This is a genomic window from Erwinia sp. INIA01, from assembly GCF_025947915.1.
Lineage (GTDB): Bacteria > Pseudomonadota > Gammaproteobacteria > Enterobacterales > Enterobacteriaceae > Erwinia > Erwinia coffeiphila.
On record NZ_JAPDNC010000020.1, the window covers coordinates 30359 to 79644 of the forward strand.

At 54.2% G+C, this 49286-nt stretch carries 52 protein-coding genes, 2 tRNA genes and 1 pseudogene; 23 read left to right on the forward strand and 32 right to left on the reverse strand.

Annotation, left to right across the window (positions count from 1 at the left end; translation table 11 throughout):
• Positions 1 to 2: 2 nt before the first annotated feature.
• From OMR58_RS24270 to OMR58_RS24280, 3 genes are all read right to left on the reverse strand, one after another.
• A tRNA-Val gene (locus OMR58_RS24270) sits at positions 3 to 76 on the reverse strand.
• Positions 77 to 96: 20 nt separating this feature from the next.
• Positions 97 to 173, reverse strand: a tRNA-Val gene (locus OMR58_RS24275).
• 149 nt (positions 174 to 322) lie between these two features.
• Positions 323 to 1696 (reverse strand): MATE family efflux transporter, encoded by a 1374-nt coding sequence (locus tag OMR58_RS24280; RefSeq protein ID WP_200558610.1) that lies wholly within the window; start codon positions 1694 to 1696, stop codon positions 323 to 325.
• A gap of 231 nt (positions 1697 to 1927) precedes the next feature.
• On the opposite strand from OMR58_RS24280, the gene OMR58_RS24285 reads away from it, so the two are divergent.
• Complete coding sequence (locus tag OMR58_RS24285) at positions 1928 to 2581, forward strand: riboflavin synthase subunit alpha (RefSeq protein WP_105594967.1); 654 nt, start codon at positions 1928 to 1930, stop codon at positions 2579 to 2581.
• A gap of 252 nt (positions 2582 to 2833) precedes the next feature.
• Here OMR58_RS24285 and cfa read toward each other — a convergent pair whose 3' ends face one another.
• Both cfa and punC read right to left on the reverse strand, forming a co-directional pair.
• Positions 2834 to 3982: a cyclopropane fatty acyl phospholipid synthase gene (gene cfa, locus OMR58_RS24290; protein ID WP_264547182.1), complete on the reverse strand. Its 1149-nt coding sequence runs from the start codon at positions 3980 to 3982 to the stop codon at positions 2834 to 2836.
• A gap of 328 nt (positions 3983 to 4310) precedes the next feature.
• Positions 4311 to 5504 (reverse strand): purine nucleoside transporter PunC, encoded by a 1194-nt coding sequence (gene punC / locus OMR58_RS24295; RefSeq protein ID WP_264547183.1) that lies wholly within the window; start codon positions 5502 to 5504, stop codon positions 4311 to 4313.
• A 111-nt stretch (positions 5505 to 5615) separates the two neighbouring features.
• Between punC and punR the strand changes: the two genes are divergently transcribed.
• Entirely contained in the window at positions 5616 to 6530 is a 915-nt protein-coding gene (punR, locus tag OMR58_RS24300) for a DNA-binding transcriptional activator PunR (RefSeq protein ID WP_264547184.1), read from the forward strand.
• A gap of 23 nt (positions 6531 to 6553) precedes the next feature.
• Here the strand turns inward: punR and purR are convergent, their stop codons facing one another.
• On the reverse strand, positions 6554 to 7579 hold the full coding sequence (gene purR / locus OMR58_RS24305; protein WP_105594963.1) for an HTH-type transcriptional repressor PurR: 1026 nt from the start codon (positions 7577 to 7579) through the stop codon (positions 6554 to 6556).
• Between the two features lie 295 nt (positions 7580 to 7874).
• Between purR and cydH the strand changes: the two genes are divergently transcribed.
• Positions 7875 to 7964 carry a cytochrome bd-I oxidase subunit CydH gene (cydH, locus tag OMR58_RS24310; protein WP_105594962.1) on the forward strand — a complete coding sequence of 30 codons (90 nt, stop codon included), beginning with the start codon at positions 7875 to 7877 and terminating at the stop codon, positions 7962 to 7964.
• A 65-nt stretch (positions 7965 to 8029) separates the two neighbouring features.
• Here cydH and OMR58_RS24315 read toward each other — a convergent pair whose 3' ends face one another.
• Positions 8030 to 8893: a C40 family peptidase gene (locus tag OMR58_RS24315; RefSeq protein ID WP_234471644.1), complete on the reverse strand. Its 864-nt coding sequence runs from the start codon at positions 8891 to 8893 to the stop codon at positions 8030 to 8032.
• Between the two features lie 365 nt (positions 8894 to 9258).
• Here OMR58_RS24315 and OMR58_RS24320 point away from each other — a divergent pair, with 365 nt between their 5' ends.
• Entirely contained in the window at positions 9259 to 9597 is a 339-nt protein-coding gene (locus tag OMR58_RS24320; protein ID WP_105594960.1) for a Grx4 family monothiol glutaredoxin, read from the forward strand.
• Between the two features lie 95 nt (positions 9598 to 9692).
• Here OMR58_RS24320 and rnt read toward each other — a convergent pair whose 3' ends face one another.
• From rnt to OMR58_RS24350, 6 genes are all read right to left on the reverse strand, one after another.
• A complete protein-coding gene (gene rnt / locus OMR58_RS24325; protein ID WP_105594959.1) occupies positions 9693 to 10343 on the reverse strand; it encodes a ribonuclease T in 651 nt (216 codons plus the stop codon).
• Positions 10344 to 10445: 102 nt separating this feature from the next.
• Positions 10446 to 10853 carry a lactoylglutathione lyase gene (gene gloA / locus OMR58_RS24330; protein ID WP_105594958.1) on the reverse strand — a complete coding sequence of 136 codons (408 nt, stop codon included), beginning with the start codon at positions 10851 to 10853 and terminating at the stop codon, positions 10446 to 10448.
• A gap of 143 nt (positions 10854 to 10996) precedes the next feature.
• Entirely contained in the window at positions 10997 to 12097 is a 1101-nt protein-coding gene (locus OMR58_RS24335; protein WP_200558612.1) for an alkene reductase, read from the reverse strand.
• Positions 12098 to 12141: 44 nt separating this feature from the next.
• A complete protein-coding gene (locus OMR58_RS24340; RefSeq protein ID WP_200558973.1) occupies positions 12142 to 12732 on the reverse strand; it encodes a TetR/AcrR family transcriptional regulator in 591 nt (196 codons plus the stop codon).
• Positions 12733 to 12808: 76 nt separating this feature from the next.
• On the reverse strand, positions 12809 to 14446 hold the full coding sequence (gene eptA, locus OMR58_RS24345) for a phosphoethanolamine transferase EptA (RefSeq protein WP_264547185.1): 1638 nt from the start codon (positions 14444 to 14446) through the stop codon (positions 12809 to 12811).
• Positions 14447 to 14552: 106 nt separating this feature from the next.
• Complete coding sequence (locus OMR58_RS24350) at positions 14553 to 15197, reverse strand: NAD(P)-dependent oxidoreductase (protein ID WP_264547186.1); 645 nt, start codon at positions 15195 to 15197, stop codon at positions 14553 to 14555.
• Positions 15198 to 15301: 104 nt separating this feature from the next.
• On the opposite strand from OMR58_RS24350, the gene OMR58_RS24355 reads away from it, so the two are divergent.
• From OMR58_RS24355 to OMR58_RS24365, 3 genes are read left to right on the forward strand one after another with little or no spacing between them, the layout of a single operon-like run.
• On the forward strand, positions 15302 to 16210 hold the full coding sequence (locus OMR58_RS24355; RefSeq protein ID WP_264547187.1) for a LysR substrate-binding domain-containing protein: 909 nt from the start codon (positions 15302 to 15304) through the stop codon (positions 16208 to 16210).
• A gap of 47 nt (positions 16211 to 16257) precedes the next feature.
• Entirely contained in the window at positions 16258 to 16497 is a 240-nt protein-coding gene (locus tag OMR58_RS24360; RefSeq protein WP_200558618.1) for a DUF1289 domain-containing protein, read from the forward strand.
• Between the two features lie 43 nt (positions 16498 to 16540).
• Positions 16541 to 17437 carry an aldo/keto reductase gene (locus tag OMR58_RS24365; protein ID WP_264547188.1) on the forward strand — a complete coding sequence of 299 codons (897 nt, stop codon included), beginning with the start codon at positions 16541 to 16543 and terminating at the stop codon, positions 17435 to 17437.
• 44 nt (positions 17438 to 17481) lie between these two features.
• On the opposite strand, the gene OMR58_RS24370 is transcribed toward OMR58_RS24365, so the two are convergent.
• Genes OMR58_RS24370 through OMR58_RS24380 form a run of 3 tightly spaced genes read right to left on the reverse strand, consistent with a single transcriptional unit; the run spans position 17482 to position 20594 of the window.
• Positions 17482 to 19485, reverse strand: a complete 2004-nt coding sequence (locus OMR58_RS24370) for an FUSC family protein (protein ID WP_200558622.1) — start codon at positions 19483 to 19485, stop codon at positions 17482 to 17484.
• 7 nt (positions 19486 to 19492) lie between these two features.
• On the reverse strand, positions 19493 to 20350 hold the full coding sequence (locus OMR58_RS24375) for an efflux RND transporter periplasmic adaptor subunit (RefSeq protein ID WP_200558974.1): 858 nt from the start codon (positions 20348 to 20350) through the stop codon (positions 19493 to 19495).
• 4 nt (positions 20351 to 20354) lie between these two features.
• Positions 20355 to 20594 (reverse strand): DUF1656 domain-containing protein, encoded by a 240-nt coding sequence (locus OMR58_RS24380; RefSeq protein ID WP_105594949.1) that lies wholly within the window; start codon positions 20592 to 20594, stop codon positions 20355 to 20357.
• Positions 20595 to 20745: 151 nt separating this feature from the next.
• Between OMR58_RS24380 and slyA the strand changes: the two genes are divergently transcribed.
• The gene (gene slyA / locus OMR58_RS24385) at positions 20746 to 21183 is read left to right on the forward strand and encodes a transcriptional regulator SlyA (RefSeq protein ID WP_200558631.1); all 438 of its coding nucleotides are present in this window, start codon (positions 20746 to 20748) and stop codon (positions 21181 to 21183) included.
• Positions 21184 to 21312: 129 nt separating this feature from the next.
• Here the strand turns inward: slyA and OMR58_RS24390 are convergent, their stop codons facing one another.
• The 3 genes from OMR58_RS24390 to ycgZ all read right to left on the reverse strand — a co-directional run bounded on the left by OMR58_RS24390 (position 21313) and on the right by ycgZ (position 22314).
• A complete protein-coding gene (locus OMR58_RS24390) occupies positions 21313 to 21591 on the reverse strand; it encodes a biofilm development regulator YmgB/AriR family protein (protein ID WP_200558633.1) in 279 nt (92 codons plus the stop codon).
• A 37-nt stretch (positions 21592 to 21628) separates the two neighbouring features.
• Entirely contained in the window at positions 21629 to 21931 is a 303-nt protein-coding gene (locus OMR58_RS24395) for a hypothetical protein (protein WP_146114188.1), read from the reverse strand.
• A gap of 143 nt (positions 21932 to 22074) precedes the next feature.
• The gene (ycgZ, locus tag OMR58_RS24400; RefSeq protein WP_105594945.1) at positions 22075 to 22314 is read right to left on the reverse strand and encodes a regulatory protein YcgZ; all 240 of its coding nucleotides are present in this window, start codon (positions 22312 to 22314) and stop codon (positions 22075 to 22077) included.
• A 314-nt stretch (positions 22315 to 22628) separates the two neighbouring features.
• Between ycgZ and OMR58_RS24405 the strand changes: the two genes are divergently transcribed.
• Positions 22629 to 23849: a diguanylate phosphodiesterase gene (locus OMR58_RS24405; RefSeq protein ID WP_264547189.1), complete on the forward strand. Its 1221-nt coding sequence runs from the start codon at positions 22629 to 22631 to the stop codon at positions 23847 to 23849.
• Between the two features lie 250 nt (positions 23850 to 24099).
• On the forward strand, positions 24100 to 24831 hold the full coding sequence (locus OMR58_RS24410) for a MerR family transcriptional regulator (RefSeq protein ID WP_200558636.1): 732 nt from the start codon (positions 24100 to 24102) through the stop codon (positions 24829 to 24831).
• A gap of 61 nt (positions 24832 to 24892) precedes the next feature.
• On the opposite strand, the gene slyB is transcribed toward OMR58_RS24410, so the two are convergent.
• On the reverse strand, positions 24893 to 25360 hold the full coding sequence (gene slyB, locus OMR58_RS24415) for an outer membrane lipoprotein SlyB (protein WP_264547190.1): 468 nt from the start codon (positions 25358 to 25360) through the stop codon (positions 24893 to 24895).
• 287 nt (positions 25361 to 25647) lie between these two features.
• Here slyB and anmK point away from each other — a divergent pair, with 287 nt between their 5' ends.
• The 5 genes from anmK (at position 25648) to pdxY (ending at position 30229) form a co-directional block, all read left to right on the forward strand.
• Complete coding sequence (gene anmK, locus OMR58_RS24420; protein ID WP_200558638.1) at positions 25648 to 26766, forward strand: anhydro-N-acetylmuramic acid kinase; 1119 nt, start codon at positions 25648 to 25650, stop codon at positions 26764 to 26766.
• Positions 26767 to 26829: 63 nt separating this feature from the next.
• Positions 26830 to 27144, forward strand: a complete 315-nt coding sequence (locus OMR58_RS24425) for an MliC family protein (RefSeq protein ID WP_200558639.1) — start codon at positions 26830 to 26832, stop codon at positions 27142 to 27144.
• 65 nt (positions 27145 to 27209) lie between these two features.
• Positions 27210 to 27869 (forward strand): pyridoxamine 5'-phosphate oxidase, encoded by a 660-nt coding sequence (gene pdxH / locus OMR58_RS24430; protein ID WP_264547191.1) that lies wholly within the window; start codon positions 27210 to 27212, stop codon positions 27867 to 27869.
• A gap of 145 nt (positions 27870 to 28014) precedes the next feature.
• Positions 28015 to 29289 carry a tyrosine--tRNA ligase gene (tyrS, locus tag OMR58_RS24435; protein ID WP_105594938.1) on the forward strand — a complete coding sequence of 425 codons (1275 nt, stop codon included), beginning with the start codon at positions 28015 to 28017 and terminating at the stop codon, positions 29287 to 29289.
• Between the two features lie 79 nt (positions 29290 to 29368).
• Positions 29369 to 30229: a pyridoxal kinase PdxY gene (gene pdxY, locus OMR58_RS24440; RefSeq protein WP_105594937.1), complete on the forward strand. Its 861-nt coding sequence runs from the start codon at positions 29369 to 29371 to the stop codon at positions 30227 to 30229.
• A gap of 103 nt (positions 30230 to 30332) precedes the next feature.
• Here pdxY and gstA read toward each other — a convergent pair whose 3' ends face one another.
• The 11 genes from gstA to ydgT form a co-directional block, all read right to left on the reverse strand.
• Positions 30333 to 30938 carry a glutathione transferase GstA gene (gstA, locus tag OMR58_RS24445; protein ID WP_105594936.1) on the reverse strand — a complete coding sequence of 202 codons (606 nt, stop codon included), beginning with the start codon at positions 30936 to 30938 and terminating at the stop codon, positions 30333 to 30335.
• 160 nt (positions 30939 to 31098) lie between these two features.
• Positions 31099 to 32592, reverse strand: a complete 1494-nt coding sequence (dtpA, locus tag OMR58_RS24450) for a dipeptide/tripeptide permease DtpA (protein WP_200558643.1) — start codon at positions 32590 to 32592, stop codon at positions 31099 to 31101.
• A gap of 674 nt (positions 32593 to 33266) precedes the next feature.
• Positions 33267 to 33902: an endonuclease III gene (gene nth / locus OMR58_RS24455; protein WP_200558644.1), complete on the reverse strand. Its 636-nt coding sequence runs from the start codon at positions 33900 to 33902 to the stop codon at positions 33267 to 33269.
• Positions 33899 to 34600, reverse strand: coding sequence for an electron transport complex subunit E (locus OMR58_RS24460; RefSeq protein ID WP_105594933.1), 702 nt, complete (start codon positions 34598 to 34600; stop codon positions 33899 to 33901). The genes nth and OMR58_RS24460 overlap by 4 nt, the downstream gene beginning before the upstream one ends.
• Positions 34593 to 35225: an electron transport complex subunit RsxG gene (rsxG, locus tag OMR58_RS24465; protein WP_105594932.1), complete on the reverse strand. Its 633-nt coding sequence runs from the start codon at positions 35223 to 35225 to the stop codon at positions 34593 to 34595. Before rsxG ends, OMR58_RS24460 begins: the two co-directional genes overlap by 8 nt.
• Entirely contained in the window at positions 35225 to 36286 is a 1062-nt protein-coding gene (gene rsxD, locus OMR58_RS24470; RefSeq protein WP_264547192.1) for an electron transport complex subunit RsxD, read from the reverse strand. The genes rsxG and rsxD overlap by 1 nt, the downstream gene beginning before the upstream one ends.
• Positions 36287 to 38782 carry an electron transport complex subunit RsxC gene (gene rsxC / locus OMR58_RS24475; RefSeq protein WP_264547193.1) on the reverse strand — a complete coding sequence of 832 codons (2496 nt, stop codon included), beginning with the start codon at positions 38780 to 38782 and terminating at the stop codon, positions 36287 to 36289. It lies immediately after the preceding gene.
• The gene (rsxB, locus tag OMR58_RS24480) at positions 38775 to 39350 is read right to left on the reverse strand and encodes an electron transport complex subunit RsxB (protein WP_105594929.1); all 576 of its coding nucleotides are present in this window, start codon (positions 39348 to 39350) and stop codon (positions 38775 to 38777) included. The genes rsxC and rsxB overlap by 8 nt, the downstream gene beginning before the upstream one ends.
• Positions 39350 to 39931, reverse strand: coding sequence for an electron transport complex subunit RsxA (gene rsxA, locus OMR58_RS24485; protein ID WP_105594928.1), 582 nt, complete (start codon positions 39929 to 39931; stop codon positions 39350 to 39352). The genes rsxB and rsxA overlap by 1 nt, the downstream gene beginning before the upstream one ends.
• A 209-nt stretch (positions 39932 to 40140) precedes the next feature.
• Complete coding sequence (locus OMR58_RS24490) at positions 40141 to 40584, reverse strand: DUF2569 domain-containing protein (protein WP_200558651.1); 444 nt, start codon at positions 40582 to 40584, stop codon at positions 40141 to 40143.
• Positions 40585 to 40693: 109 nt separating this feature from the next.
• Positions 40694 to 40909 (reverse strand): transcription modulator YdgT, encoded by a 216-nt coding sequence (ydgT, locus tag OMR58_RS24495; protein ID WP_105595011.1) that lies wholly within the window; start codon positions 40907 to 40909, stop codon positions 40694 to 40696.
• 458 nt (positions 40910 to 41367) lie between these two features.
• On the opposite strand from ydgT, the gene ytfQ reads away from it, so the two are divergent.
• From ytfQ to OMR58_RS24535, 8 genes are all read left to right on the forward strand, one after another.
• Positions 41368 to 42324 carry a galactofuranose ABC transporter, galactofuranose-binding protein YtfQ gene (ytfQ, locus tag OMR58_RS24500; protein ID WP_105594926.1) on the forward strand — a complete coding sequence of 319 codons (957 nt, stop codon included), beginning with the start codon at positions 41368 to 41370 and terminating at the stop codon, positions 42322 to 42324.
• Positions 42325 to 42377: 53 nt separating this feature from the next.
• On the forward strand, positions 42378 to 43901 hold the full coding sequence (ytfR, locus tag OMR58_RS24505; RefSeq protein ID WP_200558652.1) for a galactofuranose ABC transporter, ATP-binding protein YtfR: 1524 nt from the start codon (positions 42378 to 42380) through the stop codon (positions 43899 to 43901).
• The gene (gene ytfT, locus OMR58_RS24510; protein ID WP_200558653.1) at positions 43894 to 44913 is read left to right on the forward strand and encodes a galactofuranose ABC transporter, ATP-binding protein YtfT; all 1020 of its coding nucleotides are present in this window, start codon (positions 43894 to 43896) and stop codon (positions 44911 to 44913) included. Before ytfR ends, ytfT begins: the two co-directional genes overlap by 8 nt.
• On the forward strand, positions 44906 to 45892 hold the full coding sequence (gene yjfF, locus OMR58_RS24515; protein ID WP_105594923.1) for a galactofuranose ABC transporter, permease protein YjfF: 987 nt from the start codon (positions 44906 to 44908) through the stop codon (positions 45890 to 45892). The genes ytfT and yjfF overlap by 8 nt, the downstream gene beginning before the upstream one ends.
• Before the next feature lie 382 nt (positions 45893 to 46274).
• The gene (locus tag OMR58_RS24520) at positions 46275 to 47183 is read left to right on the forward strand and encodes a LysR family transcriptional regulator (protein WP_200558654.1); all 909 of its coding nucleotides are present in this window, start codon (positions 46275 to 46277) and stop codon (positions 47181 to 47183) included.
• 107 nt (positions 47184 to 47290) lie between these two features.
• A complete protein-coding gene (locus tag OMR58_RS24525) occupies positions 47291 to 47899 on the forward strand; it encodes a dTMP kinase (protein WP_200558655.1) in 609 nt (202 codons plus the stop codon).
• Positions 47900 to 48004: 105 nt separating this feature from the next.
• Positions 48005 to 48487: a glutathione peroxidase gene (locus OMR58_RS24530; RefSeq protein ID WP_264547194.1), complete on the forward strand. Its 483-nt coding sequence runs from the start codon at positions 48005 to 48007 to the stop codon at positions 48485 to 48487.
• A gap of 81 nt (positions 48488 to 48568) precedes the next feature.
• Positions 48569 to 49135, forward strand: a complete 567-nt coding sequence (locus OMR58_RS24535) for an NADPH-dependent FMN reductase (RefSeq protein WP_200558656.1) — start codon at positions 48569 to 48571, stop codon at positions 49133 to 49135.
• 59 nt (positions 49136 to 49194) lie between these two features.
• On the opposite strand, the pseudogene OMR58_RS26110 reads toward OMR58_RS24535, so the two are convergent.
• Positions 49195 to 49286: pseudogene (locus OMR58_RS26110) on the reverse strand (integrase); the annotation flags it as partial.

Below are 49286 nucleotides of genomic sequence, written 5' to 3' on the forward strand. Positions count from 1 at the left end.
GGTGCGTCCGAGTGGACTCGAACCACCGACCCCCACCATGTCAAGGTGGTGCTCTAACCAACTGAGCTACGGACGCAAATTGTTACTTCAGAGATTTGGTGCGTCCGAGTGGACTCGAACCACCGACCCCCACCATGTCAAGGTGGTGCTCTAACCAACTGAGCTACGGACGCACTGTTGCTATCTGGGTGACAGCGGGGACGAATATTAACGGCAGCCTGTACGCCTGGCAAGGAGAAAAAAGCTTTTTTCTACCTGATTGCTGCGCATCTGTGCGAAGCGCAGCAATTTTAATCATATTTCAGTGAAATCTACCGAAAAATTAGTGTGCTGCGCGCGCCAGAATACGTTCCGATGGCTGCCGCTGCAGGCGGATAATTCGCCAAATCATCATTATCGCCGAACTGGTTAGCCCAATAATAAAACCGCTCCAGAAGCCCGCCGGGCCCATCGGTGCCACAACCCAGTCGGTCATCGCCAGCACGTAGCCGCTGGGCAGGCCGAGCACCCAGTAGGCAATAAAGGTGATAAAGAAGATGGCGCGGGTATCTTTATAGCCGCGCAAAATACCGCTGCCAATCACCTGGATAGAATCCGAGAACTGATACACTGCCGCCAGCAGCATCAACTGTGCTGCCAGAGTCACAACCTCGGGATTGTCGTTATACAACAGGGCTATTTCGTGGCGGAAAGTGACCGTGAACAGCGCGGTCAGGCAGGCCATGCAAACGCCCACACCCTGCGCGGTCCAGGCCGCCACGCGTGCCTGCTCGGTTGAACCCTGGCCGAGGCGGAAACCGACGCGAATGGTCGTGGCTACGCCCAGCGACAGCGGGATAACAAACATCAGCGAACTGAAGTTCAGCGCAATCTGATGACCGGCGACCTTGACGATCCCCATCGGTGAAACCAGCAGGGCTACCACGGCGAACAGCGTGACTTCAAAGAACAGAGCCAGCGCAACCGGCAGTCCAAGGCCAACAAGGCGGCGCAGCACTTTCCAGTCAGGTGGGGAAAATGAACTTTCCAGACGAATATCGTGCATAAAGGCGGCACGGTTCACCCAGAACTTCATGGCAATAAACATCACCCAGTAGACCGAGGCCGTCGCCACGCCGCAGCCAACGCCGCCGAGGGCCGGCATGCCGAAATGTCCATAAATAAAAATGTAGTTAACCGGAATATTAACCAGTAGACCGATAAAACCCATCACCATGCCGGGTTTGGTTTTCGACAGCCCTTCACACTGATTACGTGCGACCTGGAAGAACAAATATCCTGGCGCACCCCATAGCAAAGCGTGCAGATAGCCGAGTGCCTTGGCTGACAGTTCCGGATCGACATTATGCATCGCGCCAATCAGATAGCCCGCATTGTAGAGCACCACCATAATAATGAGCGATGAGAAACCCGCCAGCCAGTAACCCTGGCGAACCTGCCAGGCAATGCGATCGCGTCGGCCTGAGCCGTTGAGCTGCGCCACCACCGGCGTTAAGGCCAGAATCAGGCCGTGGCCAAAAAGAATGGTAGGCAACCAGATTGAGGTTCCCACTGCAACGGCGGCCATATCCGTGGCGCTAACGGCACCGGCCATCACTGTATCGACAAAACCCATGGACGTTTGCGCAACCTGCGCAAGGATCACGGGAATTGCCAGCATTAATAACTGACGCGCCTCTGTGAGGTACTTCTGCACGTAATACACCTTTATTTTAATTGTGGAGGGGTTTTAGCTGGGGAATACACGGCGTTTGCTCATTGCCACAGCATAGCAGGCCGCTTAGTGTAGTGTCCGTAGACGAATTAGCCAATAAGCTGCCGTAAGAATAGCTCTTCATGTCACGCAAACGGTTCTCAGTTAAGTTGGCTTTAAGTGGCTGCCAGGGCAAACTAGTGCCAGCGACAACACATTAATAGAGGCATAGCTATGTTTACCGGAATTGTGCAGGGCACTGCTGAAGTGCTGGCAATTGAAGAGAAACCCAATTTTCGCACCCATATCATAAAAATGCCGGAAGCTCTGCTGCCCGGACTGGAACTGGGTGCATCGGTTTCCCATAACGGCTGCTGCCTGACGGTGACGGAAGTCAACGGCGATCGCGTAAGTTTCGATCTGGTTAAAGAAACGCTGCGTATTACCAACCTGGGCGATCTGAAAGAAGGGGATACGGTAAACGTTGAGCGCGCAGCCAAATTCAGCGATGAAATCGGCGGTCATCTGATGTCAGGTCATATTATGACCACGGCAGAAATCAGCAAAATTATTACTTCGGAAAATAACCGGGAAATCTGGTTTAAGGTGCAGGACGCCAGCCAGATGAAATACATTTTGCATAAGGGCTTTGTTGGCATTGACGGTATTAGCCTGACGGTAGGTGAAGTCACCAAAACCCGCTTCTGCGTTCACCTTATTCCTGAAACGCTGGCGCGCACCACGCTGGGCGCGAAACGTCTGGGTCATCGGGTGAATATTGAGATCGATCCGCACACGCAGGCGATTGTTGAAACGGTTGAGCGCGTGCTGGCACAGCGCGAAGCTGCACTGCTGGCAGCAGCCGCGGCTGAAGAATCCGCTGAGTAAATTCAGCCGGTCCGTCAGCGATCGCATCACGCTGTTGCTACGTTTTTAAATAAGCAGCGTCTGGTTCCAGCCAGAGCGTATTTGCGCAGGGGATACTTCTTTGCGTGCAGCATCAGAGGCCTCGTTTTTCTGACGATAAAAAAGCCGCTATCTGATAATGATAGCGGCTTACGTATTATTTCAATGCCGTACAGTGCAAAGACAGCCTGTAATGCTCCCCATTATTGGCTGTCTTTTTCTGCTATAGCGATATCACCGCGCCACGCGCAGTCCACCATCAGCCCCATGAGTGAAGACAACCTGCCACAGTTGAATATCACGTGCGCGGAAGGCTCCTGCACAGGCGTTAAGATAGTAGCTAAACATACGCTTAAACCGTTCCCCATAGTTATCCGCAATCTGCGGCCACGCCGCGAGGAAACGGTGGTACCAGGCCATTAGCGTCAGATCGTAATCTGCGCCGATATTGTGCCAGTCCTCCATCACAAAATGCGGTTCGCTGGCATTGGCAATATGCCTTACCGACGGCAGACAGCCATTGGGGAATATATATTTGTTGATCCAGGGATCAACATTCTCATCGGTTTTATTTGCCCCGATGGTATGCAGCAGGAAAATACCATCAGGTTTTAAATTACGATCGACCACGGAGAAATAGGTCGCGTAATTTTTAGGCCCAACGTGCTCAAACATACCCACTGAAACAATGCGGTCGAACTGCTGGTTCAGATCGCGATAATCCTGCAAAAGGATTGTCACATCCAACCCTTCACAACGCTGCTGAGCCATTTTTTGCTGTTCGGCAGAAATGGTAACCCCAAACACGCTGACGCCGTAATGACGAGCGGCATATTCCGCCAGTCCGCCCCAGCCGCAGCCAATATCCAGCAGCGACATGCCGGGGGCCAGCTCAAGCTTCTCGCAGATCATTTTTAGCTTCGCTTCCTGCGCCTGTTCCAGCGTCTCTGCTTCTTTCCAGTAACCGCAGGAATACTGCATATACGGATCAAGCATCAGCGAAAACAGATCGTTACCTAAATCATAGTGCTCTTTACCGACAATCCAGGCCCTTTTTCGCGACTGGAGGTTGGTCAGGCGAGCGGCGGCAACACGAAGCGTGTCTTTAAAATGGTGGGGGAGTTGTTGATCGAGTCTTGCCAGCAGCACACGCTGGAAAAAAGTATCCAGCCGATCGCACTGCCACCAGCCGTCCATATAACTTTCACCCAACCCCAGCGAGCCTTCCTGCAGCACGCGTTTAAAAAAGTTGGGATTACTGATTCGGATATCCCATGGACGGGAACCGTTTATTTCTATGTCAGCCTTGCGCAACATCTCCTGGACAATTCGGTACCACTGGTTGTCTTCCAGGCTCACTTCTTCTATACACGATGAACTCATTAGCTTCTCCATCACCCTGTGTGATTGAAACCTGAGAAAAGGATAGTCAATTTCTACAGATTTATGAGAAAACTCACGGCAGAGCCGCAGTCTGATATCCGACGTTAACAGAGGACTGAATTATAACCGGCAGAGGCTGAAACAGACGTAACATAACAGAACGGTATGACAGCCTTGTCAGTAAAAAAACACCGAACACCGCCAAAGCGATCTCCGGATTTAAATGTTGGTAACTTGTTATTTTATAGTGCCTGACGAGTATATGCTCCCGTCAGACAATATTCAATGCATTATTGTTAGCTTGCTAACCAAGTGATTTTACAGCATATCACCCTGCATTTTCCATCGCTTGCAGAGCCATTTTTCTCGCGGCTTTGCGCTGCATCAGATAGCCAATTGTAGCCAGTAAAATGGTCAGTAACATGACACGCACAGTGGTTTCTAGCGGTGATTCAATCCAGGTTGAAACGGCAAGACTGGCGATAAAGCACAGTCCAAGCTGCAGCATATTTTGCAATGCGGCGGCTTTCCCCGTTGCCTGTGGGAACGGCAGCAGGGCGCTGGACACCACCACCGGATAAATTGCACCACTGGCCATCGACATGACGCAGAACGGCGTGAGCAGACTGTACAAAGATGGCGCCTGCTGCTGCGCGGCGATAAACAGCGCGATAACCCCCAGGCTAAAGCACAGCAGCATCCACGGCAGCAGCTGCCCGCCGGAGAAACGATTTAGCAGTGCGCGACAGCCAAAGCCACCAATCAGAAAGGCAATAGTCTGCGGCACATAGCTCAGACCGATATCGGCAGGAGACAGGCCCAGATTACCGAGGATAAACGGTGAGCCGGTCAGCCAGGCAAAGAAGCTGGCGGAACAGGCGGCAAACACCAGCACGTTACCGCTGTATACCGGGGATTTCAACAGCGTCAGGAAACCAGGTGCCGGGCCCTTAGCTGCCGCTTTCTCTGCGGATGCACGGCCGGACAGGCGCAGTGTGGGGATCAGCAAGATCACGCTAATCAACAGCAGCGCAACAAAGATTGCCCGCCAGGAAAAATGCTCCAGCAGCCAGGCCCCCATCAGCGGTGCCAGCGCCGGTGAAAGCGCAACCAGCGGCATAATGGTGGCGAATACGCGTTTTGCCTGCTCGGCGCTGTAGCGATCGACAACCAGGGCCTGCCAGCTTACGGCGGCGGCACACACACCCACAGCCTGCATGAAACGGAAAAACAGCAGCCATGGGGCGGAATGCACCCACATCATGGCAGCACAGCCGATGGCGAACATTCCCAGCCCCACCAGCAGCACGGGCTTGCGGCCAAGGCGGTCGGACAGTGATCCCCAAATCAGCTGTGCGCAGGCAAAGCCGGCAAGGAAGATGCTCAGGCTGGCGCTGATAACGCCAGAACCGGTGGCAAGATCCTGCTGCATCTCACCAAAAGCGGGCAGGTACATATCGGTAGCAAGGAAACCCAGCATGCTCAGCATGGCCAGATAAACGATAAAGAATTTTGAAGGCATATTTTACTCGTACAGGGCAGTTTTTTATCGCAGGGAGTGTAAAGGGATGCACTTACGCTTGTGAAACGCTAATATTCGTCAGTTCCGTTGAAAAAATTTGCAGGCAAAGCGATGTGGTCAGAACATTCTCTGGAAGTGATTGAAGCCGTTGCCAGAACCGGCAGTTTTACCGCCGCAGCGGCTGAGCTTCACCGCGTGCCTTCTGCGGTGAGCTATACCGTACGCCAGCTGGAGCAGTGGCTGGCCGTCAGCCTGTTTGAGCGCCGCCATCGCGATGTGGTACTGACAGAAGCGGGACGGGTGTTCAGCGAAGAAGGGCGTTTTGTTATCAAAAAAATGCTTGCCACACGACGCCGCTGTCAGCAGGTGGCTAACGGCTGGCGCGGTCAGATTAATATCGCCGTTGACCGCATCGTCAGGCCGCAGCGTACCCGTCAGCTTATCGTCGATTTCTACCGTCACTTCCCCGATATGGAACTGCATATCTTCCCCGAAGTGTTTAACGGCGTATGGGATGCGCTGGCGGATGGCCGCGTTGATGCGGCTATCGGGGCTACGCAGGCGGTGCCGGTGGGCGGGCGCTTCGCCTTTCGCGATATGGGCAGCCTTAACTGGCGCTGTGTCGTGCAGGCGGATCATCCCTTATTGCAACAGACGGGACCGCTTAGCGACGATCTGCTGCGGGAATGGCCATCTCTGACGCTGGAGGACACCTCGCGCGCGTTGCCGAAGCGTAACACCTGGACGCTGGATAATCAGCGGCGGCTGGTGGTCCCGGACTGGGACAGCGCGTTAGACTGCCTGCGCGCCGGACTGTGCGTCGGCATGATCCCGGGGCACTTTGCCCAGGGTTGGATTGCTGAAGGGGGAATTGCGGAACTGACGCTGGCAAACCCGTTCCCGATCAGCCCATGCTGCTTGAGTTGGTCGGAACAGAGTGCATCACCGGCGCTGCGCTGGCTGCTGGATTATGTTGGCGACAGCGATACGCTGAATGCTGAATGGCTGAGTGAACCGTCCGCCTGAGCGAACGGTAAACGAGCAAGGGATTAGCGGCGATAGTCGCGGAACGGACCATCGGCCACGGAGCGGCGTTCAATCAGTGACGGATGAACTTCAATGGTCTGCGGTTCTTCACGCTTGCTGGTGATGCGATCGAGCAGCATATCGAACGCGGTTTCTCCCAGCCGCTCTTTCGGCTGGTGCACCGTGGTCAGCGCCGGTGTGAAATAGCGTGCGTTGCGCACGTTATCATAGCCGATCACTGAAATATCCTGTGGAACGCGCAGGCCCATCTCGTCCGCGGCGCAAATTGCACCCATCGCCATGACGTCGCCGCCGCAGAAGATGGCGGTCGGGCGCTGTTTCTGCCCCAGAATCTGCTGCATGGCCCGATAGCCGGATTCAGGTTCAAAGTCGCCCTGAACCAGCCACTCTTCACGCAGTGTAATCCCGGCTTCGTTCAGCGCCTTGAGGAACCCCGCATGGCGACCGCCGCCGGTGTTACGCTCCAGCTGTCCCGGGATGGCACCGATATCACGATGCCCACGCTCAATCAGATAACGCCCGGCCAGATAGCCGCCTTCAAAGGCGTTATCCAGCACGGTATCGGTGAAATCTCCGCGCGATTCACCCCAGTCCATGACCACCATCGGGATATTGCGGTGGTCTTCCAGCATCGAGATTAATGAATCCGGGTACTCAGAGCACATCACCAGCAGCCCGTCGACGCGCTTCTGCGCCATCATCGACAGATAAGCCTGCTGTTTGTTCAGGTCGTTATGTGCATTCCCAAGGATCAGGGTATAGCCTTTGGCAAAGCAGCGGTTTTCCACGGCTTCAATAATTTCGGCAAAATAGGGCGCTTCGCTGGAGGTGGCGAGCAGGCCGATGGTTTTGGTGTGGTTGACCTTCAGACTGCGTGCCACGGCGCTGGGGGAATAGTGCAATTCCTTAATTGCTGCCCACACCGCTTCACGGGTCTCTTCGGCTACAAAGCGCGTTTTATTAATTACGTGGGAAACCGTGGTTGTAGACACCCCGGCTCGCTTTGCCACATCCTTAATTGTTGCCATTAAACTTATGCTCCTGGTGTTATCGTAACTATTTGATAACAGGTTGGTTAAACGTTTGCCTGGGTGCAGCCTTTTCCCACCAGACCAAAGTGGTTTGGATGCTGTCGCAACGGGTCGGAAAGGGGAAAAAATCGTCCGTAGAGTGACTGCAGAGCTGGCAAAAACCGTTATCCGCTACTGTTGCGCAACGGAAAAGAGGAATTCTAACAAGGCTGCGCAGAGAAAACGAGATTTTTACGGGGAACTGTGGGAAAATCTTTGTGCATACATTTTGCAGGGTTATTAAGGAGAGACGATGAGTACCGATCTGAAATTCTCACTGCTGACCACGGTGGGTGCGCTACTGATGATTATTGCATTTAGCTTTACGGCTATTCTGCACTAAAAAAATCGGGAGGAGCATGGCTCCTCCCGATTAGCAATTCAGCAATCGCTTACCGCGTTGCGCAATCAGCGAATTGTTTTTGGCGTCATCATTCGACGGGCACCAATATAGTGCTCCTGCCAGTAATCATCGCCCAGCGCGCTTACCTGAATGTCTTTGCCGGTTCTCGGTGACTGAATGAATTTTCCACCACCAAGATATACGCCAACGTGATCGGCGGTACCGCGTCCGTTGATGCGGAAGAACACCAGGTCGCCTTTCTCCAGTTTATCGCGTTTGATCGGCGCAGCATCGCGCAGGTGATACATCTCATTTGCCGTACGCGGGATCTTAAACTTCACCAGGTCCTTATAGGCATACCACACCAGTCCGCTACAGTCGAAACCGGTTGACGGTGATGCGCCTCCCCACTGGTAGGGTTTACCCAACTGGCCCATCAGTTTGTTCATCGCCGTTTCACGCGCTTTCTGATAGCGCGCGCGGTGCGCTTTGCTCAACTTCAGCGGTGATTCAGGGGATTCAGCCTCATCGCGCTCGATAGCACGCAGCGGGCCTTTCTTGCCTTTTTTGGTCTGTAAAGAGGCGAGACGCTCGCGGCCGTAGCGTTTTTTCTCCATCTTACCGATGTGGGTGGTTTTTACTTCGCGTGAGGCCGTCGCTTCCTGGCTCTTTTTCAGCTTTGCCTTCTGGGTAGCAGAAACTTTGGTTTTCTTAAGCGCAGGCTCTTTGGTTTTTTTAATGAGGGGTTCTTTGACTTTTTTCGTGGCAGCCGCTTTAACCGGCCGACGCTTGCGGCGTTCATCCTCACGCGCAGAGTTGTGGTCAACTTTATGCTGATTTGCGTTAACGGGAGCATGAGGCGATGCATGCGCCATATTAAAGAACAGCTGGGCAAAGGCCAGCATGCTAAGCGTGATGATTAAACGCAACGTTCCCATTAACAGTTAAACTCAGTGTAATGACTGCATGGCAATCGAAAAAGAATTCTGCAATTTGCAGGGGTTAGGGCAATTCTAATCTAACTTCTTAACAAAAGGTAAGGTGTTTTTTGTTTCAATAAGACAGATTAAGTAAATGGTGAATTATTGAACGCAATCAGCTGCTTAACTCAACAAAAAAAAGTAATCCAACATCGAGAAACGCTGCAACGATGATAGGAAAATGTTATTTTGTTTTCATAATTTTGCATTTTGTTGCGTTCTGTTCATCAGGGCTGCATAAAATGTCGTTTTCAACGGCGGAGCAGAATCGCTACAATAACTAAACACGAAGTATCGTACTGAGGAAGTCATTTATGAGTACTGTTGAAAAAATTCAGCGCCAGATCGCAGAAAACCCAATCCTGCTGTATATGAAAGGTTCTCCAAAGCTGCCAAGCTGCGGATTCTCCGCACAGGCCGTTCAGGCTCTTTCTGCCTGCGGCGAACGTTTTGCCTACGTTGATATCCTGCAGAACCCGGATATTCGTGCTGAACTGCCGCGTTACGCTAACTGGCCAACCTTCCCACAGCTGTGGGTTGACGGCGAGCTGGTCGGTGGCTGCGATATCATTATCGAAATGTTCCAGCGCGGTGAACTGCAGCAGCTGATCAAAGAGACTGCGCAGAAGTACCCAGCCCCCGCTGCTGAATAAGCCGGTGGCAATAAAAAAACCCTGCTAAGCAGGGTTTTTTTTCGTCTTTATATTGTCAGCGCGGTGGTTAATGCACGCCGCAGAGTTAATACGGCTCAGGACTCCGCTTCCGGCACGGCCAGTGGCCAGCCGCCCAGACGCTTCCAGCGGTTGACCAGCTCACAGAATAAATCTGCCGTCTGTGTAGTGTCGTACAGCGCGGAGTGCGCCTGGCTACTGTCAAAGGTGATTCCGGCCGCGATGCAGGCTTTAGCCAGTACGGTCTGCCCAACAACCAGTCCACTGAGCGCGGCGGTATCAAAGGTCACAAAGGGATGGAAGGGATTGCGCTTCAGGCTGGCACGTTCCGCCGCCGCATTCATAAAGTTCAGATCGAATGTGGCGTTGTGCGCCACCATAATCGCTCTGCTGCAGCCGGTATCCTTAATCCCTTTACGAACCAGCTTAAAGATGGCGTGCAGCGCTTCATATTCGCTGACGGCACCGCGCAGGGGGTTGCTGGGATCGATGCCGTTAAAGGCCAGCGCTTCCGGCTGTAAAACTGAACCGACAAAAGGCTCTACGTGAAAATGCAGGGTTTCATCTTTCTCCAGCCAGCCATCTTCATTCATTTTTAAGGTGACGGCGGCGATTTCCAGCAGTGCGTTCGTTTTGGCATCAAATCCCGCAGTTTCCACATCGATCACTACCGGATAGAAACCGCGAAAGCGGCTGCTCAGAGTATTCAGTTCATTTAATTCAGACATCAGCTTCTCATTGGCGCAAAAAGGCAGGGCGTATTATGGCAAACTTTGCTACGTGATGCAGCAGGCAGGTGAGAAGGAGGGCCCGCAGGCCCTCAGAGGAACTTAATTGCCCAGGCCGTGACCGGCGTGTTTATTCTCAATCAGTTCAATCTTGTAGCCATCCGGATCTTCAACAAAGGCGATGATCGTGGTGCCGCCTTTAACCGGGCCGGCTTCGCGGGTGACGTTACCGCCGTCGTTGCGAATGCGATCGCAGGTTGCGGCAACATCATCCACGCCCAGCGCGATATGGCCATAGGCGTTACCGAGATCGTAGCTGTCCACGCCCCAGTTGTAGGTCAGTTCGATAACGGCACCTTCGCTCTCTTCGGTGTAGCCAACGAAGGCGAGGGTGTACTTATATTCGGTATTTTCACTGGTACGCAGCAGACGCATGCCCAGCACTTTGGTGTAGAAATCGATAGAACGTTGCAGGTCGCCAACGCGCAGCATGGTGTGAAGTAAACGCATAACATCCTCTTTTTTTTGGCGTCATCGGCGGATGACGTTAGAAAAACAGTATAGCGATAATCGTTACGACTGCGAGTGTCGTAGCAATTATCGCTATTAAAACAATCTATTATATCACAAATGTGCCGCTTAACTTAGCGCAATTATCCTAAGACAGGATAATCCGTATAGCCTTCTGCGCCGCCGCCGTAGAACGTTTCCGGACGCGGTTCGTTGAACGGCGCGCCAGCCTGCAGGCGCTCGACCAGGTCCGGGTTAGAAATATAGCTGCGGCCAAAGGCAACTGCATCAATCAGCCCGCGTTCGATCAGGTCTTCTGCTTTTTCAGCACTGTAACCGCCCGCACCGACGATCACGCCGGGATACACGGCGCGAATCGCCTGACGGAAGCTTTCGGTATACGGTTTGCCGCCGGCCCAGTCCGGTTCTGAAATATGCAGATAGGCCAGGTTGCGTTTTGCCAGTTCGGCAATGTAATACAGCGCCGCTTCTTCCTGATCTTCGCCGTTATCCAGGCCGTTAAACGGGCCGAGTGGTGAAATACGGATACCGATACGATCGGCGCTCCAGCCGTCGATGGCGGCATCAACCACTTCCAGTGCGAAACGGGTGCGATTTTCAATACTGCCGCCATACTGGTCCTCGCGCTGGTTAGATGCCGGGGAGAGGAACTGATGAATCAGGTAGCCGTGCGCGGAGTGCAGCTCAACCAGATCGAAATCCGCTTCGCGCGCGTTAATCACCGCCTGGCGGAAGTCGGCAACGATGCCGGCAACCTCGGCAGTGCTTAGCGCGCGTGGGGTAGATGTTGCTTCACGCAGCGGTTTACCTTCAGCATCGCGCAGCGAGGTGCGGGTTTCGGCATTAATCGCCGAGGCGGATACGGGTGCTGCGCCTTCAGGTTGCAGGCTGTTGTGCGATATACGCCCGGTATGCCACAGCTGAACCGCGCTGTGACCGCCATCCTGGTGGATACCCTGGTTAATCGCCTTCCATGCGGCAATCTGTTCCGGACTGTGCAGCCCCGGCGCACCGGCGTAGCCTTTCGCCTGGAAAGTAATTTGAGTGGCTTCGGTAATAATTAATCCAGAGGACGCACGCTGGCGGTAATACTCGCCCATCAGCGGCGTGGGGATATCGCCTGGCTCAATGCTACGCAGGCGGGTTAACGGGGCCATAAAAATGCGGTTTGGCACGGTGATCGCGCCGGTTTTTAATGGGGTAAACAGTTTATTCAAAGCCATAACTTACTCCTGGTAGACCGGTCGACTAGTAAGGGCGTTTTTTTTTAAATCGCCTGAAGAATACGTGTCATTTGCTGCACGGCAATCTGTAAAGGCGCACTGTCGCGGCGAATTTTGCACTGCAGGCTTGCGCCAAGCCACAGCATATAAAGCGTTTCTGCCGTGGAGGAGGCGGAGACGGCAGGTGACAGTTTTTCCTGCTGCTGCGCCTTTTCCAGCGCGGAGGTCAGTTCACCAATCAAAGCCGCTGAACCCGCCGCCAGCGCGTTGCGCATCTCTTCCGACAGGTCGCAAACCTCAGCGGAGAGCTTAACGGAAAGGCAACCAGCAAACTGATGTTCCTGCCACCAGCTGCACGACTGCTGATAATATTCCAGCACCCGCTGACGCGCATCGCCCTGATGTTCCGCAAGGAACGCGCTCAGGTTCTGCACATATCGAGCGAAGTAGCGCTCCAGCATTGCCACTCCAAACGCTTCTTTGGAGGGGAAATAGTAGTAAAACGACCCTTTTGGCACTTCAGCTTTTTTTAGCAGCTCGATCAGCCCCGTGCCGTTAAAGCCGCTCTGCACGCAGAGCTGCTCACCGGTATTGAGGATATGTTCGCGCGTATCAAATCGGGTCGTTTTATTCATCGCAGCAGAGTACCCGACCGAATGGTCGATTTCAACCTGCGCTGATGGGTGGGGCACGATCCGCCTGGCATTTTCCTCAAGCGCTTTTACGACAGCCCTGGAGCATATCCAGATTTTGCTGATACTCATTCGTTTGTATGTTGAGCATGCCGAGCAGCGTATGGAAGATATTATCCTGCGACACCGGCTGGCTTTCTGCCTGTTGCTGCAGACAGGATGAATTGATGCTAAACGCGCTTTCATAATCCGGTGACAGCCACAGCAGGAACGGAATATGCGTTTGCTGCTCAGGTGCGAACAGATACGGTGCGCCGTGCAGATACATCCCGCGTTCGCCCAGTGATTCACCATGATCGGAGAGATAGACCATCGCGACGTTAAATTTACTGCTGTAACTTTTCAGCAGCGTGATGGTGCTGTCGAGCATCGAATCAGTATACAAAATGCTGTTGTCATAGGTGTTGATCAGCGCCTGACGATCGCAATCCTGGATCTGATTACTGTCGCAGGTCGGTGTGAACTGACGCATTGCAGCAGGATAGCGCTGGTAGTAGGCCGGACCGTGGCTGCCCATCTGGTGCAGCACGATAATCGAATCATCCTTAATGCTGTCGATATAGTTGTTCAGGCGGTGCAGCAGCACATCATCCAGGCAGAAGTCGCTTTTGCACAGTTCATTAACCTGCCATTTGGTCATATCCGTATGCGGTACGCGATCGCAGGCACCTTTACAGCCGCCGTCGTTTTCACGCCACAGTACGTTAACACCGGCATGCGCCATGATATCCAACAGCCCTTCCTGATGACGAGCAAGCCCGGCATCATATTGTGTGCGAGGCATATTGGAGAACATGCACGGAACGGAAATCGCCGTTTCAGTTCCACAGGAAGTGGCGTTCTTATAATAGATAACGTTATCGCCTTTCAGTTTAGGATTCGTTTCCCTTGGATAACCGCCCAGAGAGAAATTCTCCGCTCGGGCCGTTTCACCCAGCACGAATACCACCAGCGTCTTTTTCTTTTCTGCGCTAATGATCGGACCTTTACGGGCATCAAGACCGATTTTTACCAGCTGCTGACTGCCGGCAAACCAGCGATCGTGCGTGTAGTGACCAATACCGCTGGCAACGTTAGCCGGAGTAATCATCTTCACCAGGCCTTTATTGTTGCGCACCATCGACGCGTAGTCTTTATAGAAGAGCGCCGCCATCATCAGAATCAGCAGGATAGCCGCTAGCGAACTGACCGAACGCCAGATGATCGATGCCCACCATGGGCGTGAAGATTCAATCTTAACCCGCCACATTACCGCGACCGGCAGCAGTCCGAGCAGTGTCAGCCAGATAAGATAACGCGTGCTGAACAGCGAGGTGGCTTCCTGAATGTCGGTTTCAAACACATTCTGGATCATATTGGTGTCAATCACCGTGCCGAAACTGTACATAAAGTAGTTAGCGGCGGCGCTGAACAGGATAAGTAAGGTTAACAGTGGCTTACGTACCCATGGCAGGGCGAACAGATTAAAGATCAACAGAAAGGCGCAGAACAGCACCAGCGGAATAGAGGCCGAAAAAAAATAGTCCTGTAGGCCAACATAAGGAAAGGTCTGCCACGCGCGCAGCAGAAATACACCGTTAAGGGCAAAAGTAAACAGCAGCGCAGCACAAAGATTAAAAGTAAGATCGTTACAACGTAACTTTAAAAAAGATTTCATGGTATTCCAGTCGCAGTGTTATCTGCGTGCAGAATAACGATGAAACCTTAGATGAACCTTAAATGCGATGTGAACCGTCTGGCCTGCCTGAGGCAGGCCGGGGGGATCAGTATGCGGCGGTGAACTGCTGACGAATATGCTGCGGATTTTCAATTTCATCGACAATAGCCACGGCCAGGTCGGCAACGCTAATCGAAGCCGGATGTTCACCGTTCATCAGCAGTGACGTGGTCCCGAGGCGGAAAGTGCCGGTACGTGGCCCCGGTTCGAGCATCGCGGCGGGTGACAAATAGGTCCAGTCCAGCGCCTGCTCTTCTGCCTGGAGACGGTTACGCAGGTCACGAGCGCCCAGCGCACCGGGCTTGATGTTGGCCGGAAAGACTTCGGTATCAACCAGCTCAACGCCGGGTGCCACTTCCAGGCTCCCTGCGCCGCCCACTACAAGCAGGCGCTTCACGCCGCTGGCTTTTACCGCCTGCAGGATAAGGCCGCTTCCACGGGTGAACTTCTCATACAGATCGCTTTCCGCCCAGCCAGGATTGTAGGCGCTGATAACCGCATCCTGGTCTTTCAGGACGCCGCTGAGCCACTGCACGTCGTGAACGTCACCTTGTGCAACGGTCAGGCCGGATTGCGCTGCCAGTTTATCCGCAGAACGAGAGACGGCAATGACCTGATGTCCGCGCGACAGGGCTTCTTTGACGATTTCAGGGCCGACAAATCCGGTTGCGCCAATGATGGTAAGTTTCATGAAGTCATTCCTTATTAACGGGTGTGGATTGCACTTTACAGCTTAACAGTGAAGCTGATAAGTGGCATATTTTGACTTTTATAATGAAGTAAAACTTACGAATAATGGAAAAACTCAACAGAATGGCGGTGTTTGCTATTGTAGTTAGCGAAGGCTCTCTGGCTGCTGCCGCCCGGCGTCTGGGGATGTCGGCCTCGGCCGTGAGCCAGCACCTGCGGGCGCTCGAGCAGGCCGTGGGCGTACCGTTGCTGTACCGATCCACGCGCAAACTGACGCTGACCGATGCCGGCGCGGCTTTTTATCCCGGTTGTGAGGCGATGCTGAACCACGCTCAGGAAGCCGAAAGGCGTCTGGCCGAGATGCGCGATACGCTCACCGGTGAACTGCGCATCAGTGCCACCGTGGGGATTGGCGGACAGCCGCTGTGCAGCGCGATGTCACCGCTGCTGTTACAACACCCCGGACTGCGGCTGCGGATCATCGCCACCGATAACGTGTTGGATATGATTGAACATCGCATCGATATTGCTCTGCGCTTTAGCCGACAGCTGAGCGATGCCAGTATTATTGCCCATCCGCTGGTCGAATGGCCGATGGTGATTTGTGCTGCACCGGCCTATCTGACCCGCCACGGCGTGCCCGAAACGCCGCTGCAGCTGGCAGGGCACCGCTGGATTCAGGGGCACCTTTATCAACGGGTGATTGAGCTGCACCATCCGCGCGAAGAAATGCAAACCCTGCGGCTTAGCGAAGGTCAGGTGCAGAGCGACAGCATGCTGGTGATCCGCGAGTTCACGCTGGCCGGAATGGGTCTGTCGCTGCAGCCGCTGAACGAAATCCGTGCAGAGCTCAACAGCGGGCAGCTGATGGTGCTGTTGCCGGAATGGCGGGCACCTTCACTCAAACTAACCGCGCTGACTCTGGAGAGAGTGCTGCCGGAGAAAAGCCGTCAGGCGTTGCAGGCGCTGCGCGAATATTTTTCCAAATTTCCGTTAAGCGGGCTTGCACAGTAACTGCCGACGAACTTCAATAGAGGCAATACGATCCAGCAGGAGGCGGTGTGGCAGAACAGTTAGAGTTTTTCCCCGTACCCAGTCCCTGTCGCGGGATCTGTCAGGCAGATGCACGCGGCTACTGTCGTGGCTGCCTGCGCAGCCGGGAAGAGCGGTTCAACTGGAACAGCTTCAGCGATGCGCAAAAACGCGACGTCTTGCGTCTTTGCCGCCAGCGTTATCTGCGGCAGCAGCGAACACAGTCTGCCTCGACTGCTGACGAGCCGGATCAACCCACCCTGTTTTAAGTCGAGCCGCGTCAGCGGCGCATATTACGTTATGGAGAGAGTTATGCTGCAAGCCGTGCAAATCGCCCCGCAGGGACCTGAATTTTCGCCGATGGTGATGGGCTACTGGCGTCTGATGGAGTGGCAGATGTCGCCCCAACAGCTCACCGGGTTTATCGAACAGCATGTGGAACTGGGCATCACTACCGTCGATCATGCCGACATTTATGGCGGTTGTCAGTGTGAGGCGGCATTTGGCGAGGCGCTGCGGCTTCAGCCGTCCCTTCGCGGACGTTTGCAGCTGGTCACCAAGTGCGGTATTGCCACCACCGCCAACCCGGAGCATAAACTGGGTCACTACCGTACCGATGCGCAGCATATCCGCCAGAGCGCGGAGAATTCCCTGCGCCATTTTCACACGGACCACCTCGATCTGCTGCTCATCCACCGCCCCGATCCGCTGATGGATGCCGATGAGGTTGCTGAAGCATTTATCCAACTGCATCAGAGCGGCAAAGTGAAACATTTCGGCGTATCCAATTTCACACCGGCACAGTTCTCATTATTACAGTCGCGCCTGCCGTTTACGTTAGCCACTAATCAGGTGGAGATCTCACCGATCCATCAGGAACTGCTGTTGGACGGAACGCTGGATCAGTGCCAGCAGATACGCATCAGGCCGATGGCGTGGTCCTGTCTGGGGCGAGGGGAAATTGTCACTCACCCACAGTATCAGGCCCTGCGCGAAGAGCTGGAGCGCGTGCGCGAGGAAATCGCCGCTGAAAACATCGAACAGGTCATCTACGCCTGGATTCTGGCGCTGCCTTCACGGCCGCTACCGATTATCGGCAGCGGTAAGATTGAGCGGGTCCGCAGTGCCGCCGCCGCCGTCAGCCTCTCTTTAAGCCGCCAGCAGTGGTTCAGAATTCGGAAGGCCGCACTGGGCTACGACGTGCCTTAAGAAAATGATGATCCGACGTGCTATCGGCGTCGGATCGCTACCGTTCAGGCCTTTGTTTCTCGGGGCTGTAGCTGCGAAAGAGAACAGTAAAGACGCCAGACGATCCCCGCCAGTTCGCTTTCCTGCGCATTGCCGCTCCTTATCAGCATATCAATGCGCTGCTGTAACGTTGCCAGCGTATCATTGAGCGAAACATGATGAACGCCGCGTTCGCTGATGATGTTTTGCAGATCGTGCAGCACTGAATCCCGCACCGAAGACAGCGCCGGAAAGGGCGTTTGCCACTCGCGCAGCTGCCAGGCTATTTGCGCGCAGTTCAATAGCACCATTCCCCAGCGCAGCAGCCAGAGCCGCGCATTTTCATCCCGGCTGTTATTTAGCTGATTGATACGATGATAAACCTGTGACTCAAAGCTGTTCTCGCTCAGCCGCGGTCGGCGGCTAAGCTGATCGAGAAACTCCCGACGCAGGGTTCGAATATGACGACGGCTGCGCCGCTTATCGGAGCTGGGACGCAGAATACCGAAGGCGATCCAAACCAAAGTAACGGTACAGACCTTAGCGAGGTTATCGTTAATAAAGCTCTGATAGTCATAAACCGGAGGGTTGCTCACAGAGATGAACGAGCCTAAAAAGACAATCAGCATACCCCACAGTGCCGCATGCTTTTTCTGCTGAAGTTTAAGCAGCTGCATGGTTATCAGTAGGGGGAACAGAACGATCAGAAACTGCCAGAGTACGGTGATCTGAACCATCAGCCCAAACATCATCGCAAAACTGAAAATGGACAGTAGAATCAGCGTCTTAAGCATCAGCAGCGTGCTGCCGGTTGGAGACGGTGCTGATGAATAGAGTACACAGCCAATGGCTGCCAGCGTAATACCGGCAGCGCCAGAATCCCATTGTGTGGCAATCCAGTAGCCGCACCCCAGAAACACAACGCTGAACGTACGAATTGCATTCCAGCCAGCCTCCGCGCCGTCAGCCTGGCGAGCCAGAGCCGGGACCTCGGGGGGAGAGAGCCGGGTATCATTGTCGGCACGTTCAAACTGACGTATCCAGCGAGAATTGTTCAGATACAGCCAGCAAAAATAGCGTAAATGCTTCCAGTAGGCATGATGCTGGTAGCATGATGTATCTCGCGGCGCTGCCGTTTGCAGGATCTGCGCCAGCCGGTACTTGTCACAGTTTTTCAGCGCCAGTTCAGCCAGCAGTTGTTGGGTAGCCTTGTACAGAATTTCAGGCGGGTCCTGCCAGTTCAGCAGCATTCTACGCAGACTGGATATGACGCTGGTCAGGCGTAACTGCTGGTGGAGCACATAGTTCAACACGTTGTTCTGGCGTCGGAAACGATAGTGGCTCCAGAAGGCCTGAATACGCAGCAGATTCATCGTCAGGATCTGGCTGATAACATTTTCGTGTGCGTGACGCATACCGTCCGTGGTTTCACGCTGCAATAGCAGCGTGGCATGTTCAAGCAGCCTGGCGTGCATTTGCTTAAGCGAGTTAATCAACGTTTCGCCGTCGGAGGTGCTCGGCAGCACCATCATCATCAGCCCACCGCAGAGAATACCGGATATCACTTCACATACGCGTGCCTGCGCAATGGTCCACAGTTCGCTGGAATCGGTGACGTTGACACAGCTGAACGCGATAATCGCCGCAGTGTACCCCGACAGTGAAAATGCGTAGGCGACGTTGTTTTGATAGTGATTAGACACCCATGTGCAAAAAGCCAGCCAGGCGGCAATCGTGATGGTAAAAAGCCACGGCTCGTTCAGGGTATGACCGGCAATCAGCAGCGCAGCAAAGGCTCCGATCATACTGCCGACAATACGGCCCAGACTTTTGCTGATCACGCCGCCCACCGTAGGGAAGCTGACGACCGCAGCCGAGGTCATTGCCCAGTAGGGCTGATCGAGCTGCAGACCGTAAGCAATACTCAGCGCAAGACACATAGCGATTGAGTTGCGCAACGCATAGCGCCACTGCGCACTCGTTGCTTTAACCCATGGCAGTTGCTGCCACTCAAGCCAGCTCAGATTCATCGCGACCTCAGTACTGTAACGATATAGTCACCGTGGTACCCGCGACCAGCGGCAGATCTGCCGGAAGATCGGTGAGCCTGATACGAACCGGCACGCGCTGTGCCAGTCTGACCCAGGGAACGTTAGGCTTGATATCGGGCACCAGTCCGCTGTCGGTCTCAACGCTCTGGTCGTAGATTGCCCGTCCGATGCTCTCTACCTCGCCGCCGAGTTCGCGATCGTCGCTGAACAGGCGTAGTCTGGCTTTAGCGCCAGGCCGGATATGGCGCAGTTTGGTCTCTTCGAAATACCCCATAACGTAAAACGAATGACTGTCAACCAGCACAAACAGCGGTGATCCGCTGCTGGCATAGTCGCCTACCCGGGTCACCAGGTTATTTATCCATCCGTCGACGGGAGCATAAACGTTCGTTTGCGACAGTTCCCAGCGTGCCTGATCGAGCTGTGACTGTGCCGTTTTCTCGCTGGCGGCCATCGATTTCACCGCGAGATTTGCCTCATCCAGATCTTCTGCCGAGATAACGTTGCGTGGAAGATCCTGCCGACGGCGGGCCTCATGCTGCGCTTTGACTAAATCAGACTGGGCTTTCGCCAGCTGCGATTCGGCCGTTGTCACGGCGATGCGATAGGGATCGTCGTCAAGACTAAACAGTTTGGTGCCTTTACTGACGAACTGATTATCTTTCACATACAGATGCATGATGCGCCCCGAAACCTGTGGGGTAATGTTAACCAGCTCCGCGCGGACTTTGCCGTCACGAGTCCAGGGAGACTGCATGTAGTAGTTCCATAACCACCATGCAGCACACAGCGCCGCAGCGAACACAATCAGAGTTGAAAAATACTTAATCGAATTCAGTTTCATCATTTCATCCAGAAATCATCAACCACAGCCACAGCGAAGCGCTGACGCAAAGTATAAAAATCGACAGGTCAAGCAGCGTTGGGTGCCAAACTTCCCCGGAATACATCCAGTCCCGGAGTAGGGGATGAAGTATCAACCAGAGGAAAAAGCCCAAAAGAACGGCCTTAAAAAGCGGGGGGAAATAGAGCGAAGCACCAAGAACCAGGTCGGTGAATGGGGCCGCTGTCAGTGAGAGAGTCATCATCACATTGTAAATCCTTATCGTCGTCGGCCCTGTGGCGACTAAAAATCTGATACAAGCGCTTTAAGGAGCGATTTGTATTTTGTCCTGTAAACTCGCAGAATAGTCTAAAATGAGGCTTGATAGCTAGCAAGCTAATTATAAGGAGTGGAAATTGGATACCCCGTTGGGAACTGACCTTGCAAGACTGGTGCGCATCTGGCGCGCACTAATCGATCAACGATTGAAACCACTGGAGCTAACCCAGACTCATTGGGTGACGCTGCACAATATTCATCAGCTGCCTCCCGAGCAGTCACAGATACAGCTGGCAAAGGCGATCGGCATCGAACAGCCTTCACTGGTGCGTACTCTGGATCAGTTGGAAGAGAAAGGGCTGATAGTGCGCAGTACCTGCGCTAACGACCGACGCGCCAAGCGAATCCGTCTGACGGAAGCGGCAGAACCGATTATCACTCAGGTAGAAGATGTGATTGATGCCACGCGCGATGACATTCTGGTGGGGATCTCTCAGGCCGAGATTGACAAACTTGTGACGCTGATTGCCCGGCTGGAAAAGAACATTGTGGAACTGCAGCGTAAAGCTGAGTAAACATGTCGGCTATATACCGCAGGGAGCGAAGCTGCGTGAAGTCGTTACGCAGGGGTGATGCATCGTGGAGTCGTGAGTGGGATGAGCATCGCATTGATTGCAATGCTCATAAAAGCCGAGCGGCCTGACTCAGATATCATCAACCGTATGGTCTAAAACGATCTCCAGCGTTTTGCGTACCACATCAGCGCTGACAACATTGTCCGTTAATTCGAGTATTTCAATCAGGCGCGCAATAATCGCCTTATTAGTCAGATGCCCGTCAGTGGCAATAATGCTGCTGATAACCTGCCCGAGCAGGGCTGACTCTTCCGCCAGCGCCTCGCCTGAAGTACGAAAGTACTCAGAGAGGCTGGTACCTGAAACGCCATGAAAAATCTGTGGTTTTTTAGTTGCAATCTGATTCATCGTTCACACCGTTCAGGTTAAAATTCGCCATTGTCAGTTAATGTTTTTTAGCGCTGCCGGAAACTGTCGCAGTGCCAAACAGAGGAAAAACATTGTCCCTGTGTTGTTCAGTATTCAGCGTTGATTCATCACGATGCAGAAAGTGCTCACTGTTACCACTCAATTGCGTAACCAGATAGGCAATATATTGGCCTCGTTCGGCATCAGACTCATCAGCGCCCATTTGTTCGAGTTGTTTAATTAAAGAATGCTTATTGATAGGCCCTTTGCGCTGGAGAAGGGCAAAAGCCGCTTCTCCTATAATCTCGGCAGCCAGTCTGTCATGTTCAATTCTGTTCATAGCGACATCTCTTATCGCCGCGAAAATAAAAAAACTCAGCGGCATTAAGTCATTTCATTACAAAGCTTTCAGCCTGGCCTGTTCTTTAATGCCTCGGCCTGGTGTCCTGGCTGAATCTGGCTTAAATGAGTAAAACGCCGCATTTACCGTTCAAACAGCATCGAGATGAGTTCCTGATAATGGCTCTCTTCTGATTCATCTGAAGCAGTTTCAAGGCGGCGCAGTAATTTCGTGCAGATTGCTTTGCGGTTCAGGCTGCGCCCGTCGCTGAGTATCTCAACAACGATTTCACCCAGAGTCACCTGCTGTTCGGATTGGGCTGCTTTTTCAAAATAGCGGGCAATGGCATTTGCTGGGGCCGGGCTGTAACCGTTCTGTTGCATATGTCACTCCTGTAATTTTCTCAGTTATCCACCACCCCTTAAAGTTATACCAATACGTAAAATCTGTACATAAAAACTTGTACATATTTTTATTGATGCAGTTTTTAATCATTTAATGTATTGTTTTAATTGATTTAAAACTTACCAGCGCTGATGTTAATTGCGGTGTACAGGTTAGTATCTTCACTCTGTGCTGGTCGCTGGGGTTTATCGTTCAAACTTTGTGTTTCCTCTAGTACTCTCTGGTATTAACAAGACGCAATGACGGTCTTCTGCTAAGGTAGCAACTCACACACTTATCCTCTGGAAGTAGCATGCTTACCACCCTTATCTATCGCAGCCATATTTGTGAGCATTTCCCACCTCATGACCTGAAAGAAATGGTCAACGCTGCTAACTTAAAAAACGGTCAGGCAGATGTGACGGGCATACTACTTTTTAACGGTGTTCACTTCTTCCAGTTGCTGGAAGGCCCGGAAGAGAGCGTTTTTAATATTTACCGCCGGATTTGTGAAGACTCGCGCCATTACAACGTGGTCGAGGTCTTCTGCGATTTCGCACCTCACCGTCGTTTTGGTAAAGCGGGTATGGAGCTTTTTGATCTGCGGGAATATGAAAGGGAAGAGGTGTTACAGAGCGTTCTGAACAGAGGGACGTCTAAATATCAGTTAATTTATGACGACCGGGCGCTGCAGTTCTTCCGCACGTTTGTGGAAGCGACCGAAAAAGAGAATTACTTCGAGATCCCTCCTGCTGATTCATGGGCATTTGTTTCTGATGGAAATAGCGTGCAGTCCGCATCTCTCCCCGCTGAAATCACGACCGAATGCAGTTTTGCTTTTCAACCGATTGTCGATCCTCTTGCCCAGAAAACCGTATCGCTGGAAGCATTGATCCGCACATCTTCGGGGGAGAGTTCAGCGACATTTTTCAGCGGTCTGGAAGGGGATGAAGTCTATAAGGCCGACTTAAAGAGTAAAAAGACCGCCTTCGCCCTGGCCGGAGCGATCAATGTGGGCGCCCGGACGCTCTCCATCAATCTGCTCCCCATGACGCTGGTCAGAATCCCGGAAGCGGTGAATTTCCTGCTGGAGGAGATTGAAGTTAACGGATTGGTCCCGGAACAAATCATCGTTGAGTTTACTGAAAATGAGGTGATCTCTCGCCTTGAAGAGTTCACCAGTGCGGTGAGACAACTTAAGGCCGCCGGTATCCGCGTCGCTATCGATCACTTTGGCGGCGGTTTTGCCGGACTGTCGTTGCTGGCCCAGTTTCAGCCAGAAAGGATCAAGATCAATCGAGAACTGATCCGTGATGTACACAAAAGCGGGCCACGGCAGGCTATTGTCCGGGCGATCATTCAATGCTGTGCTTCGTTGGAAATTATGGTTTCAGCCGTTGGCGTCGAAAAACCCGAAGAGTGGATGTGGCTGGAATCTGCGGGCGTGTCGCATTTCCAGGGGCATCTTTTCGCCGCACCTGCCTTCGAAGGGATCCCTGCCGTCTGCTGGCCTGAAATGTTGAGCGCGATGTAATACCGGTGTGGCTGAACCGAAACTGTACAGTGCAGGTGGTAAAAACCTGCACTGTCGGTGATCTCTTCCGATAAATGTAGTGCTGGTGCCTATCCCCTTTATTAACTGTGGCTTACGTCAGTTACATTCTCGTACAGTTAACACACTTTCAGCCTAAAAAATCCAACATCTCTGTATAATTGACAGAACTTTGTACAGCTTTAACGTGTATACTTTTACCATGGTGTATTGGCTGGCTATGAGGAAGTGAATGGCCTTTTACAGTATTGGTGACGTCGCTGAGCGATGTGGAATCAACCCGGTGACCCTTCGGGCATGGCAGCGTCGTTACGAGTTGCTTAAACCGAAGCGTACGGAAGGGGGACATCGTCAGTTTGATGAGGAAGATATCCAGCGGATTGAGGAGATTAAACGCTGGATTGAAAGCGGCGTCTCCGTTGGTAAGGTCAAAGCGCTTTTAGAACAAAGTGACGTGAATTTGCAGGATGGCTGGGAATCCCGCCAGGAAGAGATGATGGCGGTACTCCGTCAGGCCAGACCGGCTAAGCTGCGAGCGATTATCACCGAGCTGGATCGTAAGCATTCGGTGGACGCGGTGATTGACCAGATCATCTTCCCCGTGCGCCAACGTCTGATTCTTGATGTTTCAACAGCGCAGTCTATGAGCAGCCTGTTTGATGGTGCACTGATTGATTACGCCAGTTCATGTCTTGCTGCATCGCGAAAAAAAGCGGGTAGAAATACGCTGTTAATGAGTTGGGGTAACGGGGATCGAACCCGGCTGTGGCTTGAGGCGTGGCGGCTTTCACGGGGAAGCTGGCACGTTGACGTGCTCTCTGAACCGCTGGAAGATCCGCGACCGGAACTTTTCCCAGGCCAGCACATTTTCCTCTGGACCGGAAACGCGCTTACGCAAGAACAGCAGGAACAAATGGCGCACTGGAAGGCTCAGGGGTACGACGTTGCATTTCATGCAGGATAAAAAAATACCGGCCATTTGCGATGGCCGGTATCAGTTATGTCGAGAGTTTTGGTGTGTGGGGTTAGCGAGGTGAAACGGTAATCTGGCTGCCGTTTGAGGCCATTGCTACACGTTGACCCACCGAGAAGCGGCTGGCTGCCTGCTTCTGTACCACCATGATGGTATTGCCATCATCCTTACGAATTTCCAGCTCAACACCCAGGCTTTTGTTCATTGCTGACTCAACGCCCTGGCCTGCGACACCACCGGCAATCGCACCCGCTGCTGTCGCAAGACTGCGACCGGTACCGCCGCCAACGGTATTCCCAAGGAAACCACCCAGTACTGCACCGCCGATAGCACCGATAACGTTGTTTTCTTCGCCGCCCTGAATCTGGATAGGACGCACGGAAACCAGGGTGCCGTAAGAGACGCTCTGAACCTGTTTGGCCTCAGACGCGGAATACACATCACCTGACAATGTGTCGTTATTTGCACAACCCGCCAGCGTCATCCCGACAAGAGTCACGGCTAGTAAACGCTTCATCATATTAAGAACTCCTTTATATTGCAGTTGCTGCACATAGTCAGGCAGCCGTAATGGCATCATTATATGTTACCAGCTGTGCATTTCTCACTATTGGATGTGAAAAAAGTAAAAGAAAATATAGCCTGCGATGCTTAAACACCGTGTCAATCACCGCATGAAATGTATTCGCGGTGCAGTTAATGACAGCGAGAATAAAAAAATGTTCACTAAATCATGGTATTGCTAACCATATTTTGCCAGGCTGGCAGCATCATTCTCATGCCCTTTAACGGGGTTAAGGCAGACGCATGAAATCGGGACGCTATATCGGTGTGATGTCGGGCACCAGTCTGGACGGTGTGGACGTGGTGATTGCTGCGATTGACCAGCATATGGTGGCGCAGCAGGCCAGCTATTCGCATCCCATTCCACACGAACTCAAGCTGCAGATTCTGGCTATCTGTCAGGGGCAACCGTTGACACTTTCTCAGCTGGGCCAGCTGGACACCCGGCTGGGCAGACTGTTTGCCGAGGCAATAAATACGCTGCTCAAACGCCAGGGATTGAGCCATGAAGACATCACCGCGATTGGGTGTCACGGACAAACCGTATGGCATGAACCCCACGGAGACGCGCCAAACACCCTGCAGATTGGCGATAACAACCAAATCGCGGCCGCTACCGGTATTACGGTTGTAGGCGATTTCCGCCGTCGGGATATGGCGCTCGGCGGGCAGGGGGCACCACTGGTTCCTGCTTTCCACCATGCAGTATTGATGCATCCCAGCGAGCGCAGAATGGTACTCAATATCGGCGGCATAGCTAATCTCTCCCTGCTGATGCCCGGTCATGCACCGCGTGGCTTTGACACCGGACCGGGCAATATGCTGCTTGATGCCTGGATCTGGCGGCAGAAGGGTAAACCCTACGATCTCGACGGTGCCTGGGGAGCGGGCGGTCGCATTATCTATCCGCTGTTGCAGCAAATGCTCAGCGATCCCTATTTCGCACTGAGCGCACCGAAAAGCACCGGCAGGGAATACTTTAATCTCGGCTGGCTGGAACGTCATCTGGCGATGTTCCCGGGACTTGCCGCACAGGATGTTCAGGCCACGCTCATCGAGCTGACCGCCAAGACTATCGCCGATCAGGTATTACTCAGCGGCGGCTGTGACCGGCTGCTGGTGTGCGGCGGCGGCGCTCGCAATCTGCAGCTGATTGCCCGGCTGGTGGCGCTGATTCCGGGTACGGAGGTCACCAGCACCGATAAAGCGGGGATCAGCGGCGACGACATGGAGGCGCTGGCGTTTGCCTGGCTGGCGTGGCGTACGCTGAGCGGGCTGCCGGGCAATTTGCCATCGGTGACCGGTGCGCGCGAGGCCAGTGTGATAGGGGCAATATTCCCGGCAAATCGTCCATTACGCTGATTGCATCTGCGGAAATAGCGTTTTACGCTGGGCTGAACTGACGTAAAAACACAGGAGATAGCGATGAAACAGGGGATTTTTGTGGCAGCGCTGCTGCTTTCTGGCTGCAGCTACTTTCAACATTCCGCTGAGGAACAGCCGAAAACGCTGCATTACACCTGCGGAACGCTGCCGCTAACCGTTCAGCTCAACAACGCGAAAAGTGAAGTCAGCATGATTCTGGACGGCAATCAACTGACGTTGAAACAGCAGGTGGCGGCATCGGGCACCCGTTACAGCGACGGCAACTATGTGTTCTGGTCGAAAGGTGATTCTGCCTTTATTGAGCGCAATGACAAAATCATCATTAACGATTGCCAGTTACAGAGCGCAGGTTAACCCATTGAAATAATGAAGGGTGGGGCGCACAATGCCTTATCCCTTCCCAACCAGAAGTCAGAGCGATGAGCGACAGCGATCACCTGCAACAAATTGCCCACCTGCGGCGCGAATATACCCGTGGCGGCCTGCGCCGCAAGGATCTTCCCGAAGACCCGCTGAAACTGTTTGAACACTGGTTCGAGCAGGCGGTAGCAGCACAGCTGCCCGACCCCTCGGCGATGAGCGTCGCCACCGTTGACGAGCACGGGCAGCCTTACCAGCGAATTGTGTTGTTAAAGCATTTCGACCAGCAGGGTATGGTGTTTTACACCAACCTTGGCAGCCGCAAAGCGCAGCAGCTGGAGAAAAACCCGAAGATCAGCCTGCTGTTTCCCTGGCATATGCTTGAGCGCCAGGTGATGGTGCTGGGCAGCGTTGAGCGCCTTTCCACGCTTGAAGTGATTAAGTATTTCCACAGCCGTCCGCGCGACAGCCAGCTGGGTGCCTGGGTTTCAAAACAGTCCAGCCGCATCTCAGCGCGTGGCGTGCTGGAAGGCAAATTCCTCGAACTTAAGCAAAAATTCCAGCAGGGTGAGATTCCACTGCCCAGCTTCTGGGGCGGTTTCCGCATCAAAATCGACTCGATGGAGTTCTGGCAGGGGGGCGCTTACCGCCTGCACGATCGCTTCTTCTATCAGCGCGAAGACGACAATTCCTGGACGATTGACCGCCTGGCTCCCTGAAGCGCGAAATGAAACGTGAAATAATGGCTTAACCGCTGGATTCGAGCGGAGTGGGCCATTATTCTATATCCCTTATTTTTCTCCGCGTGTGAGCGGAAAGCTGTGTACCAGCTTAGGTGCAGACTTTTTTTACATGGAGTCTTAGATGGCCAGCAGTAACCTGATCAAACAATTGCAAGAGCGGGGCCTGGTAGCCCAGGTAACGGATGAGGACGCGTTAGGAGAAAAACTGGCGCAGGGCCAAATCTCCCTTTATTGCGGCTTCGATCCCACCGCAGACAGCTTGCACTTGGGGCATCTGGTACCGTTACTCTGCCTGAAGCGCTTTCAGGATGCCGGTCACCGACCGGTGGCGCTGGTGGGTGGAGCAACCGGTCTGATCGGCGACCCGAGCTTTAAAGCAACTGAGCGTCAGCTGAACACCACCGATACCGTTAACGAGTGGGTAGAGAAAATCCGTCACCAGGTCGCACCGTTCCTCGACTTCGACTGCGGCGACAACAGCGCGATAGCGGCCAATAACTACGACTGGTTCGGCGGCATGAACGTGCTGACCTTCCTGCGTGATATCGGCAAACACTTCTCCGTTAACCAGATGATTAACCGTGAAGCCGTTAAGCAGCGCCTGAACCGCGACGACCAGGGTATCTCGTTTACCGAGTTCTCCTACAACCTGCTGCAGGGCTATGACTTTGCCGCGCTGAACGAGCGTCACGACGTGGTACTGCAGATTGGCGGCTCCGACCAGTGGGGCAATATCACCTCCGGTATCGATCTGACCCGTCGTCTGCACCAGAACCAGGTCTTTGGCCTGACTGTTCCGTTGATCACCAAGTCTGACGGCACCAAATTCGGCAAAACCGAAGGCGGCGCGGTGTGGCTCGATCCGAAGAAAACCAGCCCGTACAAGTTCTACCAGTTCTGGATCAACACTGCCGATGCGGACGTTTACCGCTTCCTCAAGTTCTTCACCTTTATGAGCATTGAAGAGATCAATGCGCTGGAAGAAGAAGACAAAAACAGCGGCAAAGCCCCGCGCGCGCAGTATGTGCTGGCGGAGCAGGTTACCGGGCTGGTTCACGGCGCTGATGGCCTGGCGGCGGCAAAACGCATCACCGACAGTCTGTTCTCCGGCTCGCTGAGCGATCTGAACGAACAGGATCTGGCACAGCTGGCGCAGGACGGCATGCCAACGGCTGAACTGGAGGCCGGTCAGGATCTGCAGCAGGCGCTGGTTAACGCTGAACTGGCCCCGTCACGCGGCCAGGCCCGCAAGCTGATCGACGCAAAATCCATCAGCATTAACGGCGCGCTGCAAACCAATGCGGAATATGTTCCGGGCGAGGACGATCGTCTTTTCGGTCGCTACACGCTGCTGCGCCGCGGCAAAAAGAATTACAGCTTAATCTGCTGGAAATAAAAACTCTCGCGGGGTCAGCCTCGCTGCTAAAGCCGGGTAAACCGGCTTTTTTATTGGCAGGAAAGTACAGGTCAGCACGATGAAAAATATTCTCTCCATCCAGTCCCACACGGTTTTTGGTCACGCCGGTAACAGCGCGGCAGAGTTCCCGATGCGTCGCATGGGCGCAAACGTTTGGCCATTAAATACCGTTCAGTTTTCTAACCACACTCAATACGGTCACTGGACCGGTACGGTAATGCCCGCAACGCATCTTACCGATATTGCCCGTGGCATTAACGATATCGATCGTCTGAAAACCTGTGATGCGGTACTGAGTGGCTATCTGGGCTCTGCCGAGCAGGGCGAACAGATTCTGGAAATCGTTCGCATGGTCAAGGCCGCGAACCCCAACGCCTGGTATTTCTGCGATCCGGTAATGGGTCACCCGGAAAAGGGCTGCATTGTTGCTCCCGGCGTAGCAGAGTTTCATCGACTCTACGCGCTGCCCGCCAGCGATATTATTGCGCCAAACCTGCTTGAGCTGGAGATCCTAAGCGGTCGCAGTGTGGCCAGCGTGGACGAAGCGGTTCAGGTTTCACGCGAGCTGATTGCAAAAGGGCCGAAGGTGGTGCTGGTGAAGCATCTGGCGCGCGCCGGATATCGTAGCGACCGCTTCGAAATGCTGTTAATCACCGCTGACGAAGCCTGGCATATCAGCCGCCCGCTCATCGACTTCGGTGTGCGTCAGCCGGTGGGCGTGGGCGATCTGAGCAGTGGCCTGCTGCTGGTGGATCTGTTACACGGACTCTCACTGCAGCAGTCTCTGGAGCACGTCACTGCGGCAGTATATGAAGTGATGTTGAAAACGCATCAGATGGGCGAATACGAACTACAGCTGGTTGCTGCGCAGAATGCTATCGCGGAACCCGTACAGCATTTTGAAGCGGTAAAACTGTAATATCGCAGGTAGATCCCCGCTCAGCGCAGCAATAATACTCGTCGGGCAGGCCATCAGCGCCTGCCCGTTTTCTATCGTTCAGCTCTTTAGAACCGAACGTTTATCAAACCAGGCCTTCTGCCTTCAGCGCTGCTGCAACCGCCGGGCGTTCGGCTACGCGGTCGAACCAGCTGTTCAGTGCATCCAGACCGCTCAGATCTAATTTCAGCGCATGAGCCCAGCGGGTGACGGTAAACAGGTAGGCATCCGCCACGGTAAAGCGCAGACCCATCAGCCACTGCTTATCTTTCAGCTCGCCGTTCACATAGCTGAATTTCTTCTCCAGCAGCTCGCGCGTGCTCGCTTTGAATTCATCCGGGGTATTGGGGCGGAACAGCGGACTAAATCCCTTATGCAGCTCGGTGGCGACATAGTTCAGCCACTCTAGCGTGTGGTAGCGATTCAGGCTGCCGCACGGAGCCAACAGCTGGCGATCGCTCTTCAGGTCGGCCAGATACTGCACAATAGCCACACCTTCTGTCAGCAGCGAACCATCATTTAACAGCAGAGCAGGAACCTGTCCTTTGGGGTTGATCTGCAGATAATCTTCGCCCTGTTCGGTCTTTTTAGTCTGGAGGTCGACCGTTACAAGAGTGAAATCGATGCCGGTTTCGCGCAGCACAATATGGGGGGATAGCGAGCAGGCGCCGGGTTTACAGAACAGCTTCATTGCGTTCTCCTGAGGTTTTTGGGGGGCGTTCGGAGATTATCTTACTGCGCGAGTGGCGAAATGTCAGCGCGACAGATCAATTGATTATGCGGTTTTATGCAGAAGAAGGTCGCGGGAGGGGGGAATCGGCCCGGAGCGAGGGCTCCGGACCGTCAGGCTATCAGGCGGTCACTTTCACCGCTTCAGGCTTATCGTCCTGCGCCATGCGATTCAGGCGCGGTGCCGTCAGCAGCATCAGTACGGCGATAATGCCGGTAGCAATACCAATCTTCATAAACACATCACCATAGATATGCAGTGATTCCAGAGGATTGGTAATGTCAGACGGGATGGCCATCATGCTGGCAACGTTACCGGCAATCATTGCCGCACCGGCGGTGGTCAGGAACCATGAACCCATAATGAAGCCCATCAGGCGCTGGGGCACCAGCTGTGCCACCATCGCCAGACCGAGGCCGGAGATCATCAGCTCGCCCACGCTTTGCAGCGCATAGCTGAGAATTAACCAGCTGACCGGCACAATGCCGTGTTCGTTAGCGAAGGAAACGCCCAGCGGCAGTACGAGGAAGGCGGCGGAACACAGCACCATACCCAGCGCGAACTTGTGTGGCATCGGCAGGCGGTCGCCCATTTTGTTGTAGATCGCGGCCAGCAGCGGGCTGAACACCATAATCCACAGTGGATTCAGCGCCTGATACTGCTGAGGCTCAAAGGCAATCCCCAGAATGCTGTGTTCCACGTTACGGATAGCGAAGAAATTCAGCGAGGTTGGCATCTGCATATACAGCACAAAGAACACCACCGCTTCCAGCATCAGCACGAAGGCGAGGATCATTTTACGGCGGGCTACGCCCTTCAGCGCCAGCGCTTCTTTAGCAAACACCAGCACGATACCGATAGCGATGACGGCCAGAACCATGCGGGCAATGCCCTGGTTGTGTAACAGCCAGTATGCCAGAGTAATCAGCACTGCAACCCCGACCAGCGTGATCAGCAGCTTGCCCATATGCATTGGAGCGAAGTCAGGCTTTGAACCGTAGTCTTTGACCGTCTTACGGAACAGCAGGAAGTTCACCAGGGTGATCAGCATCCCGACAAAGGAGAGAGCGAAAGCCACGCTCCAGCCAAATTTCGCCGCCAGAACCGGCGTAGCGAGCATCGAAAAGAACGAGCCAATGTTGATCGACATGTAGTACATGGTGAATGCGCCATCAAGACGCGGATCGTCTTTCGCATAACAGGTCGACAACAGTGAGGAAGGATTGGCTTTAAACAGGCCGTTACCCACGGCGATGGTCGCCATACCGAGGTAGACCATTGACACATTATGGCCGGACCAGGCGATCAGTCCGTAACCGGCTGCGAGAACAATAGTACCCAGCACGATAACGCGTTTGGTACCCAGCACCTTATCGCCCAGCCAGCCGCCGATGGCTACCATGCCGTAAACCAGCGCGCTGAAGGAAGCAAACAGCGTCACGGACTGTGCTTCGGACATGCCCAGCGTATTGACCAGATAACCGGCCATGATGGCCTGCAGGCCGTAGAAGCCAAAACGCTCCCACAGCTCAACGGAGAAAATCAGATAAAACGCTTTTGGCTGTTTAAAAGCGTTGAGGCTTGCCGCCTCGGGATGTTTGTTTGCAGTAGACACGTGTACCTCTAAATAAGACCTGTTTTGTGGCAGGAATTAAGCTGACGAAACGCGGGACGTACGCTCGCCTTATAGTTATAGAACAAGAAATGCGGCCAACAATTTCGCCGATCGTTCCTCTGAGGGCAAGCATTTTTTGAATGCTGAATTTAGCCATGGATTTGGCGATGAAATCGAAAATGAACATGAAAACCAGAATTAAATGCCGTTAAGTCTGTTGTTGTTGAATTTTAATTTTTATGATGGAGTGTAATTTAAACAGAAAGAAGAGTCCTCTGCTGAGAAAGGGCTTTATGAAGTCATCTGTCGCTAATGCATATTTTAGTGGTGAATGATGCTGATAATGAAAATTAAAATGGTTTTAAAACAGATAGTTGAATGCAGCTGGTGGCTGAGTTGACTGTTACAGCGCTTTTTTGTGATTAAAGTCAAAAAAATGCCGATAATTGTCGAAAGAAAAAAACTTTATCAGCGTATCCCTGTGATTTGCAGGGGATCTGCCACATATAACGAATTGGAAAGACGAATATGCGCTCTGCTCTCGAAAAGGATAAAGGATGGATAGCGTATTTTGTACAGGGAGTTCACCAAGGGCTGAAAACGGCAAACGAGGGGGATTCTGCACCGTTCGGTCATGCTACCTGAACGGCGCAGTGAAGACAGTAGACGAAAAGTTAAATTTCTACCTTTTCCGGAAACTCGCAGAGATCTTCAATCAGGCAGGAGCCGCAGCGCGGTTTGCGCGCCACGCAGGTATAGCGGCCGTGCAGTATCAGCCAGTGATGGCAGTCAACCTTGAACTCTTTCGGAACCACCTTCAGCAGCTTCTCTTCGACCTGCTCAACATTTTTACCGGGTGCAAAGCGGGTCCGGTTGCAGACGCGAAAGATATGGGTATCTACCGCAATAGTCGGCCAGCCAAAGGCCGTGTTTAAAACTACATTCGCGGTTTTACGACCCACGCCGGGCAGTGCCTCCAGCGCTTCGCGGCTTTCCGGCACTTCACCACCGTGCTGCTCAAGCAAAATTCGGCAGGTTTTAATCACGTTCTCTGCCTTGCTGTTAAACAGGCCGATGGTCTTGATGTACTCTTTTACCCCATCCACGCCCAGTGCCAGCATGGCCGCTGGCGTATTGGCCACCGGGTATAGTTTAGCGGTGGCCTTATTGACGCTGACGTCGGTCGCCTGCGCTGAGAGCAGCACGGCGATCAGCAGTTCAAAAGGGGAGTTGAACATCAGCTCGGTGGTAGGATGCGGGTTATTATCCCGCAGGCGGGTCAGAATCTGCTGACGTTTATCTTTGTTCACTGAGCCATTTTTCCATCCGGCAGCACCGCCTGCGCTTCTTTTTCGGCTTTCAGGGCGGCGCGCTGTTTCATTTTATTATCGATCAGATATTTCGCGGCAAGCAGCATCCCAAGGCCGATAAACGCCCCCGGTGGTAGCATCGCCAGCAGCATCGGCGAATCAAAATGAATCACCTCGATACGCATCACTTTAGCCCACGGACCCAGCAGCTGATCGGCGCCGTTGAAGATGGTGCCGTTGCCGATGATTTCGCGAATAGAACCCAGTACCACCATCACGCTGGTGGCCCCCAGCCCGATCGCCGCGCCGTCCAATGCGGAAAGCGGAATGCTGCTTTTCGATGCTACGGCTTCCGCACGGCCCACGACGATACAGTTGGTGACGATCAGCGGGATAAAAATCCCTAACGACTGATACAGGCCATAGGCATAGGCGTTAATCAGCATCTGCACGCAGCTCACCACGGCAGCGATAATCATCACGTAAATCGGAATACGAATTTCCGACGGCACCCAGCGGCGAGACATCGAGATGCCGCTGTTGGTCAGAGTCAGTACCAGCGTGGTCGCCAGACCCAGCCCGAGGGCGTTGGTGGCGGTTGAGGTCACGGCCAGCAGCGGGCAAAGTCCCAGCAGCTGAACCAGCGCCGAGTTGTTCTTCCACAGCCCGCCGATTAGCAGGGTTTTAGCTTCACTCATTGGCATCTCCACAGGTTGGCAGCGAGGAAATCTGCCCGGATAAGGTTTCAATATACAACGTCGTGCGCTTCACTGCATTCACCACCGCACGCGGGGTGATGGTCGCACCGGTAAACTGGTCGAAGTCACCGCCATCTTTTTTCACCGCAAAATGCGTATCATCGGCACCGGTGACCTTTTTGCCGTTAAAGCTGTTAATCCAGTCGGAAATACGCAGCTCGATCTTATCACCCAGCCCCGGGGTTTCATGATGCTCAACAACACGGGTGCCGTAAACCGTTCCGCTGAAATCGGCACCGACTACCATCTGAATTGCGCCTGAATAGCCGTCCGGCGCGGTAGTCTCAATTGCCACGGCCACTGGTTTATCATCCTTACGGGCCAGATAGAGGTGGTGCGGTGCGCTGTTACCCAGTGCCGGATTGCTGACGATATAGCACTCTTTCTGTATCGAGTTATTGTACAGCTCCGGTGGCACCACTTGGTCCAGCAGGACCTTCTGCTGTAGCGCCGTTTGATGCGCAATGGTGGGTTTGGTCACCGTATTAATCACTGCGGTCATACCGGTGGTGATGGCGGCAAACACCGCCAGCGTCACGCCGTTTTTACGAATGGCATCCAGCATCATTTATCCTTACAGTGGCCGTAAACGCGCGGCTGCGTGTAGTAGTCAATCAGCGGAACGCAGATATTCGCCAGCAGTACCGCGAAAGCAACACCGTCGGGATAACCGCCGAAACTGCGGATCAGCCAGACCAGCAGGCCAATCATCACGCCGTAAACCAGCCGTCCTTTATTGGTGGTGGAGGCGGTGACCGGATCGGTAGCAATAAAGAAGGCACCGAGCATGGTGGCACCGGAGAACACGTGGATCATCGGTGACGCCAGGGTTTCCGGCGAAGCCAGCCAGCCGATAGCGGCAAACAGCGCCAGCGAGCCGATAAAGCTGACAGGAATATGCCAGCGAATGCTGTTGGTCCACAGCAGGAAAATACCGCCGGCCAGGTAGCCAATGTTAATCCACTGCCAGCCAAGCCCGGCTAACACGCCGCTGTAAATCGGCTGCGCCAGCAGCTGTTCCGCGGTATGCCCGGCGCGCAGGCCGGTCTTAAAGGTATCCAGCGGCGTTGCCTGGCTGATGCCGTCAATGCCGATCTGTAACTGCTGCATGTTATGACCATCCACAGTGTGGAAATGGAAAATCATGCTCAGCGTGTCGCTGAAGGTCGGGGTGATGCCCTGTAACGAATCCGGCGGCAGCCAGCTGGTCATCTGCACCGGGAAGGAGATCAGCAATACAACATAGCCGACCATCGCCGGGTTGAACGGGTTCTGCCCCAGTCCGCCGTACAGCTGCTTGGAGATCACCACTGCAAAAAGAGTCCCGATCACCACAATCCACCACGGTGCCAGCGGCGGGATACTGATCCCCAGCAGCAGGGCGGTCAGCAGGGCAGAATTGTCCTTGAGCGTCGGTGCCAGCGGCAGCTTGCGCAGACGCAGGATCGCGGCTTCCGCGCCAACACCGGCCACTGCGGCAATCAACACCTGGATAATATTTCCCCAGCCGAAGAAGTACCACTGCGCGGCCATGCCGGGAATAGCGGCAAGCAACACCAGCAGCATAATGGTACTGGTGCTGCGGCGGTTATGGGTATAGGGCGAACTTGCAATACGAAATGCCATTTAATCCTCTTGCGTCGAAGGCTGCTGAGCTTTGCGCGCTTTGACCCGCGCAATCGCCGCAGCCACCGCTGCTTTACGTGCATCATCAGAAGCGACCGCTTCCGGTTCAATTTCTACCGCAGGCGGCTGTGCATCAATGCCACCCGCCTGTGCCGCTTTCTTCGCTTTAGCACGGGCGATAGCAGCGGCGATAGCGGCTTTGCGTGGATCTTCAGCGGCTGCCGGTTCAGCTGCAACTTCAGCCTGCGCAACGGGTTTGGCTACTGGCTGAGCCACGGGTGCCGCAGGGGTTTCCGCTACGTTTGCCGGAGATGCCGCATCCGTACCCCCCGCCTGCGCGGCTTTCTTCGCCTTAGCGCGGGCGATGGCAGCGGCGATAGCGGCTTTGCGCGGATCTTCAGCGGCTGCCGGTTTAGCAACGACTTCGGTAACGGGTTCCGCTGCTGCTTCAGGCTTCACAGCAGGAGCTTTTTCAGCAGCATCACCCGCCTGCGCGGCTTTCTTCGCCTTAGCGCGGGCGATGGCAGCGGCGATAGCGGCCTTGCGCGGGTCTTCAGCGGCTGCCGGTTCAGCAACGACTTCGGTAACGGGCTCTGCTGCTGCTTCAGACTCCACGGCTGGAGCCTCTTCAGCCGTACCACCCGCCTGCGCCGCTTTCTTCGCTTTAGCACGGGCGATGGCAGCGGCAACCGCAGCTTTACGTGGATCTTCAGCGACAGCTTCAGACTTAGCCGCTGGAGCTTCTGCAACAGATTCACCCGCCTGTGCAGCCTGCTTAGCTTTAGCACGGGCAATCGCAGCCGCAACGGCAGCCTTACGCGGATCTTCTGCCTGGCGGGTCGCCGGTTCGGTTTCAGCCTGCTTCTCGGCCTGGCGCGCTTTCGCTTCGGCAAGTCGGGCTTCACGCAGCGCAGCGCGTGCGGCATCGTCAGCCGGGCGCGTATTCGTTTCTATAGCAGCGACATCTGCTGCCTGGTCCTGCTGCTGTTTCGCCTTCACGCGTTCGCGTGCTGCATTCAGCGCATCGGCATCCGTCGCCGCAACGGTGCGCTTCGCCTGCTGATGCTTCGCTTCACGCGCCTGCTTCTCACGTTCAAGGCGCAGCTGTCGGGCTTCAAAGCGGGCTTTGGCCTGCGCATTGCGCTCCGATTCCAGATCGATAGCCTGGATTTCGGCTTTCTCCTGGCGGTAATACTGCACCAGCGGAATATTGCTTGGGCAGACGTAGGCACAGGCACCGCATTCGATGCAGTCGGCAATATTATGCGCACGGGCTTTATCGTGATCGCCGCCGCGGCTGTACCAGTAAAGCTGCTGAGGCAGCAGACCGGCCGGACAGGCGTCGGCGCAGGCGCTACAGCGGATGCAGCCTTTTTCCGGCTCGCTGGCACCCATCTCACTGGCGGAAGGAGCCAGAATGCAGTTAGTGATTTTCACCACCGGGACATCCAGCGACGGCAGCGTAAAGCCCATCAGCGGGCCGCCCATCACCACCATCTGTTCGTTGCCAGGTTCAAAGTCCGCCTGCTGTAACAGGTGGCTGATCGGCGTACCGATGCGGCCCCAGACGTTGCCTGGGTGCTTTACGGCTTCACCGGTCAGCGTTACAACGCGCTCGGTCAGTGGCTCACCGTCGATCACCGCACGCTTAACCGCAAAAGCGGTGCCGACGTTCTGCATCAGCACGCCAATATCGGTGGAGCGTCCGCCGTGCGGGACTTCCTTACCGGTCAGAATACGGGTCAGCTGTTTGGCACCGCCGGAGGGATATTTGGTCGGGATCACCCGAATTTGCAGATCGCGTTCGTTGCCGAGCGCCGCTTTCAGTGCGGCAATCGCTTCCGGTTTGTTATCTTCAATACCGATAAGTACGCGCTCGGCGTTGAGTATCCACGCCAGTATACGGCTGCCTTCCAGCACTTCGGCAGCACAGTCCTGCATCAGTCGGTCGTCAGCGGTGATATAGGGTTCGCACTCGGCGGCGTTGATAATCAGGGTGTTCACCCCGCGCAGACCGCCTCTCAGCTTCGTCGCCGTTGGGAATCCTGCACCGCCCAGACCGGCTACGCCGGCTTTGTGCACGCGCGCAACCGCCTCGCTGCGCTCAAGCTGGCGATAGTCGCTGACCGTTTGTTTCTCGCACCAGCGGTCTTCGCCGTCCGGCTCGATAAAAATACACATTTCGGCCAGCGCCGAAGGATGCGCGGTCATGTGTGGGGCGATTTTAGTTACTGTACCGGACGTCGGTGCGTGGATCGGCAGCATCCGGCCGTTACCGAAGGTCAGCGGTTCTCCGCGCAGGACTTTATCGCCCGGGCGCACCCTGATTTCACCTTCGCTACCGATATGCTGCTTCAGCGGCAGAATAAAGCGGGCAGGCAGAGGCAGCTGACGCAGCGGCGTGCCGTTAGACTGGGTCTTCATTTCCGGAGGATGAATACCACCGTCAAAGTCCCAGATTGCGTCTTTTTTGAATCTCTTGAACAGATTAAGCATGACTTTCTACAGGAATAACCCGGACCGGGATGGTTTGCAGATCCCATTTCCAGTTGGCAGTGGTAGTTGCAACCGGACGCATTTCAATGCAGTCGGTCGGGCAGGGGGCAACGCAAAGATCGCAGCCGGTACAGACATCGCTCAGTACGGTGTGCATCGCGCGGGTGGCCCCGACGATGGCATCAACCGGGCAGGCCTGAATGCATTTGGTGCAGCCGATGCAATTAGCTTCATCGATCCAGGCAACTTTGCGCTCCGGCTCCAGTTCGGCTTCATCGCCCAGCGGCTGCGGATCAACGTTAAGCAGCGCGGCCAGCTTGAGCATCGTCTGCTCTCCGCCAGGGGCGCATTTGTTAATCATCTCGCCGCCGTTGGCCACGGCTTCCGCATAGGGGCGGCAGCCAGGATAGGTACACTGGCCGCACTGGCTCTGCGGCAGCAGGGCATCGATCTGCTCAACGATCGGATCTTCTTCAACTTTAAATCGACGTGAGGCGTAACCCAGCAGCCCCCCGAACACCAGACTGAGGGCGCTTAATACTGCAATTGCAATCCAAATCGCCGTCATCAGAATTTAACCAGACCGGTAAAGCCCATAAAGGCCAGCGCCATTAACCCGGCGGTAACCAGTGCAATGGAAGAACCCTTGAACGGCGCAGGCACATCGGCCAGCACCAGACGTTCGCGGATACCGGCAAACAGCACCATCACCAGCGAAAAACCGAGCGAGGCGCTAAAGCCATACAGAGCGGCCTGCAGGAAGGTGTGGTTGAGGTTAACGCTCAGCAGCGGCACACCCAGCACGGCACAGTTGGTGGTGATCAGCGGCAGGAAAATCCCCAGCAGGCGATATAAATCGGGGCTGGTTTTACGCACCACCATCTCGGTGAACTGAACCACCACGGCAATCACCAGGATATAGGCCATGGTACGCAGATAGACCAGATCGAGCGGCAGCAGGATCAGGTGATTCACCAGCCATGCGCAGATCGAAGCCAGAGTGATAACAAAGGTGGTGGCGAGTCCCATGCCAATCGCCGTTTCCAGTTTTTTGGAAACGCCCATAAAGGGACAAAGGCCGAGAAACTTCACCAGAACGAAGTTATTCACCAGCACTGTGCCAATAAAAAGGAGCAGGTAGTCGGTCATTCTTATGCCTGAAAAAAGAAGAAAGAGCAGATTTTAGCGACCCGAAGGTCAGTACTGTTAACCGGCGGTAATACTCACGCGGGTTGTCAGCGCTGCAGCTTAAAATTGCAGGGGTTTATTATCGGATATTGCCCGCCGGACCACAACCGTTGTGCGCTATTCAACGATGTTATAGCGCACTCACGATTAAATTCTTGACGGTTTTTGCATCAGCAATCGGCAGTGAAGGTATTTTTCACCCGTTTTGAACGTTTGAAGTAGGGTACGAGAATACCCGCTGCCAGCAGTGCGATAAGCAGAGTCTGTACTGCGCGGCCATCCGCCACCGGGGCAAATGCGAAGGTTTTTATCGCCAGCACCACGGTAATTAACAACCAGATAATATAGTGTCGAGGCAGGCGGCGGGAGCGTTTGCAGAAAATCCATGTTACCCAGCCAGTGTAAAACCATACCAGCGTCGAGGTGAGCAGCGATAACCCCCAGTTCAGTAGTACCGCACTGTCCTGCGTGAACAGCTGCTGGCGCATGGCAGGATCGAACAGGGCACTGAGGTACAGTGCCATTACCAGGGCGCTGGTCAGTAAGGTCATGATCAGCCATGCCAGTGGCACCAGCAGCCAGCCTCCGATACGATTTTTGGAATCTACAGCCACGCGAAGTCCTCAATATAGCCAGAATAAATGCGATAACTTCGCATTAGCAGAAGCCAACTATACGGAAAAATACCTGCCGAATCACCAGGCTAAGACAGCTTTAGCGGTTTTATACGACATAGTGCCAGAGCGTTTTCGGTACGCAGCCCGGGTCAAATAGACGACCGCCGGAGGCCAGCTCGGCGCGGCGATGATCGGCTGCACGATACATTAAGATGATTTCACTATCCTCAGTGAGCGTATAATTGAGGTGATCAAAAAGTTTTTCCAAACTTTCAAGGTTGTTAACTTTGCGAAACTTTAAAAGGTAGTCGTGAATGCTCATGAGGCCCATATCGTGCAGCAGTAGAAGAAAATCAGTATATAACGGCTACTTACGGAATCCATCTCCCTGATGTTAAAAAACATCAGTTTCGGATAACTGATTAATTTTGTGAAGAATCAGTGGGAAACGCTGATGAATCGTGAGAAACATCACAGTTCAGGATAATTCCTAATCCACAATTCACACTGCGAAGAATGACAGAACTTCACGCGGTGCTGTAATCGCTTCCAAATGCTCAGTCCGCAACCGCTTCTGTTTATTACACTTATTTAACCTGATTTTCATTTATTGCAGGCGAATTATCCATATTCCAGGTGCTGATTTTTGCGGCGCAATTTACCTAATCTCTTTGATTTGTAGCGTTTTGTGAGCGTTGTCGAATATGTTTTTCCACTAATAGTCCAGGATTTAGGTGCAGTTACCCTATACGGCAAAATCCCATCAGAGGAAAAATGATCATGTGGAAGCGTTTACTCTTACCTGTCCTTATCAGCGCAAGCCTGTCTGCTCCCGTGCTGGCTGAATCAATGACCGTTGGCTTCTCTCAGGTTGGCTCCGAATCGGGCTGGCGTGCAGCTGAAACCAGCGTGGCAAAAACCGAGGCGCAGAAGCGCGGAATTACACTGAAAATTGCTGATGGTCAGCAAAAACAAGAGAACCAGATCAAAGCGGTACGCTCATTTATCGCTCAGGGCGTAGATGCAATCTTTATTGCGCCAGTGGTACAAACCGGCTGGGAACCCGTGCTGGAAGAAGCGAAGGATGCCAAGATCCCGGTATTCCTGCTGGACCGCGCCATTGTGGTGAAGGATAAATCGCTGTATCAGGCGGTGGTCACGGCGGATAACGTCTATGAAGGCAAGCTGATCGGCGACTGGCTGGTGAAAGAGCAGGCTGGCAAACCCTGTAATGTTGTAGAACTGCAGGGCACCGTCGGTGCCAGCGTAGCCATCGATCGTAAAAAAGGCTTTGCCGAAGCGATTGCCAATACCCCGAACATCAAAGTGATCCGCTCGCAGAGCGGTGACTTTACCCGCAGCAAGGGTAAAGAAGTGATGGAGAGCTTTATCAAGGCCGAGAACAACGGCAAAAATATCTGCATGGTTTACGCCCACAACGACGATATGGCTATCGGTGCCATTCAGGCGATTAAAGAAGCCGGACTCAAGCCGGGTAAAGACATTCTGACCGGATCGATTGACGGCGTGCCGGATATCTATAAAGCGATGCTGGCCGGGGAAGCTAACGCCAACGTTGAGCTGACGCCGAACATGGCTGGTCCGGCCTTCGATGCGCTGGAAAAACTGAAAAAAGACGGCACCGTACCGCCAAAAATCATTAAAACCGAAACCAAACTGTTCCTGCCTGCGGACGCACAGGCACAGCTGGATCGTAAAAAAGGTATGGGTTACTGAGCCACGTGCCGCTCCACCCGGAGCGGCTTTTTTCATGGTTTGAGGCGCAGCGTATGACCATCGACACCTCCTCTGCAACGCTTCTGGAAATCAGCGGCGTCAGTAAATCCTTTCCCGGCGTGCGCGCGCTGGATAATGTTTCCTTTGAGATCCGGCCGGGCGAAATTATGGCGCTGCTGGGTGAGAACGGCGCGGGGAAGTCCACGCTGATTAAAGTGCTGACCGGCGTGTATCAGCGCGATACCGGTTCGATTTCACTCTCCGGGCAGGCAATTAACCCGCGTAACACCGCCGAAGCTCAGGAGCTGGGCATCGGCACGGTGTATCAGGAAGTGAACCTGCTGCCGAATATGTCGGTGGCGGACAATCTGTTTATTGGCCGCGAGCCAAAGCGTTTTGGGCTGATCGATCGCAAAACGCTGAACCAGCGCGCGGTAAAACTGCTTAACGATTATGGCTTCGAGCTGGACGTGACCCGGCCGCTGGGCCACTACTCGGTCGCCATGCAGCAGATTATCGCCATCTGCCGCGCGGTGGATCTGTCGGCGAAGGTGCTGATCCTCGACGAACCGACCGCCAGCCTGGATGCCAGCGAAGTAGAAATGCTGTTCACCCTGATGAGCCAGCTGCGGGCGAAAGGCATGAGCCTGATCTTCGTCACCCACTTCCTCGACCAGGTGTATCGCATTACCGACCGCATCACCGTACTGCGCAACGGCCAGTTTATCGCCACCCGCGATACCCGCTCACTGCCGCAGATTGAGCTGATTAAGCTGATGCTCGGCCGCGAGCTGTTGGAAACGGCGCTACAGCGTGCCGGCAGTACGCTGCGAAGCGACACACCGGTGGTGGAATTTAAGGACTACGGCAAAAAAGGCACCATTGAACCGTTCAGTCTGAGTGTACGGCCGGGTGAAGCCGTCGGTCTGGCTGGGCTGCTTGGTTCCGGGCGTACTGAAACCGCCGAACTGCTGTTTGGCATTAAGCGCGCCGACTCCGGCACGGCCGTTATCAAAGGCAAAACGCAGACTATCCGCACCCCGGCTCAGGCCTCCCGCTTAGGGATGGGCTTCTGCCCGGAGGATCGCAAAACCGACGGTATTATCGGGGCCGCTTCGGTGCGTGAAAATATCATTCTGGCCCTGCAGGCGCAGCGCGGCTGGCTGCGGCCCATTAAGCGCCGCGAGCAGCAGGAAATTGCCGAACGCTTTATTAAAAGCCTGGGGATCCGCACGCCGGACGCCGACCAGCCGGTGGAGCTGCTTTCCGGCGGCAACCAGCAGAAGGTGCTGCTCTCCCGCTGGCTGGTGACCCGTCCGCAGTTTTTAATCCTTGATGAGCCGACGCGCGGCATCGATGTGGGTGCGCACGCTGAAATTATTCGCCTGATTGAAACGCTCTGCGCAGACGGCCTGGCGTTGCTGGTGATCTCATCAGAACTGGAAGAGCTGGTCGGCTACGCCGATCGGGTGGTGATCCTGCGCGACAGGCAGCAGGTAGCCGAAATCCCGCTGGAACAGCTGTCGGTTGCCGCCATCGTTAACGCTATTGCGGCAGGGGGAGAACAGCATGCTTGAGAGCCATTTTCTACCGGGGAAAACGCCGATGTTGAAACGTAAATTACCGCCGGGACTGCCGCAGATCGGTGCGTTGATCCTGGTGCTGCTGATCGACAGCATGGTGGCGAACAACTTCTTTGCCATTCATCTGCAGGACGGGCGGCTGTTCGGTAGCCCGATCGATATCCTTAACCGCGCCGCGCCGGTAGCGATTCTGGCTATTGGGATGACGCTGGTCATTGCCACCGGCGGGATCGACTTGTCGGTGGGCGCAGTGATGGCCATCGCCGGGGCAACCGCGGCCACGATGACCGTAGCCGGGCACAGCCTGGCGGTGGTGATTCTGGTGACGCTGGGCAGCGGCCTGCTGTGTGGACTGTGGAACGGCATACTGGTGTCGCTGCTTAAAATCCAGCCCTTTGTTGCCACGCTGATCCTGATGGTTGCCGGGCGCGGTATCGCACAGCTGATCACTCAGGGGCAGATCGTCACGTTTAACAGCGATGCGCTGGCTCGGCTCGGCAGCGGTACGCTGTTCTACCTGCCGGTTCCGCTGTGGATCACTATCGCACTGGCTTTGGTGGTCTGGCTCCTGACCCGTAAAACCGCGCTTGGCATGTTTATCGAGGCCGTCGGTATCAACCTCCGCGCCGCGCGTAACGCCGGGGTTAACGGCTGGCTGGTGGTGATGAGCACCTACGTGCTGAGCGGGCTGTGTGCAGCGGTAGCCGGACTGATCGTGGCGGCGGATATTCGCGGAGCCGACGCCAACAACGCCGGATTATGGCTGGAGCTGGATGCGATCCTTGCGGTGGTTATCGGCGGTGCTTCACTGATGGGTGGCCGCTTTAATCTGCTGCTGTCGCTCATCGGCGCGCTGATTATCCAGGCGATGAACACCGGGATCCTGCTTTCCGGCTTCCCGCCCGAACTGAACCAGGTCGTGAAGGCGGTGGTGGTGATGATTGTGCTGCTGTTGCAGTCACCACGCTTTATTCAATTATTTAAAAGAGGGCCGCGCGGTGGTTAAACGTCATCTTCCGTTAATGATAACCCTGCTGGTATTCGTGGTCGGTTATCTGTTCTGCCTGAGCCAGTTCCCCGGCTTTGCCTCAACCCGGGTGATTGCCAATATTCTGACCGATAACGCTTTTCTTGGCATTATCGCCGTCGGCATGACCTTTGTGATCCTCTCCGGCGGTATCGATCTGTCTGTTGGCGCGGTGATCGCCTTCACCGGGGTGTTCCTCGCCCGCGCCATCGGCGATTTCCACCTGCATCCGTTTGTGGCGTTCGGTCTGGTGATGGTGATGGGATCGGCATTTGGTGCCTTTATGGGATGGCTGATCGATGCTTTAAAAATTCCGGCATTCATCATCACCCTGGCCGGGATGTTCTTCCTGCGCGGCTGTAGCTATCTGGTGGCGGAAAGTTCGCTGCCGATCGATCACCCGCTGTATTCCACGCTGTCGTCGATGGCCTGGAAAATTCCGGGAGGAGGGCGTCTCAGCCTGCTGGCGCTGATTATGCTGATGGTGGTCGCGCTGGGAATTATTGTCGCCCACCGCAGCCGCTTCGGTAGCCAGGTGTATGCCATCGGCGGTAACGCCACTTCGGCGCAGCTGATGGGCATCTCCACCCGCAGCACCACGATACGTATTTACATGCTGTCCTCCGGGCTGGCGACGCTGGCAGGGATTGTTTTCTCCATCTATACCTCGGCGGGCTATGCGCTGGCGGGTATGGGCGTGGAGCTGGATGCCATTGCGTCGGTGGTGATCGGCGGCACGCTGCTTTCCGGCGGCGTGGGCACGGTGCTGGGAACGCTGTTTGGCGTGCTGATTCAGGGGCTGATTCAGACCTGGATCAACTTCGACGGTACACTGAGTTCCTGGTGGACGAAGATTGCCATCGGCGTGCTGCTGTTTGCCTTTATCGCACTCCAGCGGTTGCTGACGGTGATGTGGGATCGCCAGCAGAATGCGCCGGTTAAGCGGTTGAGTACCTGATAGTTGGGGTGTTTCGGAAGAGCGGTAATCTGATGGTGGAGGATTTTCGCGGCGAGATTGGCGAACGGGGCGACCGTTACGGGCAGAACGCCGGGTCGCCGTGAACCCAATCCCTGGGGGCTTGGCTGCCGCATCCGTGCGGCAGACACCCGGCTAACCTGTCCCGTTACGGTCTCCCTTTTGAATCCTTGCGTTGCTGCCGGAAGCAAATGGTTTTGAGGCAGCAACACAATAGCATTCAGGCCAGCCCCGATACGCCAGACGCAGGATCTGAAGCAACTCCCCAGCCCGCCGATACGCCATACGCAAAATCTGAACGCTATCGATATAGCTAATTATATGGTAAAAACGGCAGTTATTATTATCATAAATGGGATAGCGAATGCGTCCGGCGCTTGATTTTAATACCCTGAAAGTATTCATTGCTGTGGTTGAAAAAGAGAGTTTTGTTGGGGCATCGAAAGTCCTTGAAATGCCGACCTCAAATGTAAGCCGCTGTATTTCTCAGTTAGAAGAAAAACTGAATCTTCAGCTCATCGAGCGCAGCACCCGACATATGAAACTCACCCAGGCCGGGCATCTGCTCTATAGCCGGGCGAAGCCATTACTGGAAGCGCTCGAGCAAACGGAGACAGAACTCACGCAGCGCCAGATGCAGCTCAGGGGGCCATTACGTCTCTGTATTCCCAATGAGATCGGGCCCGCGCTGCTGGGTTCCGCTATCGCCGATTTCGCCTGTCAGTACCCGGATCTGGAGATTAGCTGCGTCACAAACCTCTCGGGTTTGGAATCACTGCGGGACGATCTGGACTTAGCGATCATTGTAAGCCGGGGCCAGATGGATGACAGTGACTATATAGCCCGTCATCTGCTGACTATCCCTTGCACTATTGTTGCCGCGCCCTCCGTTATTCAACGCTATGGCACCCCTGCCAATATCCGGCAACTCGAACAATTACCCTGTATTACCACCGTGAGTGCGCTGAAAGGAGCACCCTGGCAGTTTGTCAATGCAAAGGGGGGATTCGAGACGGTTAAGGTTAACGGGCATTATCGGGTGAACAGCGGGGAGATGGCAGGGCGCGCTGCGCTGGCAGGCGTCGGTTTTGCCATTTTGTCAAAACAGGGCTGCGAACCTTACATTAGCGATGGGCGGTTAATCGAGGTTGAATTTGAACAATCGGTAGCCCCGCTGCAACTGTTCGCACTTTATTCAAACCGGCGTTATCTGCCCACAAAAACCAGAGCGCTGATTGATTTTATCCAGCAGGAATTAAGCAAACTCTCCTGACAACCCAATACGGGGAAGAGATTGCTCAGCTATTTATCGAAAGGAAGTTAAATGCGTTTGCCAGATTCGGGCCTGATAAAAACCCTTCATCGATCATCATTCGCAGAATGAGTCGTCAACTGTTTGTTACGCTGGATGGCCCCAAGGGTGCGGGAAAAACCACGCTGTTAGAAGCCATGGCGAAAGAATTACGCGCGGATAACCACAAGGTGGTCCGTCTTTGCGAGAAAAAAAGCGATCCCTGGCGTGCAGAAACTATGCTCCTCGTTAACCAGTTTGCCAGACATCCCAACCTGGATTTAGAACGGCAGGTTTGTCAGCGCCTGGCTGACAGCCGCGCGTGGATAACACGGGAGGTGCTGACTAAGCAGCCGTCGGACAGCATTATCCTGATGGACCGCTGGTATCCGTCGGATGCCGCGTTTCGGCGGATGGTGCCCTTTGCAGAGATTTTACAGCTTAATATTGAACGCAATGTGCGAACGCCGGACCTGCATGTCGGGGTGGTCACTGCACCTGAAATTTCATGGGCGAGGGCGGCAGCCCGAACGCGTGGGCTGAGCAGTACGGTGATGCATAAGCTGGAAGAGCATGCTGCCTGTACCCGGGCGTTCGAGCGAGAAATCACCGGGAACGGCTGGTTGTTATGCCGTAATGAAGGAAGCCTTGAAGACGCAGCGATGCAGGTGATTTCTGAAATCTATCGTGTGCTTTGAAGGCTCACGAGCCGTATCAACCCAAAATTTTCGCCGTGTGCCGTGGCTGCCAGGCGCTGTGCGGCATTATAGACGCTGAACCCTGTCTGTTTTGAGGATGACGATATGACCCTTTTTCATCAGCTTTCTGCTACCAGCCTGCAAGGCCAGCTTATCCCGATGGCCGACTACGCGGGAAAACTGGTACTGGTAGTGAATACCGCCAGCCGGTGCGGCTTCACGCCGCAATATGCGGGCCTGGAAGCGCTCTACAAAAAGTATGCTGACCAGGGGCTGGTGGTGCTGGGCTTTCCCTGTAACCAGTTCGGCAAGCAGGAGCCCGGCAGCGCCGACGACATCGCGCAGACCTGTCACATCAACTACGGCGTTACCTTCCCGATGTTCGAAAAAGTCGAGGTCAACGGTGCCGCTGCGCATCCGCTGTTTCGTTACCTGAAAGAGGAATTGCCCGGCGTACTGGGTGGGCGGATCAAGTGGAACTTCACTAAGTTCCTTATCGGACGCGACGGCAAACCGCTTAAGCGTTTTGCGCCAATCGCCACCCCGGAGAAAATGGAAGCCGCAATTCGGGCGGCACTTGGTATTTAAGCGTTTGGGTGATCTGAATGATTCACTTTTAATGATGCCGAACTTATCGAACGAAGGTTTAAAACTTCAGGGCGTGATCTCATGAATGATGGAAAATATGTATTAGGCATTTCTGGCAGTATTCGCGCTGCTTCAATCAATAGCGCTTTTTTACGGGCAATGTCACTTCTTTGCCCGGCAGGAATAACGTTTGAAATCTATGACGGCCTGGACAAAATCCCGCTCTTTAATGTTGACCATGAATCTGTGCAGAACCCTGCGGTTGATCACTGGAGAAATGCGCTTTCCAGGGCAGACCTGGTCGTAGTAGCCAGCCCGAAATATGCACATGGTGTTACCGGAGTGATGAAAAATGCGCTTGACTGGATTGTAAGCAGTGGAGAATTGCTGGATAAGCCTTTGTCATTGCCTAACCTGTCCGTTCGGGCCCATCTGGCACACTCTCAGCTTTCAGAAACATTAAGCGTTATGGGGGCGGTACTGCGCGAGGAATGCTGCCCTGGAGCAACGCTTGCTGCGCCTTACACACTTCCTGATGCGACAGAATTTGTACTTATTGAAAACGCAGAAATATGCTCAAGAATACATGATTTATGGCGAAACATTGAATCGGCGATCTCGAGAACTAACGAGTTATCAGCTAGTTAATGTAAGTGGAGTATTTGCCAGTCAGGACCGAAGTCGCATGACGTGTAAGTAGACCGGATTTAGTTCCAGGCACTTTTTTGAGATTTCCGTATTTTCCGCCATCAACCGGTACTCGTCCGGCGTCAGGTTGTTCAGGGATTCATGAGGGCGT

Excerpts from the sequence above, each read along its gene's own strand:
- OMR58_RS24355 (WP_264547187.1), top strand. The coding sequence starts at position 15,302 with ATGGAAAAACTCAACAGAATGGCGGTGTTTGCTATTGTAGTTAGCGAA.
- eptA (WP_264547185.1), bottom strand. The coding sequence starts at position 14,446 with ATGAAATCTTTTTTAAAGTTACGTTGTAACGATCTTACTTTTAATCTT.
- OMR58_RS24350 (WP_264547186.1), bottom strand. The coding sequence starts at position 15,197 with ATGAAACTTACCATCATTGGCGCAACCGGATTTGTCGGCCCTGAAATC.
- rnt (WP_105594959.1), bottom strand. The coding sequence starts at position 10,343 with ATGTCTGAATTAAATGAACTGAATACTCTGAGCAGCCGCTTTCGCGGT.
- ycgZ (WP_105594945.1), bottom strand. The coding sequence starts at position 22,314 with ATGCAACAGAACGGTTACAGCCCGGCCCCAGCAAATGCCATTGCCCGC.
- punR (WP_264547184.1), top strand. The coding sequence starts at position 5,616 with ATGTGGTCAGAACATTCTCTGGAAGTGATTGAAGCCGTTGCCAGAACC.
- OMR58_RS24525 (WP_200558655.1), top strand. The coding sequence starts at position 47,291 with ATGAGTCGTCAACTGTTTGTTACGCTGGATGGCCCCAAGGGTGCGGGA.
- OMR58_RS24535 (WP_200558656.1), top strand. The coding sequence starts at position 48,569 with ATGAATGATGGAAAATATGTATTAGGCATTTCTGGCAGTATTCGCGCT.
- OMR58_RS24340 (WP_200558973.1), bottom strand. The coding sequence starts at position 12,732 with ATGAATAAAACGACCCGATTTGATACGCGCGAACATATCCTCAATACC.
- OMR58_RS24530 (WP_264547194.1), top strand. The coding sequence starts at position 48,005 with ATGACCCTTTTTCATCAGCTTTCTGCTACCAGCCTGCAAGGCCAGCTT.
- cfa (WP_264547182.1), bottom strand. The coding sequence starts at position 3,982 with ATGAGTTCATCGTGTATAGAAGAAGTGAGCCTGGAAGACAACCAGTGG.
- OMR58_RS24410 (WP_200558636.1), top strand. The coding sequence starts at position 24,100 with ATGGCCTTTTACAGTATTGGTGACGTCGCTGAGCGATGTGGAATCAAC.
- OMR58_RS24405 (WP_264547189.1), top strand. The coding sequence starts at position 22,629 with ATGCTTACCACCCTTATCTATCGCAGCCATATTTGTGAGCATTTCCCA.
- OMR58_RS24375 (WP_200558974.1), bottom strand. The coding sequence starts at position 20,350 with ATGAAACTGAATTCGATTAAGTATTTTTCAACTCTGATTGTGTTCGCT.
- OMR58_RS24320 (WP_105594960.1), top strand. The coding sequence starts at position 9,259 with ATGAGTACTGTTGAAAAAATTCAGCGCCAGATCGCAGAAAACCCAATC.
- OMR58_RS24335 (WP_200558612.1), bottom strand. The coding sequence starts at position 12,097 with ATGGCTTTGAATAAACTGTTTACCCCATTAAAAACCGGCGCGATCACC.
- rsxG (WP_105594932.1), bottom strand. The coding sequence starts at position 35,225 with ATGCTGGATGCCATTCGTAAAAACGGCGTGACGCTGGCGGTGTTTGCC.
- ytfT (WP_200558653.1), top strand. The coding sequence starts at position 43,894 with ATGCTTGAGAGCCATTTTCTACCGGGGAAAACGCCGATGTTGAAACGT.
- OMR58_RS24390 (WP_200558633.1), bottom strand. The coding sequence starts at position 21,591 with ATGAATCAGATTGCAACTAAAAAACCACAGATTTTTCATGGCGTTTCA.
- rsxD (WP_264547192.1), bottom strand. The coding sequence starts at position 36,286 with ATGGCATTTCGTATTGCAAGTTCGCCCTATACCCATAACCGCCGCAGC.
- OMR58_RS24380 (WP_105594949.1), bottom strand. The coding sequence starts at position 20,594 with ATGATGACTCTCTCACTGACAGCGGCCCCATTCACCGACCTGGTTCTT.
- OMR58_RS24370 (WP_200558622.1), bottom strand. The coding sequence starts at position 19,485 with ATGAATCTGAGCTGGCTTGAGTGGCAGCAACTGCCATGGGTTAAAGCA.
- ytfR (WP_200558652.1), top strand. The coding sequence starts at position 42,378 with ATGACCATCGACACCTCCTCTGCAACGCTTCTGGAAATCAGCGGCGTC.
- ytfQ (WP_105594926.1), top strand. The coding sequence starts at position 41,368 with ATGTGGAAGCGTTTACTCTTACCTGTCCTTATCAGCGCAAGCCTGTCT.
- rsxC (WP_264547193.1), bottom strand. The coding sequence starts at position 38,782 with ATGCTTAATCTGTTCAAGAGATTCAAAAAAGACGCAATCTGGGACTTT.
- OMR58_RS24460 (WP_105594933.1), bottom strand. The coding sequence starts at position 34,600 with ATGAGTGAAGCTAAAACCCTGCTAATCGGCGGGCTGTGGAAGAACAAC.
- OMR58_RS24425 (WP_200558639.1), top strand. The coding sequence starts at position 26,830 with ATGAAACAGGGGATTTTTGTGGCAGCGCTGCTGCTTTCTGGCTGCAGC.
- gloA (WP_105594958.1), bottom strand. The coding sequence starts at position 10,853 with ATGCGTTTACTTCACACCATGCTGCGCGTTGGCGACCTGCAACGTTCT.
- pdxH (WP_264547191.1), top strand. The coding sequence starts at position 27,210 with ATGAGCGACAGCGATCACCTGCAACAAATTGCCCACCTGCGGCGCGAA.
- cydH (WP_105594962.1), top strand. The coding sequence starts at position 7,875 with ATGAGTACCGATCTGAAATTCTCACTGCTGACCACGGTGGGTGCGCTA.
- anmK (WP_200558638.1), top strand. The coding sequence starts at position 25,648 with ATGAAATCGGGACGCTATATCGGTGTGATGTCGGGCACCAGTCTGGAC.
- pdxY (WP_105594937.1), top strand. The coding sequence starts at position 29,369 with ATGAAAAATATTCTCTCCATCCAGTCCCACACGGTTTTTGGTCACGCC.
- ydgT (WP_105595011.1), bottom strand. The coding sequence starts at position 40,909 with ATGAGCATTCACGACTACCTTTTAAAGTTTCGCAAAGTTAACAACCTT.
- rsxA (WP_105594928.1), bottom strand. The coding sequence starts at position 39,931 with ATGACCGACTACCTGCTCCTTTTTATTGGCACAGTGCTGGTGAATAAC.
- purR (WP_105594963.1), bottom strand. The coding sequence starts at position 7,579 with ATGGCAACAATTAAGGATGTGGCAAAGCGAGCCGGGGTGTCTACAACC.
- punC (WP_264547183.1), bottom strand. The coding sequence starts at position 5,504 with ATGCCTTCAAAATTCTTTATCGTTTATCTGGCCATGCTGAGCATGCTG.
- OMR58_RS24365 (WP_264547188.1), top strand. The coding sequence starts at position 16,541 with ATGCTGCAAGCCGTGCAAATCGCCCCGCAGGGACCTGAATTTTCGCCG.
- OMR58_RS24395 (WP_146114188.1), bottom strand. The coding sequence starts at position 21,931 with ATGAACAGAATTGAACATGACAGACTGGCTGCCGAGATTATAGGAGAA.
- rsxB (WP_105594929.1), bottom strand. The coding sequence starts at position 39,350 with ATGACGGCGATTTGGATTGCAATTGCAGTATTAAGCGCCCTCAGTCTG.
- OMR58_RS24520 (WP_200558654.1), top strand. The coding sequence starts at position 46,275 with ATGCGTCCGGCGCTTGATTTTAATACCCTGAAAGTATTCATTGCTGTG.
- slyB (WP_264547190.1), bottom strand. The coding sequence starts at position 25,360 with ATGATGAAGCGTTTACTAGCCGTGACTCTTGTCGGGATGACGCTGGCG.
- gstA (WP_105594936.1), bottom strand. The coding sequence starts at position 30,938 with ATGAAGCTGTTCTGTAAACCCGGCGCCTGCTCGCTATCCCCCCATATT.
- OMR58_RS24285 (WP_105594967.1), top strand. The coding sequence starts at position 1,928 with ATGTTTACCGGAATTGTGCAGGGCACTGCTGAAGTGCTGGCAATTGAA.
- tyrS (WP_105594938.1), top strand. The coding sequence starts at position 28,015 with ATGGCCAGCAGTAACCTGATCAAACAATTGCAAGAGCGGGGCCTGGTA.